Origin of the sequence: Promicromonospora sp. NPDC023987, from assembly GCF_040639055.1 — a bacterium.
Classification (GTDB): domain Bacteria; phylum Actinomycetota; class Actinomycetes; order Actinomycetales; family Cellulomonadaceae; genus Promicromonospora.
The window spans coordinates 1-41,426 of the sequence record NZ_JBEZZF010000053.1 but is presented as its reverse complement, the minus strand read 5'-3'; the positions used below and the strand labels follow the sequence as shown (position 1 = coordinate 41,426).

General features: G+C 71.1%; 41 protein-coding genes. 25 read left to right on the top strand and 16 right to left on the bottom strand.

Annotated features, from left to right (window positions below; translation table 11 throughout):
- Nucleotides 1–48 precede the first annotated feature (48 nt).
- Nucleotides 49–1,026: a DMT family transporter gene (locus AB0F40_RS20340; protein WP_357471666.1), complete on the bottom strand. Its 978-nt coding sequence runs from the start codon at nucleotides 1,024–1,026 to the stop codon at nucleotides 49–51.
- Nucleotides 1,027–1,108: 82 nt separating this feature from the next.
- Here AB0F40_RS20340 and AB0F40_RS20335 point away from each other — a divergent pair, with 82 nt between their 5' ends.
- Together AB0F40_RS20335 and AB0F40_RS20330 are read left to right on the top strand one after the other, a co-directional pair.
- Nucleotides 1,109–2,020, top strand: coding sequence for a LysR family transcriptional regulator (locus AB0F40_RS20335; protein ID WP_357471663.1), 912 nt, complete (start codon nucleotides 1,109–1,111; stop codon nucleotides 2,018–2,020).
- 59 nt (nucleotides 2,021–2,079) lie between these two features.
- Nucleotides 2,080–2,481: an FKBP-type peptidyl-prolyl cis-trans isomerase gene (locus tag AB0F40_RS20330; protein WP_357471661.1), complete on the top strand. Its 402-nt coding sequence runs from the start codon at nucleotides 2,080–2,082 to the stop codon at nucleotides 2,479–2,481.
- 97 nt (nucleotides 2,482–2,578) lie between these two features.
- Here the strand turns inward: AB0F40_RS20330 and AB0F40_RS20325 are convergent, their stop codons facing one another.
- The 3 genes from AB0F40_RS20325 to AB0F40_RS20315 all read right to left on the bottom strand — a co-directional run bounded on the left by AB0F40_RS20325 (nucleotide 2,579) and on the right by AB0F40_RS20315 (nucleotide 6,436).
- Entirely contained in the window at nucleotides 2,579–4,597 is a 2,019-nt protein-coding gene (locus AB0F40_RS20325; protein ID WP_357471658.1) for an adenylyl cyclase, read from the bottom strand.
- Between the two features lie 85 nt (nucleotides 4,598–4,682).
- On the bottom strand, nucleotides 4,683–6,038 hold the full coding sequence (locus tag AB0F40_RS20320; protein ID WP_357471655.1) for a methyltransferase: 1,356 nt from the start codon (nucleotides 6,036–6,038) through the stop codon (nucleotides 4,683–4,685).
- Nucleotides 6,035–6,436, bottom strand: a complete 402-nt coding sequence (locus AB0F40_RS20315; protein ID WP_357471652.1) for a DUF5997 family protein — start codon at nucleotides 6,434–6,436, stop codon at nucleotides 6,035–6,037. Before AB0F40_RS20315 ends, AB0F40_RS20320 begins: the two co-directional genes overlap by 4 nt.
- Nucleotides 6,437–6,795: 359 nt before the next feature.
- On the opposite strand from AB0F40_RS20315, the gene AB0F40_RS20310 reads away from it, so the two are divergent.
- From AB0F40_RS20310 to AB0F40_RS20295, 4 genes are all read left to right on the top strand, one after another.
- Nucleotides 6,796–7,905: a type IV toxin-antitoxin system AbiEi family antitoxin domain-containing protein gene (locus AB0F40_RS20310; RefSeq protein WP_357471649.1), complete on the top strand. Its 1,110-nt coding sequence runs from the start codon at nucleotides 6,796–6,798 to the stop codon at nucleotides 7,903–7,905.
- A gap of 256 nt (nucleotides 7,906–8,161) precedes the next feature.
- Entirely contained in the window at nucleotides 8,162–9,031 is an 870-nt protein-coding gene (locus AB0F40_RS20305) for a LysR substrate-binding domain-containing protein (protein ID WP_357471647.1), read from the top strand.
- A gap of 132 nt (nucleotides 9,032–9,163) precedes the next feature.
- A complete protein-coding gene (locus AB0F40_RS20300; RefSeq protein ID WP_357471644.1) occupies nucleotides 9,164–9,835 on the top strand; it encodes a hypothetical protein in 672 nt (223 codons plus the stop codon).
- A 590-nt stretch (nucleotides 9,836–10,425) separates the two neighbouring features.
- The gene (locus AB0F40_RS20295) at nucleotides 10,426–11,031 is read left to right on the top strand and encodes an LPXTG cell wall anchor domain-containing protein (RefSeq protein ID WP_357471641.1); all 606 of its coding nucleotides are present in this window, start codon (nucleotides 10,426–10,428) and stop codon (nucleotides 11,029–11,031) included.
- Nucleotides 11,032–11,188: 157 nt separating this feature from the next.
- On the opposite strand, the gene AB0F40_RS20290 is transcribed toward AB0F40_RS20295, so the two are convergent.
- Both AB0F40_RS20290 and AB0F40_RS20285 read right to left on the bottom strand, forming a co-directional pair.
- Nucleotides 11,189–13,366: an alpha-galactosidase gene (locus AB0F40_RS20290; RefSeq protein WP_357471639.1), complete on the bottom strand. Its 2,178-nt coding sequence runs from the start codon at nucleotides 13,364–13,366 to the stop codon at nucleotides 11,189–11,191.
- Nucleotides 13,367–13,431: 65 nt separating this feature from the next.
- A complete protein-coding gene (locus AB0F40_RS20285) occupies nucleotides 13,432–15,975 on the bottom strand; it encodes a glycoside hydrolase family 2 TIM barrel-domain containing protein (protein ID WP_357471636.1) in 2,544 nt (847 codons plus the stop codon).
- Between the two features lie 109 nt (nucleotides 15,976–16,084).
- Between AB0F40_RS20285 and AB0F40_RS20280 the strand changes: the two genes are divergently transcribed.
- Nucleotides 16,085–16,924 (top strand): phosphotransferase, encoded by an 840-nt coding sequence (locus AB0F40_RS20280; protein ID WP_357471633.1) that lies wholly within the window; start codon nucleotides 16,085–16,087, stop codon nucleotides 16,922–16,924.
- A 46-nt stretch (nucleotides 16,925–16,970) separates the two neighbouring features.
- On the opposite strand, the gene AB0F40_RS20275 is transcribed toward AB0F40_RS20280, so the two are convergent.
- On the bottom strand, nucleotides 16,971–17,573 hold the full coding sequence (locus AB0F40_RS20275; protein WP_357471631.1) for a pentapeptide repeat-containing protein: 603 nt from the start codon (nucleotides 17,571–17,573) through the stop codon (nucleotides 16,971–16,973).
- A gap of 268 nt (nucleotides 17,574–17,841) precedes the next feature.
- Here AB0F40_RS20275 and AB0F40_RS20270 point away from each other — a divergent pair, with 268 nt between their 5' ends.
- The gene (locus AB0F40_RS20270; RefSeq protein ID WP_357471628.1) at nucleotides 17,842–18,828 is read left to right on the top strand and encodes a hypothetical protein; all 987 of its coding nucleotides are present in this window, start codon (nucleotides 17,842–17,844) and stop codon (nucleotides 18,826–18,828) included.
- A 92-nt stretch (nucleotides 18,829–18,920) separates the two neighbouring features.
- On the opposite strand, the gene msrA is transcribed toward AB0F40_RS20270, so the two are convergent.
- Nucleotides 18,921–19,610, bottom strand: coding sequence for a peptide-methionine (S)-S-oxide reductase MsrA (msrA, locus tag AB0F40_RS20265; protein WP_357471624.1), 690 nt, complete (start codon nucleotides 19,608–19,610; stop codon nucleotides 18,921–18,923).
- Between the two features lie 145 nt (nucleotides 19,611–19,755).
- Here msrA and AB0F40_RS20260 point away from each other — a divergent pair, with 145 nt between their 5' ends.
- From AB0F40_RS20260 to AB0F40_RS20240, 5 genes are all read left to right on the top strand, one after another.
- Nucleotides 19,756–20,520 (top strand): metallophosphoesterase family protein, encoded by a 765-nt coding sequence (locus AB0F40_RS20260; protein WP_357471621.1) that lies wholly within the window; start codon nucleotides 19,756–19,758, stop codon nucleotides 20,518–20,520.
- A gap of 51 nt (nucleotides 20,521–20,571) precedes the next feature.
- The gene (locus AB0F40_RS20255) at nucleotides 20,572–20,787 is read left to right on the top strand and encodes a hypothetical protein (protein ID WP_357471618.1); all 216 of its coding nucleotides are present in this window, start codon (nucleotides 20,572–20,574) and stop codon (nucleotides 20,785–20,787) included.
- A complete protein-coding gene (locus AB0F40_RS20250; RefSeq protein WP_357471615.1) occupies nucleotides 20,784–21,239 on the top strand; it encodes a PIN domain-containing protein in 456 nt (151 codons plus the stop codon). Before AB0F40_RS20255 ends, AB0F40_RS20250 begins: the two co-directional genes overlap by 4 nt.
- A 37-nt stretch (nucleotides 21,240–21,276) precedes the next feature.
- Nucleotides 21,277–21,876, top strand: a complete 600-nt coding sequence (locus AB0F40_RS20245) for a YdeI/OmpD-associated family protein (protein WP_357471612.1) — start codon at nucleotides 21,277–21,279, stop codon at nucleotides 21,874–21,876.
- Between the two features lie 90 nt (nucleotides 21,877–21,966).
- The gene (locus tag AB0F40_RS20240) at nucleotides 21,967–22,452 is read left to right on the top strand and encodes a helix-turn-helix domain-containing protein (protein ID WP_357471609.1); all 486 of its coding nucleotides are present in this window, start codon (nucleotides 21,967–21,969) and stop codon (nucleotides 22,450–22,452) included.
- 40 nt (nucleotides 22,453–22,492) lie between these two features.
- Here the strand turns inward: AB0F40_RS20240 and AB0F40_RS20235 are convergent, their stop codons facing one another.
- The 4 genes from AB0F40_RS20235 to AB0F40_RS20220 form a co-directional block, all read right to left on the bottom strand.
- Nucleotides 22,493–23,041 carry a TlpA disulfide reductase family protein gene (locus AB0F40_RS20235; RefSeq protein ID WP_357471606.1) on the bottom strand — a complete coding sequence of 183 codons (549 nt, stop codon included), beginning with the start codon at nucleotides 23,039–23,041 and terminating at the stop codon, nucleotides 22,493–22,495.
- Nucleotides 23,038–23,370 (bottom strand): hypothetical protein, encoded by a 333-nt coding sequence (locus AB0F40_RS20230; protein WP_357471603.1) that lies wholly within the window; start codon nucleotides 23,368–23,370, stop codon nucleotides 23,038–23,040. Before AB0F40_RS20230 ends, AB0F40_RS20235 begins: the two co-directional genes overlap by 4 nt.
- Nucleotides 23,371–23,444: 74 nt before the next feature.
- Nucleotides 23,445–23,579 carry a hypothetical protein gene (locus tag AB0F40_RS20225; protein WP_357471600.1) on the bottom strand — a complete coding sequence of 45 codons (135 nt, stop codon included), beginning with the start codon at nucleotides 23,577–23,579 and terminating at the stop codon, nucleotides 23,445–23,447.
- Between the two features lie 114 nt (nucleotides 23,580–23,693).
- Nucleotides 23,694–26,042: a M6 family metalloprotease domain-containing protein gene (locus AB0F40_RS20220; RefSeq protein ID WP_357471597.1), complete on the bottom strand. Its 2,349-nt coding sequence runs from the start codon at nucleotides 26,040–26,042 to the stop codon at nucleotides 23,694–23,696.
- Nucleotides 26,043–26,246: 204 nt separating this feature from the next.
- On the opposite strand from AB0F40_RS20220, the gene AB0F40_RS20215 reads away from it, so the two are divergent.
- The 4 genes from AB0F40_RS20215 (at nucleotide 26,247) to AB0F40_RS20200 (ending at nucleotide 30,648) form a co-directional block, all read left to right on the top strand.
- The gene (locus AB0F40_RS20215; protein WP_357471594.1) at nucleotides 26,247–27,515 is read left to right on the top strand and encodes an AI-2E family transporter; all 1,269 of its coding nucleotides are present in this window, start codon (nucleotides 26,247–26,249) and stop codon (nucleotides 27,513–27,515) included.
- A 29-nt stretch (nucleotides 27,516–27,544) separates the two neighbouring features.
- On the top strand, nucleotides 27,545–28,804 hold the full coding sequence (gene ilvA, locus AB0F40_RS20210) for a threonine ammonia-lyase (protein ID WP_357471591.1): 1,260 nt from the start codon (nucleotides 27,545–27,547) through the stop codon (nucleotides 28,802–28,804).
- Between the two features lie 108 nt (nucleotides 28,805–28,912).
- Nucleotides 28,913–29,266: a YciI family protein gene (locus AB0F40_RS20205; protein WP_357471588.1), complete on the top strand. Its 354-nt coding sequence runs from the start codon at nucleotides 28,913–28,915 to the stop codon at nucleotides 29,264–29,266.
- Nucleotides 29,263–30,648 carry a sigma-70 family RNA polymerase sigma factor gene (locus AB0F40_RS20200; RefSeq protein WP_357471585.1) on the top strand — a complete coding sequence of 462 codons (1,386 nt, stop codon included), beginning with the start codon at nucleotides 29,263–29,265 and terminating at the stop codon, nucleotides 30,646–30,648. The genes AB0F40_RS20205 and AB0F40_RS20200 overlap by 4 nt, the downstream gene beginning before the upstream one ends.
- Nucleotides 30,649–30,780: 132 nt before the next feature.
- Here the strand turns inward: AB0F40_RS20200 and greA are convergent, their stop codons facing one another.
- Both greA and AB0F40_RS20190 read right to left on the bottom strand, forming a co-directional pair.
- Nucleotides 30,781–31,263 (bottom strand): transcription elongation factor GreA, encoded by a 483-nt coding sequence (greA, locus tag AB0F40_RS20195; protein ID WP_253872106.1) that lies wholly within the window; start codon nucleotides 31,261–31,263, stop codon nucleotides 30,781–30,783.
- 205 nt (nucleotides 31,264–31,468) lie between these two features.
- Complete coding sequence (locus tag AB0F40_RS20190) at nucleotides 31,469–31,978, bottom strand: DUF4307 domain-containing protein (RefSeq protein WP_357471582.1); 510 nt, start codon at nucleotides 31,976–31,978, stop codon at nucleotides 31,469–31,471.
- A gap of 157 nt (nucleotides 31,979–32,135) precedes the next feature.
- Here AB0F40_RS20190 and mca point away from each other — a divergent pair, with 157 nt between their 5' ends.
- The 4 genes from mca to AB0F40_RS20170 all read left to right on the top strand — a co-directional run bounded on the left by mca (nucleotide 32,136) and on the right by AB0F40_RS20170 (nucleotide 35,436).
- A complete protein-coding gene (mca, locus tag AB0F40_RS20185) occupies nucleotides 32,136–33,023 on the top strand; it encodes a mycothiol conjugate amidase Mca (protein WP_357471675.1) in 888 nt (295 codons plus the stop codon).
- The gene (locus AB0F40_RS20180) at nucleotides 33,020–33,421 is read left to right on the top strand and encodes a hypothetical protein (protein ID WP_357471578.1); all 402 of its coding nucleotides are present in this window, start codon (nucleotides 33,020–33,022) and stop codon (nucleotides 33,419–33,421) included. The genes mca and AB0F40_RS20180 overlap by 4 nt, the downstream gene beginning before the upstream one ends.
- Complete coding sequence (locus AB0F40_RS20175) at nucleotides 33,414–34,250, top strand: carbon-nitrogen hydrolase family protein (RefSeq protein ID WP_357471575.1); 837 nt, start codon at nucleotides 33,414–33,416, stop codon at nucleotides 34,248–34,250. The genes AB0F40_RS20180 and AB0F40_RS20175 overlap by 8 nt, the downstream gene beginning before the upstream one ends.
- An 85-nt stretch (nucleotides 34,251–34,335) precedes the next feature.
- A complete protein-coding gene (locus tag AB0F40_RS20170) occupies nucleotides 34,336–35,436 on the top strand; it encodes a nucleoside hydrolase (RefSeq protein ID WP_357471572.1) in 1,101 nt (366 codons plus the stop codon).
- 33 nt (nucleotides 35,437–35,469) lie between these two features.
- Here the strand turns inward: AB0F40_RS20170 and AB0F40_RS20165 are convergent, their stop codons facing one another.
- Entirely contained in the window at nucleotides 35,470–36,153 is a 684-nt protein-coding gene (locus AB0F40_RS20165) for a hemolysin III family protein (RefSeq protein WP_357471672.1), read from the bottom strand.
- 408 nt (nucleotides 36,154–36,561) lie between these two features.
- Here AB0F40_RS20165 and AB0F40_RS20160 point away from each other — a divergent pair, with 408 nt between their 5' ends.
- Together AB0F40_RS20160 and AB0F40_RS20155 are read left to right on the top strand one after the other, a co-directional pair.
- Nucleotides 36,562–37,323 carry an isoprenyl transferase gene (locus AB0F40_RS20160; RefSeq protein ID WP_253872114.1) on the top strand — a complete coding sequence of 254 codons (762 nt, stop codon included), beginning with the start codon at nucleotides 36,562–36,564 and terminating at the stop codon, nucleotides 37,321–37,323.
- Nucleotides 37,324–37,459: 136 nt separating this feature from the next.
- The gene (locus AB0F40_RS20155; protein ID WP_357471669.1) at nucleotides 37,460–37,927 is read left to right on the top strand and encodes a MarR family transcriptional regulator; all 468 of its coding nucleotides are present in this window, start codon (nucleotides 37,460–37,462) and stop codon (nucleotides 37,925–37,927) included.
- Nucleotides 37,928–38,003: 76 nt separating this feature from the next.
- Here AB0F40_RS20155 and AB0F40_RS20150 read toward each other — a convergent pair whose 3' ends face one another.
- Nucleotides 38,004–38,903 (bottom strand): LysR substrate-binding domain-containing protein, encoded by a 900-nt coding sequence (locus AB0F40_RS20150; RefSeq protein WP_357471569.1) that lies wholly within the window; start codon nucleotides 38,901–38,903, stop codon nucleotides 38,004–38,006.
- An 86-nt stretch (nucleotides 38,904–38,989) separates the two neighbouring features.
- On the opposite strand from AB0F40_RS20150, the gene ald reads away from it, so the two are divergent.
- A complete protein-coding gene (ald, locus tag AB0F40_RS20145; protein WP_357471567.1) occupies nucleotides 38,990–40,108 on the top strand; it encodes an alanine dehydrogenase in 1,119 nt (372 codons plus the stop codon).
- Between the two features lie 26 nt (nucleotides 40,109–40,134).
- Entirely contained in the window at nucleotides 40,135–41,286 is a 1,152-nt protein-coding gene (locus tag AB0F40_RS20140; protein WP_357471565.1) for a glycerate kinase, read from the top strand.
- The last annotated feature ends 140 nt before the right edge of the window (nucleotides 41,287–41,426 follow it).

Genomic DNA, 41,426 nt, shown 5'->3' with positions numbered 1-41,426 from the left:
TGGGTATTTGCCCTCTCGAACCGTTTCGAGAGGGCAAATACCCAGCACTCAACGGAGCCGCAGGGTCGCGACCAGGACGCCCGTCAGGCAGAGCGTGCCGCCGACCAGAGCGACCGGGGTCGGCACCTCACCGAGCAGCGCCCACGACATGAGCACGGCGAGCGGTGCGGCCGCGTAGGTAGCGGCGCCGAGCCGGCCCGCCGTTGTACGGGTGAGGGCGAAGCCCCAGGTGGCGAACGCGATCGCGGTGGGGAACACGCCCAGGTACACCACGCTCAGCGTGGCCGACGTCGGCGCGACGGCGAGCTCGTCCAGGAGCACCGGGGTGAACGGGAGGCACGCGACGGTGCCGGCGAGGCAGCCCAGCCAGGTCATGGTGAGGGAGTCCACCCCCGGCAGCAGCCGCTTCTGCAGGATCGTGCTGCCCGCGTAGACGACGGCGGCGGCCAGGCCAAGGGCGACGCTGACCCCGCTGGAGGCGCCGCTCGACGTGGCCAGCGCGATCCCTGCGACGCCGGCGAAGGCGATGCCGATGCCGAGCAGGAGCCTGGCGGGAAAACCCTCGCCGAGCGAGATGCCCGCGAACACGGCGATGAGGATGGGCGCGAGCCCGACCAACAGCGAGGCGGTGCCCGCGTCGAGAGTGCGTTCTGCCGCGTTCAGAGCGAGGTTGTACAGCCCGAACCAGAGCACGCCCCAGACGATGACGCCCACCAGGGTTCGGCCCCGTGGCAGGCGCAGCTTGCGGGCCAGGGCGGCCATCACGGTCAGCGTGATCGTGCCGACGAGGATCCGGCCCAGGGCGAGGGCGCCCGGCGAGTAGTCGAAGCCCGCTGAACGGATGCCGATGAACGCGGAGCCCCAGAGCACCACGGTGACCGCTGCGGCGGCCGGGACGAGGAAGCGGCGCGTGCCGGGGGCGACAGGCGTACCGGGCGGGACCGTCGTGGCGGTGCGGGACATGTCCGAAACCTTGCCCGCCGCGTGGGGTGGCGTCTGGCGGCTGTCGACCGTGGTGTTCGTCATGATGCGATGGTGACCCTCGGGCACTGTGAAGCACCAGCGATTGTTTCTTCATCTGAATTCAGTCTCGCTGTACATTGGGGTCATGCTCGACGTCCACCGCCTCCGCGTGTTCCGCTCCGTCGTCGCCTCCGGGTCCATCGGGGCGGCCGCCGCGAACCTCGGCTACACGCCGTCCGCCGTCAGCCAGCACGTGTCCGCGCTCCAGCGCGAGACCGGGCTCAAGCTCCTGGCGCGCCACGGCCGTGGCGTGCGCCCGACCGCCGCGGGGCACGCCCTGGCCGCCCAGGCCGACGGCGTGCTCGAACGGCTCGGCGAGGCGGAGTCCATGGTCGCTGACCTCCGTGCGGGCCGCACCGGCTCGCTCTCGCTCGCCTATTTCGCCTCGGTCGGCTCGGCCTGGCTGCCCGACGTCGTACGCGTCGTCACGACGCAGTTCCCGGGCGTACGTCTCGACCTGGAGCTGGCCGAGCACATCCCTGACAAGAGCGAGGACCGGGCCGACCTGCAGATCTGTGTGGCGCAGGCCGAGTTCGAGGCCGGGAGCGGCTTCACGGCCCACCATCTGATCGACGACCCGTACGTCGCCGTCCTGCCGCGGAGCCACCGGTTCGCCGGCCGGGACGAGATCGAGCTCGCCGAGCTCGCCGACGAGTCCTGGGTCGACAACGACTTCGCGCGCGGCTGGTGCCGGCGCAACCTTCTCGAGGCGTGCACCGCGGCAGGCTTCAGCCCCACGTTCCACGTCGAGGCGCACGACTACGCCACGGCCGTCGCGTTCGTGGAGGCGGGGATCGGCATGACCGTGCTGCCCCGGCTCGGCGCCGTCCACCTGCCGCACGCGACGGTCGCCGTGCCCGTGGTGCGCCCCACCCCGGTGCGCTCGATCTACGCCGTGGTGCAGGACGCGGTGGCGCACACGCCGCCGGCCGTGGCGGCCCTGGACGCGCTGCGGCAGACCGCCGCCGCTTCGCGGGCAGCCGTGGTGGCCGCATAGGGTGGGCGGGTAACGGCGCCGGGACTGCTCGGCGCCCTCCCGATCGAGAGGCAATCCTCGTGACCACGCTTCCTACCGCCTCCGGCGCCTTCGGTGACAAGCCGGAGCTGACGTTCCCCGAGGGTGGCGCACCCGCCGGCCTGCAGGTGCAGGTGCTCTCCGAGGGCAACGGTCCGGTCGTCGAGTCCGGACGCACCATCGTGGTGAACTACCTCGGCCAGACCTGGGACGGCCACGTCTTCGACAACTCCTACGACCGTGGCACCACCATCGACTTCCCGATCGGCGTCGGCGCCGTCATCGGTGGCTGGGACAAGGGCATGGTGGGCCAGAACGTCGGCTCCCGCCTGATGCTCTCGATCCCGCCGGAGCACGGCTACGGTGCCCGCGGCGTGCCGCAGGCCGGCATCGCCGGCGGGGACACGCTGGTCTTCGTGGTGGACATCGTCGGAGTTCAGTGACACCTGCCCCGACGCGCTGAGTCCCCCGTCGGTCGAGCTTGTCGAGACCGGTCTCGACGAGCTCGACAACGGGGGACTCAGCTCTGTGGCGGAAGCGCTACGGGTAGGCGATCACCTGCGGGGAGGCGAAGGAGCCGACCGCGGGCGCGCCCGTGTCGTTGATGACGTGGTTGATCCCCCCGGACCCGTTGAGGAACACGCTCGTCATGGAGCGGAACGTCACGCCGGGGGTGTTGGGTGCCTGGATGCCTGATTCGACGCGGATGTCCTGGCCCTGGTTGAAGAACGAGTAGACGCCGAGCCCGGTCGCCTCGTGGCTGGTCACGTGGTCAGCGACCCGGTAGGACGCGTAACCGAGGCGATCGCCGTCCATGAAGGCCGCCTGTGACGGCGGGTCGTACGGGATCTCGCTCTGGTAGAAGACCGTCCGGCCACGCTCGCCGTTCCAGATGGTCTGCTGCTCCTGGTAGTGCTCCACGAACAGCCCGGTGGCGGTGACGTCGTCACCGTTCACGACGACGCCGTGCGCTCCCGTGTTGCCGTCCCACGACACGCCGTGGCCGTGGTCCGCGCGCCACGCCCAGATGTGGTCGAGCAGGGTGTTGTCGCTGTTCACCTCGATCGACGTGACGGCCTTGCCCTCCCAGGGGCCGCCCACCCGGACGAACACATCGGTGAGCGTTGTGGGGTTGGCCGGGTCGGAGACGCTCGCGCCCTCCGGTCCGACCTGGATCAGGGTCGTGGACTCCGGCACGTTGGCGTCGGCGGTGATGCCCGCGATCTTGACGCCCGCGACGTCGGCGATCTCGAGCACGCCGTTGCCCGCCGTCGGGGTGAGGGAGGCGTAGCCCAGGCCGAGCACCACCGTGTCGGCACGGTCGACCCGCAGCGCCGCGTCGAGCTCGTAGACGCCCGGCGTGAGGATGAGGTTCTTGCCGTCGGCCAGCGCGGCATTGATCGATGCGGCGTTGTCGACGTCCTCGCGGGCCACGTAGAAGTCGCGCATGCCGATGGACGTGCCGGACTCTGCGGACGTGGACCAGTCGGTGCCGCTGCTGCTGGTCTTCGCGTTCGGGACGAAGACGGCGAGCTCGCCGTTGTCGTCCCGGTAGAGGAACGGGGCCTCCCTGCTGAGCGGCGTGTTGTCGAGGGTGGTCTTGACACCCTTGACGCCGTCACCGAGGTCCTGCCCGAAGTCGGTGGCAGGAGCGCCCTGGACGCCGGAGAACACCATGTTCCACACCCCGCCGTCCCAGGTGCCCACCTGGCTGTTGCGCGTGAACCACTGCTGCTGCGAGCCGGTGGCGATCGTGCCGGCCACGCGGGAGTTCGCGAGATAGCCGCCGGAGGCGAACTCGCCGTACCGGCCGAAGACCGTCAGGCTGCCCTGGATGTCCATGCGGCGCATCGGCGCGGCCTGCGACACGGCCCAGCGCATCTGGTGCGGATCGGTCACGCCCGCCGGGAACGGGAGCGCGGCGTCGTCGCCGACGGGCCGCTGGATCGGGTTGATGGCCATGTTGGACATGGACCGCCAGAAGTTGTTCAGGGAGCCGGGGGCCGCACACTCCCAGGGCCGCTCCGGGCAGCCGACGATCGGCTCCACGTGCAGGGCGCCGTTGATCTGGACGTCGCCCGGCTGTGCGCCGAGACCCGAGATCGACTCGTAGTAGCCGACGGTCTGGTTGACGATGTCGGTGGCCGTTGCCGGGTTGTCCTGGCCGGCGGCGCTGCCGTACGTGCCGGGCTCGAAGAAGACCTGGTGCCGGTTCTGGCTCATCTCCTCCTCGTCGTTCACCGAGTCGAGGAGGGCGTTGATCTGGTCGGTCGACCACGTCTGGTCGATGAACGTCACGTTGGGCCCGAAGTCCGGGTCAGCTTCCGCCTTTTTCGGCTTCTTCACCTTTGGCTTCTTCGGCTTCTTGGCCTTGTGCTCGGCCTTCGACGTCGCGTCCTGCTCTGCCTTCGCCACGGAGGCCTTCGCCATGGTCCTGCCCTCGTCCATGGCGGTCGGTGCGGCGGTGGCAGGTAGTGCGGTGACCGCGGCTCCCGCGGCGAGCGATGCTGCGACGGCCGCTACGGCGGCGCCGCGCAGGGTGGTCCGGAGTGTCCTCATCGACAGATCCTTCGAGCTCGGGGCAGGCCGGCGAAGGCCGGGCGTGCTGCCGGTGCGGATGCGCCCGGGTGAGCGCCCAGCCAGGCTAACCGCCCGCTACTGACTCCTCTGTAAGTACTTTCCGCACACTCCGCGTCACGGTGAACTTCGGGTTCTGGGCCACGTGCTCCGTCGGCCCGACGGCGCGCTGCAGCGCGCCGCGGTAGTGCAGCCCCGTGTTGAAGACGGTCCACAGCTCGCCGCCGTCGCGCAGGATGCTGCCAGCGGCGGCGAACATCCGGTGCGCCGCGTCCGTGCTCAACGCCGTCCGGTCGTGAAACGGCGGGTTGAGCAGCACGAGGTCGGCCCAGCCGTCCGGGACGGGGAGCAGGTCCCCGGCGTCGCCCCGCACGACGGCGGCCTGGACGCCGTTCGCGGCGAGTGTCGCACTCGTCGAGGCGCACGCGGCAGTGCTCCGGTCCGTCGCGATCACGTGGGCGCCAGGGAAGCGCAGCGCCAGGACGGTGGCAAGGATGCCGGTGCCGCAGCCGAGGTCGATGGCGATGGGCCGGCCGTCCGCGTAGTCCGGGGCGTACGCAGGGGTCGTCGGGAGGGGCTCGGCACCCGACAGGTCGGGCCAGCGGTGGGCCTGGGCCAGCAGGAAGCGGGTACCGAGGTCGAGCGTGGCACCGGCGAAGGCGGCTCCGTGTGCGACGACGGTCAGCCCGGCGTCCGGTGCTGCTGCCGGTGCTGCTGCCGGAGCTGCTTCCGGTGCGCCGATGGCGTCCACGATCTCGCGTTCGGTGAGCCGGGCGGTCACGGGGTAGGTGGGCGGCCCGACGTCGGACCGCGGCTCGCGCGCGATCAGGAGCCGCGACTTCTGCCTGGCGCGCGACGCCCTGACCTGGCCGAACGATGCGCGGAGCACGTCGTTCATCGCGAGGGTCATGTGCTTGACCCGGCCGCCGGCGAGCAGGGTGACCGCTGGGTCGGCGTGCCGGGCCACGTACTCGGTGATCTCGGTCAGCTCCGCCAGCGACGTCGGCAGCTGGAGCAGGACGAGCCGCGCACCCGCGAACAGCTTGGGACCGAGCTCGTCGTGCCCGGTGATCCCGATCGGGGCCGGCTCGTACGGGACTGGCGCGTTCTCGGCGAGATGCCGGTGCGCGGCCCACAGGGTCCGGGACGCGCGCGCGGAGTTGGCGGAGAGGGCGGCCTCGGCGGTGATCGCGTCCTGGTAGCCATCGACGTGGCGGGCACCCAGCGCCAGCGCGCCCAGGGTGAGGGCGCCGAACCGGTCGCCGAGCACCACCACGCCGTCCGGATCCCGCTCGATCAGCGGGGCGGCCTCGTCGAGGAGCAGCCGGTCGGTGGCGTCGACTGCGACGGGGCCGTCGGCGCGCGAGCCGTCCTCGGGATAGGGGAGGAGCTCGGCCAGGACGGCGTCGGCCTCGGGACTCACCGTGCGGAGCGGGCCTTCTTCTCCGCTGCCTTGCGGGCGTCCTCGACGCGCTCCTCCTCGGCGCGCACCTGAGTGGCGATCTCGCGCTCCTGGGTCAGCCACGCCGGCGGGTCGTCGCGCAGCTCGTTGATCTGCTCGGTGGTCAGCGGGTCGGTGATACCGCCGCGGGCCAGGCCGGCGATCGAGATGCCGAGGCGCCCCGCCACGACGGGCCGCGGGTGCGGGCCGTTGCGGCGCAGCTCGGCCAGCCACTCGGGCGGGTTGGTCTCCAGCTCCTCGAGCTCCGCGCGCGTGATCGGGTTGTCCTGGAACTCCTGCGGGGTGGCAGGCAGGTAGACGCCGAGTCGCTTGGCGGCGTTGGACGGCTTGAACCGCTGCGAGGCGAAGGAGGAACTCATGTTCCCAGCGTACTTGGGCGCGGGCCCAGGCATCCCGCTGACGGGTCGGGTGGAGCTGTGAGGTCGGGCGGTGTTCGGCGAGCTGGGGTGGTGGTGCGGGTTCCCAGACCGGCGCCGAGTGCAGAGTTGGTTGCGGTGCCCTCCGGTGACTGCAGACTTTGTTGCGGTGGCAGCCACTCCGTCCGCGACTAACTCTGCACTCGGCAACGAGGTCCGCGTCTAAATCTGCAGTCGCGTTCTGGGGCCATCGTGGGGATCGCCGCCATGGGTCCGTCCCCTCGGGGACACAGCGGCTCGGGGAGAAGGCTCCGACGGCGCGGCAGTGGCCAACCGGCCTCGACGGGCAAAATTTCCGCGGCGTGGAACAGACCCGGTCGACGGCGGCGCAAGGGTTTGAGTACTTCCACAGGCTTCCGTTGTCCACAGGCGCACCCTCGGGGCTCCAATGCCGCCGTCGATCGCGTTGTGATTTGCGTGTGAGGAATCCCGAGACCGTCCCCGCTCAGCTCCGGGCCCTGGCAGCGTGCCAGGAAGAGCTGGTGAGCATCACGCAGTGCGCCGCGGCGGGCATCAGCAAGCATGCGGTGCTGCGGCTGGTTCGTTCAGGGGCCTGGGCGCGGATCACCCGCGGGGTCTACGACACGAACTCGGTCCCCGTCCGGGACCGGGTCTGCGCCGACTACCACGACCACGTCCGCCGTCGGGCCGCGTGGATCGGGCTCCTGGCCTACCCGGACGGAGCGGCGACAGGCGGGTGCGCGCTGGCCCTCCTGGGAGTGGGCGGGCTGCCCTCGGAGCTGGCCCCGGAGGTCTCGCGGCCCACCTGGATGGACGCAGGGGTACGGCCTGGAACTGTGCTCCGTCGGTACGGGACCTTTCCGGTCGTGCAGCGGCACGGGCGTGACGTCGCGGAGCTCGTGCACGCACTGGCCCAGGGGCTCCTGACGCTGCCGCGCGACCACGCCGTGGCGGCGATCTGCGACGCCCTGCGCGAGGACCGCATCTGCCTGGCGGACCTCGAACGGATCCGGACGCTGATCCGCGGGCGGCGTGGGGTCGTCGTGGCGCGGACGTGGCTCGAGCTCGTACCCGGTCGGGATGCCTCGCCGTCGGAGTCGTTCACGCGGTTGTCGCTCATCGACCACGGGGTGCCGCCCGACGGTCAGCAGATCGTCTTCAGGTCGGGCGGCACGTTCCTCGGCAGGGTCGACTTCGCATGGGTTCTGCCTGACGGACGCTACGTAGTCCTCGAGATCGACGGGCGGGAGTTCCACTCGGGCAACGAGATGCTCGCGGACGACGCGACGCGTCAGAACGGCCTGGTGGGCACCGACCGGGTGATCGTCCTGCGGTTCCCCGCACCCCGGGACAGCGCCGACGGCGACATCGGCGGCCAGGCCGCCGAACGGTTGCACCAGCTCGGCTGGGTGCCGGGCGGCAGCATCGGTCCGGTCGTACACCTGGACTGACCACAGTCGAGTGCAGAGCTGGTTGCGGCCCATGGGCGCCAGTGCAGACTTCGCTGCGGTTCCAGGATCCGGATCAGCAACAAACTCTGCAGTCGGCGAGCGGTGCCGCGACGAAGTCTGCAGGCGGCGGGCGAAGGCGGCCGGTTCTGCGCCGGTGCTGCCGGGCAGGTGGCACCGGGCGCACGTACACGGTCGGCTCCACGGCCCGGGCCTTGAGCGGGTCCAGGGGCAGGGCGAGCCCCGTAGCCTTGAGGGCGTGAGCCACCCTGAGCCCCCGGAGCCGTTCCGTCTCGCCTATGTGCCCGGTGCCACACCGAGCAAGTGGGCGAGCGTGTGGCGCGAGCGGCTGCCTGATGTGCCCCTTGAGCTGGTGCAGCTCGAGGCCTCCGCCGTCGCACACGCGCTGGAGGCGGGGGAGGCCGACGCGGCGATCGGCCGGCTTCCCGTGGACAAGGAGATGTTCTCCGCGATCCCGCTCTACGAGGAGACGTCGGTGGTCTGCTTCTCGCGGGACCACCTGCTCGCCGCGCTCGCTGACGAGGAGGTCGTGTCCAGCGCCGACATCGCCGAGGACCCGGTCTGGGTCCCCGCGGACGACGTCATCTTCGCCGCGCACCCGGTTCCGGGTGTGGTGCCGGCAGATCCGGAGGGGAACCCGCTGGACCCGGTCCCGACCACTGCCGACGCCGTGGCAACCGTCGCGGCGAACGTGGGGGTGGCGGTCCTGCCGCTGTCGCTCGCACGGCTGCACCGCCGCAAGGACGTGACCTACCGCCTGCTCGAGGACGGGCCGACGGCGCCCGTGGGGCTGGTCTGGCCCACCGAACGCACCACGGACCTGGTCGAGGAGCTCATCGGGATCGTCCGCGGCCGAACGGTCAACAGCTCGCGCGGTCGGGGAGGTCCGGCTGCGCGGGCGGGCAAGGAGACACCGACGAGCAGTGAATCCACCGGCACGTCGGCAAGGGCCGGGGTGAAAAAGCAGGCGAAGGGTGCGTCGAGCAGAGTCGCGGGACGTGCCGCAGAGAGGCGTGGCAGCGCAAAGGCTGGCGGTCGCGGGGGAGTGCAGCGGGGCAAGGGTGCGCGGCCGGTCTCGAAAGGGAAGAAAAAGGGCAAAGGAAAGTAGTGTGACTCACAAGTCCATGTAAGGCATTTCAATGAGATAACGGATATTGGCGATCTGCAACATTATCGCTACGCTCCGGGAGGTGTGCCGAATGTGGGCACGGAAACTACCCCCGTCTCGAAGGAGCGCTCAGTGCGCAAGATGACCGTCTTGGGGGCCTCCGCGCTCCTCGTCGCCGGCCTCATGACCACCCCGGCAGCTGCGTTCGCCGCGTCGCCCGTCGCGAGCACCTCCGGCGACGTAGAGAAGGTTTGCCCGGAGGAGGGCAAGCAGCCGGGCGAGAACCAGCTAGCCATCACCGTCACTGCTCCCGAGGGCATGGTGATCGTCGGGTACTGCGTGAAGGCTGGCTCGGCCAACCAGGGCGACGGTGCGATCGACGTGGACGTGGACCCGCCCGAGACGACGGTGGAGATCACGCACCCGTCCGGCAAGGAGATCAGCCACTACACCGTGTTCTACGCGCCAGCACCGACGCCGGAGCCCACGGAGCCCGGTGCCGAGCCGACGGAGCCCGGTGCGGAGCCGACGGAACCGGGTGCCGATATCACGCCCGAGCCCACCGAGCCGGGCGCGGAGCCGACCGAACCGGCCCCGGACGCCACCGAGCCGGCTGGCGAGTCCGCGGCCCCGGCCGACGGCGACGACGCCACGCCTTCCCCCTCGGCCTCCGCCGAGGGGTCCGAGGTGCTCGCCGCGACCGGTGCCAGCACCGTCATCGGCTTCACTCTCATCGCGCTGGCCCTCGTGGGCGGTGGCGTGACCCTGATCGTGCTGCGTCGCAAGGGCGTTCTCGGTAGCTGATCCCGGCGCACCGCGTCGCTCAGAAGGGCGGGCGTCCGGTCGGTTCCCTGTGTTCTCGGATTTCGGTCCGGGACGACAGTGGATCGGCCGGGCGCCCGCCTTCCTTTTGTGGGCGGGTGAACTTCGCCACGAGTGGGTGAACTTTCGTGCGCTACGGTCCACATTGTTCAATACAAATTGCACCCCCTTCTCGGACGGTTTGGCCCGCAGTTGCGCGCGGCTTCAACTTGTTACCGGGGCTCATTCTCCGGACATTTCTCTTTTGAGGATCGGCTTCGCGCTGGATAAGGCGCCGCCTCCGGAGGTGCACGCAAGGGTGTTGGTGCAGGTCGCTGCCGTGACAGGGTGTCGCTCCTGGTGACACCGGGCGAAAAGTGTCGCGGCTCGTCCTCGTCGCTATGTGATCGAAGGGTCCGTGCGAGCGCTCCGGCGAGTAACCGGCTTTCGCTCGATGCGTGGCGCGGGGAGGTCCGGAAGAATGTCGGTTTGATGCCGTTGCAGGGACCGTCTCCCGGATCTACCGTCACGAATATCAGTCGCGCCGCATCCCCTTTTCTGTGGCGCCGCATCCACGGACAAAGGAGACCACGATGAAGCGCTTACTTGCGCTGGGCGCCGCCGCGCTCTTGGGCTTGGGGCTTTACGGCAGTGCCTCGGTCATGGCGAGCGCTGCACCAGTAGCAACATCTGAACAGAATGTGTGTGATGGGGAGAAGGTCGAACTGTCGGGCGACGACGAAGCTGTCGTCGTGGACGCTCCTGAAGGCTTCCTCATCTCCGGCTACTGCGTGAAGGCTGGATCGGACAACCAACCCGACGGTGGACCAGTGGACAAGGTCGTCGATCCGCCCGCACCGCAGGTGACGATCACGCACCCGTCGGGCAAGGGGATTAGTCACTACGTCCTGGAGCTCGTGCCGATCCTGACGCCGTCGGAGGAACCATCCGAGGAGCCTTCGGAGGAGCCCTCTGAAGAGCCGTCTGAAGAGCCTTCGGAGGAGCCGACCCCGGTAACGACGCCCGAGCCGACCGACAAGCCTGAGCCCGTTCCGGCAGGCCAGCACGCCGCACCGCCACTGCCGTCCGAGCTGGCCTCGACGGGTCCGGCCGAGGCGATCGGCTACACGATGCTGGCGCTCGCCATGATCGCTGGCGGCACCGCGTTCATCGGCCTCGCCCGGCGGCGGCTCTCCTAACGACTTGCCCGAGCACCTCGCACGGAGGGCCCCGTCTCAGGGCCGAGGCTGACCGACACCGAACAAGGGTCGGGCGGACCGACACAGGACCAGGGCGAGCAGGTACCGGAAGCCGGCCCTGCTCGCCCTGGCGGTCGCTTGAGGTCCCTGGGCCGGTCTACTCCGTCCGGTCGGTGGCCGTCACGTGGATGATCAGCGCCTGCATTGGCCACAGCGTCGGCAGCTGCAGCCCCACGCCGGTCAGCACCGAACCAGGGATGTCCGTCGGGTCCTTGCCCAGCCAGCCCGGGGTGATCCCGCCCATCCACTTCGCGGCCCCGACCTCGTCGCGCACCCGCACGCTGTATCGCCTGGCAGGGTCGAGCCCGTCGAGCCGTACCCGTTCGGTCAGCGCGTCCTGCGGCGACGCCATGGTCGCGACGGTCCACATCCCAGCTGCGCGGTCGGGGGCGACGAAGCCAGTGACCCGCAACGCAGGCTCCACCGTGTCGCCGTGCACGACGGTGCCCGTGTGCACGAGGGACCGGAGCTCCTTGTAGAGCACGGCGTACGCCGAAACAGCGACCAGCTCCTCGTCGGTGCAGGTCAGCAGGTCCCACTCGAAGCCCGCGTGGCCCTGCAGGGCCGTGGCCACCCGGAACGTGAGGTCGGTGGTGCGCCCCGACGAGTGGGCCGGCGACGGGCCGACGTGCGCCCCGACCAGCTCGGGCGGCAGCACGAGCGACGTCCACCGCTGGATGTCCTGCCGCTCCAGGGGGTCGTTGGAGTCCGAAGCCCACACGCGGTCGGTGACCTCCAGGATCCCCAGGTCGGTCCGTGCGCCACCCGAGGAGCACGACTCGATCTCCAGCCCGGGGTGGTCCGCCTTGAGCCGCGCGATCAGCGCGTACGCCGCCCGGGTCTGCGCATGCGTGCCCGGCCGCGCCGCACCGTCGGGGCCGACGTGGACCGGCTCGCTGAGGTCACGGTTGTGGTCCCACTTGATGAAGTCGATGCCCAGCTGCGTCACCAGCGCCGAGATCTGCCCGCGCAGGTGCTCCCACGCGTCGCTGTTCGCGAGGTCCAGCACGTACTGCGTGCGGAACGAGAGGCCGTCCGGCGACGGGATCGCCGCAGGGTTCGACAGGATCCACTCCGGATGGGCGCGCGCGAGGTCGGAGTCGAGGTTGACCATCTCGGGCTCGAACCACAGGCCGAACTGCATCCCCAGCTCGTGCACCAGCCCGGCGAGGGGGTCCAGGCCGTCCGGCCAGACGTCGTGGTCCACCACCCAGTCGCCCAGGCCCGTGGTGTCGTCCCGCCGGGAGTGGAACCAGCCGTCGTCGAGCACGAAACGCTCCACGCCGACGGCGGCGGCCCGCCGCGCGAGCCGCTCCAGCTTGGCCGGCGAGTGGTCGAAGTACACGGCCTCCCACGTGTTCAGTACCAGCGGCCGGGGACTCGTCACGTGCTGCGGACGTGCCCGGAGCCACGTGTGGAACCGGTCCGCGACGCCGTCCAGACCTGCCGGCGACCACGCGAAGTACGCGACCGGCGCGCGATAGGTCTGGCCGGGAGCCAGCCGGATCTCGCCCGGCCGCACCAGCTCACCGGCACCGAGCAGTGTCGCGTGCTCGGTGAGGTGGTCCACCCGGTGCGTGACGTCGGCGCTCCATCCAAGGTGGGTCGCCCACACCTCGCCGGTCCGGTTGCGCGGTGTGCCCGACGACGCAGCGGTCACCCAGGGCGCGTCGTGTCCCGACCGGCCACGCCGGGTCTGGCGGGCCGTGCTGCCGCCCGGCATGGTCGTGGTGACCGGAACCTTCTCGCGGGACCAGCGACCGCTGAACTGGGTGAGGTGGTCCGCTGACCTCGGCACGGGCAGCGTGGCCTCGAGCCAGTGCACGTCCACCGCGGCCGGGCCGTCGTTGGTGAGCTCGTGCCGCAGCAGGACCAGCCCACCCACGCCGATCTCGAGGTGCGACCGCAACGTGAGCCCCAGGTCCGCGTCCCGGGCGGTGACCGACAGGTCGGCCGCGCCCCGCTCTGCCGGGTCAGCGGTCCAGCGGGGGTAGAGGGGGACGCCGTCCGACACCACGAGCAGGCCCGGGCGACCGGCCCACCCTTCCGACTCCTGTGGCAGCATCGACGGCCGCCAGGCCGCGTCGAGAGTGCCCGGCGCGGTCTGCCTGCTGGTCGCCGCATCGAGGCCCTGCAGGTCGGCGGACGAGAGATCGCCCAGGTCCTGGCCCCAGTGGAGCACGAGCGGCAGACCCCGTTCGGGATGCACCACCACCACCGCAACACCGTCACGGCGCAGAATCGACCAGCTGGAATTCTCGACAAGCCCGTTCATGTGGTGTCCCTTCGCCCCCTGGACCACACCGTATGCGTGGTCACTGACATCGAATCGGCCCGACCCTAGCCCGCCGTGCGGACCAGGTCGTTCTCGGCGCGCAGCACCGGCCGGGAGGCCAGCGCCTCCTGGTCGAGGCCGCTGCTCGTCACATGGAACACCGCCGTCGTGCCCGCCGGGAGGTCGACGACCTGCTCGTCCACCTGCGCGTCCGGGTCGAGGCGGTCGGCCAGCAGCGTCACGCCCAGCGCCAGCGACGTGGCCGTCACGTCCACGCGGTAGCCGCCGTCCTCCGCCGTCACCGTGGTCCGTACCGGGGCAGGATCGAGCGCGAGATCCTTGCTCTCCGCCCACCGGTGGATCCCGCGCGCCTCCCCGAGGGTCACCACCAGCACCTCGCGCGCCGGGTCGGTGACGGCGGCCAGGTCACCGGTCAGCGGGACGAGGGCCACCGACCGTGGCGCGACGGTCACCGCCGCGGCGGCCGCGTCCGACGTCGCCAGCACCTCACCACCGAGGGTGGTCCGGGCCGCCTCGACCTGCCCGGTCCACGGCTCGTCCGTGTCGTTCACGAGGGCCGCCACCAGGTCGGCGCCGCGGGGCTGCACCGTCACGATCCGGTCGGCGAACGCGTGCCGCATGGCGTACCAGAGCGGCTTGCGGCGGCCGTCACCGTCGACGGCGGCCCACGAGGTCACCGGCCAGCAGTCGTTGAGCTGCCACACGATCGCCCCGGCGGTACGGGGCCACCACGACCGGTAGTGCTCCAGGGCGTACTGGATCGCACGCGCCTGGTTCAGCTGCGTGGCCCAGTGCCAGTCGGCGAAGTCGTCGGGGACGTCCAGGTGCGGAGCGAGGCCGCGGTCGAGCTTGCCGTTGCCGTCAGCGGCCTTCTGGTGCAGCAGAAAGACCTCTGACTCCTTGAACCCTGGCGAGTCCTCCTGCGGCAGGATCGCGCGCCGCATCGTGGCCCAGGTCGCCGGACCCTGGAAACCGAACTCCGACGGGAACCGCGGTACGTCATCGCGGTAGTGCGTGTAGTCGACCTGGTTCCAGACGGCCCACTGGTGGTGCGTGCCGTGGTCCGGGTCGTTGGGATGCATCTCCTCGGGCGCGAAGCCGGGAGAGTAGGGCGAGCCGTCCGCGTACGGCCGGGTCGGGTCCACCTCGGCCAGGATCTTCGGGAAGAGCTCGTAGTAGTAGCCGGCGCCCCACGTGAGGTCGCCCAGCGGCTCCTTCCAGCCCCAGTCCTCGTGGCCCCAGATGTTCTCGTTGCCGCCGTTCCACAGCACGAGCGAGGGGTGCGGTGCGAGGCGGACCGCGTTCTCGCGCACCTCGGCCTCGAACTCGGCCCAGTGCGGGTCCTCCTCCGGGTAGGCGGCGCAGGCCAGCAGGACGTCCTGCCAGACCATGACCCCCTTCTCGTCGCAGACGTCGTAGAAGTCGTCGGTCTCGTAGATGCCGCCGCCCCAGACCCGCAGCAGGTTGAGGTTGGCGCCGAGCGCCTGGTCGACGCGCTGTTCCAGGCGCTCGCGCGTGATCCGGGTCAGCAGGTGGTCGTCCGGGATCCAGTTGGCCCCGCGCGCGAAGACGGGCTTGCCGTTGATGACGAACGTGAAGCGCGTGCCGTGCTCGTCGGGTGTCCGGTCCACCCCGACGGTGCGGAAGGCGACCCGGCCGGACCAGTTGTCGAGCGGTTCGGAACGGTCCTCCCCGTTCCCCGCGTAGAGCGTCGCCTCGATGGGGTAGAGGGGCTGATCGCCGTAGCCTGCGGGCCACCAGAGGTCGACGTCGGGCACCTCCACCTGTCCGGTCAGCTCGATGGTGCGGTGGGAGCTGTCCCCGTCGAACGTCCCGAGGGTCAGGCCCCGGCCGCCGACGGAGACGTCGAGGGTCAGCGGCCCGGCGTCGGACAGGCCGGACGTCTCGACCTCGACCCGGACGTCGACCAGCCCCGTGCCGTCGTCGGACACCGTCACCAGAGGCGTCACCCGGGCGAGGCGCGCCACGCGCCAGCGCTGCACCCGCACGGGCTTCCACAGGCCGGCCGTCTGCAGGTCGGGGCCCCAGTCCCAGCCGAACGAGCAGGCCATCTTGCGGACCATGTTGAACGGCTGGTCGTACGCCATCGGACGGGTGCCGAGGCGCTCCGCCTCGGCCTCGGCGGCCTCGAGCGCCGAATCGAGGTCGACCACCAGATTGGTCGGCGTGCCGACGAGCTCACGCACGTCGTACCGGTAGGAGCGGTGCATGTTCCTGGTGCGGCCCAGCTCGACACGGCCCTGCCCGACACCAGCTCGTTCCACGTCCGTGTCGACCAGGACGGTGGCCACCGTGTCGATGCCCTCGAAGAGCAGGTCGACGCGCTCGTCGGGTCCTGCGGGCGGCTCGTCGAGCACGGTCGCGTACCGCCAGGTCGTGCGCTTCATCCAGGCGAGCGCCGTCTCGTTGGTGCCGAGGTACGGATCGGGGATGAGCCCTTGCTCGACAAGGGCGGTGTGGCTCGTGCCCGGGACGGTCGCCGGGACGGGGACCCCGGCAAGGTCCGCCGGTACGGGTCCGCCCGTCGGGGTCAGGGTCCAGTCGGTCAGGTCGCGGCTGATCTTCATCGATCCTCGTCCCTCTAGAACAGGTGCTCGGTGCGTGTGCGAGCGGATTCGAGCATAGGGCCGGGCGTAGCGTCGGATCGAACCGATACCACCGCGCACGGGCGGACCCGTGCCGCCGGGCGCAAATCAGACGACTTCGGCGACCGTCCCCGCCAGGATGGCCGGTATGGACGAGGTCGAAGTCGTCGTTGCCCACAGCCAGCGTGCGACGCTGCGCGTCGGCGACGTGTATCTGAAGGTCGACGGTGACCCTGTGCACGCCGACCTCGAGGTGCGCGCGATGGCCAGGGCACCGATCCCGACTCCGGCGGTCCTGTGGTGTGAGCCGCCTGTGCTCGCGATCGCTGCCGTTCCCGGAAAGGCGCTCGGCCTTCTCAGCGAGCCCTCGGGCGCGTCCCCGGCGGCGTGGGCGGCGGCGGGTGCCGCCATCCGCAGGCTGCACGACGCGCCGTTGCCGCCGTGGCCGGGCCGCCGGCTCGACGACGTGACGGCGGACCTCGACAGAGAGTGCGCGTGGCTGCTGGCCAACGGCGTTCTGCCCGCCGAGGTGATCCGGCGCAACCGCGAGATCGCCGAGGGCGCGCTCCGGCCGTGGAGACCGGCGTTCATCCACGGTGACCTGCAGATCACCCATGTGTTCGTCGACGGCGACGAGGTCACCGGCGTCATCGACTGGTCCGAGGCCGCCCCCGGGGACGCCATGTTCGATCTCGCCACCTTGACGCTCGGCCACGAAGAACGCCTCGATGACCTGCTTGCCGGCTACGGCGGCGGCGCGGACCGGGACGTGATCCGCGCTTGGTGGTCGATGCGCAGCCTGGTGGCGTCGCGCTGGCTGATCGAGCACGGCTTCGACCCGGACGCGCCGGGGTGCGAGTTCGACGTGCTCAGGTCCCGGGTGCAGGAAGACGGCGTCACCACATCCGACAGGCCCGATCGACGGGTCTAGCTCCAGGTGCACGTCAGGATCTGGCGCAACGGCTCGCTGTACTCGCTCAGTCCGGCCGGACCACGAGGCCGAGCGTCTCGGCCAGCAGGATCGCCTGGGCTTCGCTGACCACCGCGCCTGTGAGGTTCGCCGAGAGCGGGTCGAGCGTCGACAGGTCGCTGCCGCGCAGGTCGGCGTTGGTCAGGTCAGCCTGTTCGAGGTCCGCGCCCGACAGGTCACAGCCGACCAGCACGACGCCGTTCGCCTTGATCCCTGCCAGGTCGGCCTCGCGGAAACGGACGCCGTCGAACTGCGCGCCGGCCATGGCCGCGCGGTGCAGGTCGGTGAAGGACCAGTTGCCGCCCTCGACCTTGAGCAGGTCGAACCGGCAGTCGGCGAACTGCGAGCCGACCAGCTTGCAGCGCTCCAGCTTCGTATCGAAGAACACGCACCCGTCGAACACGCACGAGGTGAACGCGAGCTCCGTGAGGTGGGCGCTGTTGAAGCGCACGCCCCGGAACACGCACGAGTCGAACGTGGCGCCGGTGCCCGAGGCCTCCGTCATGTCCACGTCGGCGAACAGCGTCGCCAGGTGGTCCTCGCCGGACAGGTCGCGGGCGTACCAGTCCTCATTGGTGACGGAGCGCTCGGTGGCTGGCATTCGGATCATGCGGCCGACCCTACGACCAGCCACTGACGTTGCGGTCAGACGGCCTCGGGACGGGCACGACCATGGTCGCGTGGCAGCGGTAGCCGTTCGGGTTCTTCGCAGACCACCAACGAAACCCGCTCGCGGTGCGTCATGGTAGGCGTGGAGGCGCATCGAGAGGTACTGCTGTCGGGTCTCCACGAGTGCGTGCCAGACCACACCGATTCGAACTCACTGCACCTGAGTGGTGTCGATTATCGGACAATTCCCAGAGATGTGATGAGGAGATATGTTCGAACAGAAGAGAAGGCTGATCGGTGCGAAGTCGACTGGTGTCGTCCTCACACTTGGCCTCACCGGCCTCATCGGGGCCCTGGGCGCGACGCCGGCGATCGCGGCCGATACCGAGGGTCCGGCCCAGACCGCGGAAGCGCCCGCCCCGGAAGCGACCCCGGAAGCGACCCCGGAAGCGCCCGCCCCGGAAGCGCCCGCCCCGGATGCGACCCCGGAATCGGCTCCTGAAGCGACTCCGGAACCCTCCGCCACGGACGACACGCTGATCGAGGTCGTGCCCGAGATACCCGCGATCACCTGGCCGAGGTGCGAGGGCGACAAGTACATCCCTCCGAGGCTCAGCGCCCCGAAGGACAGCGACGGCATCGCCTACGACTTCCAGGGCTACTGGTACACGAATCCGTTCCTCGTGCCTATCGACCTGGAAGTGTGGGCAACGCTGAAGGAGGGCTACACCTGGGCGGCAGAGGTGCCGGAGGGGTGGACGGTGTCCGCGGACGGGGGGACCTACGAGGTGAAGTTCGAGGATGTGCCGTGTGCCCCGCACAATGATCCGGTGGTGCCCGAACTGCCCGTGGTGACGCAGGCGGAGTGTGTGGACGGTGAGCTGACGGAGCCGACGGTCACTCTGCCGGAGAATGGTGAGGGGATCACCTACGAGCTGGCTGACCGCGCGTCCGACCCCGAGTCCACCCTTGACGTGTCCGCGAAGCTTTCCTGGAGCTACTTCTGGGCGAAGGAAGAGAAGTTCCCCAAGGGCTGGACCTGGTCGGATGTTGACGTCGCATGGTACGACGTGAAGTTCGACGAGGTGTCGTGCGAGCCGGGAGCGGAACAGCCCGCGCAGCCTGGGGCGGACCAGCCGGAGCAGCTGGCCGCCACCGGTCCACGGGACGTGGCGGTTCTGGGCGGGGCCGCCCTGCTCATCGTCGCGGCAGGTGTCTCGCTGATCATCGCGCGACGCCGCGCGACGGGTCGCTGACCCGAACCGCAGGACCGGCCTGACGGCGAGTCCTGCACACGCCATGCGCCCGGTGATCCGTTCGATGGATCACCGGGCGCATCTACGTGCTGCTACGCGGCAGGCGCCGGATACGGGACGCCCGTCGTCGCGTGGCACCGGTAGCCGTTCGGGTTCTTCGCGTCGGACAGGTACTGCTGGTGGTAGTCCTCGGCGTAGTAGAACGTTCCGGCCTCGGCGGCCGGGGCGATCTCCGTGGTGATCGCGTCGTAGCCCTTGGCGCTGAGCACCTCGGCGTACCGCGCTGCGGTCTCCTTGGCGGCCTCGGCCTGCTCCGGCGTCGTCCAGTAGATCGCCGAGCGGTACTGCGTGCCCACGTCGTTGCCCTGGCGGAAGCCCTGAGTCGGGTCGTGCCGCTCCCAGAAGATCTTGAGCAGCTCTGCCTCGGTGACCTTCTCCGGGTCGTACGCGACGAGCGCGGTCTCCGTGTGACCGGTCCGCGCGCTGCAGACCTCCTCGTACGTCGGGTTGGGCGTGGTGCCACCCATGTAGCCGACGGCGGTGCTCACCACGCCGGGGACCTGCCAGTAGATCTCCTCGGCGCCCCAGAAACAGCCCATCGCCAGGTACAGCACGCGCGTACCGGGCTCCCACGGGCCCGTGATCGACGAGCCGAGCACCGTGTGCGGGCGCGGCGCCTGCAGCACCGGCGCGGACCGGCCCCGCAGGGCGTCCTCCGGCGCGATCATCGTGGTCTTCGTGGAACCGGAGCCCGGGCCGAAGAGGGAGTTCAAGAACGTCATCGGACACTTCCTTACGTCTACTTGCGCGGGTAGCGCTTTCATCATCGCAACACACCGCGGTGCGGTGGTGTTCCGCGGCCAGTCCACAGCGCTGCTGTCGGCAGATCCGCTGGCGGCTCGGTGCCCCACGGGCCATCGTCGTCCCATGAGCTCAGAGGTCGGTGCGGTCGCGGTCCTGTCGGACGTCCATGGGGTGCTCCCCGTCCTGGAGGCGGTGCTCGCGGAGCCCGACGTGGTCGCCGCCGACCGGGTAGTCGTCACCGGCGATCACGCCGCCGGACCCCAGCCCGTCGCGGTGCTGGACCGCCTGCGGTCCCTGGGGGAGCGAGCCCTTCTGGTCCGTGGGAACGCGGACCGCGAGCTGGTCGCCCTCGCACGCGGCGGACGCACCGCCATCCCCGATCCGGTCGCGCCATGGGCCGCGGCCCAGCTACGGCCCGACGACGTCGCGCTGCTCGCCGGCCTGCCGTACCCGGCCGAGCTGACGGTGCGCGGGTTCGGCCGCGTCGTGTTCTGCCACGCCACCCCGCGCGACGACGAGGAGGTGGTGCTCGTCGACTCCTCCCTCGAGCGCTGGGCCGAGGTGCTCGGCGGGCTCGACGCCGCGGTGGAGACCGTCGTGCTGGGGCATACCCACATGCCGTTCGTGCGGCTCGTCGACCGGCGCCTGTGCGTCAATCCTGGCAGCGTCGGCATGCCGTACGGCCGCGCGGGCGGCTCCTGGGCGCTGTTGCGCGACGGGCAGGTCGAGCTGCGGCACACGCCCGTCGACGTCTCAGCGGCAGTGGCCGCCGTCGCCACCGGGAGCACCTATCCCGGAGCGGAGGAGTGGGCACGGGAGTACGTCACGTCGGCGAACAGCGACGCCGACGCCCTGCGGGCGTTCGGGCCGCGGGACGGCCGGACATGAGGTCAGAGCCAGCCCTTGATGCCCTACATCACGTAGGGCATGATGTAGGGCATGATGAAGACCAGTATCTACCTCGACGAGCGTCGCAAGGCCAACCTCGAACGTATCGGAGAGCTCACGGGGCGATCCCAGGCGGATCTGATTCGCGAAGGAATCGATCAGGTGATCCACGACCATCTGCGTACCCGTCCGAAGATGAAAGGTCGCCTGCGGCAGCACGGTCTGACTCGGCGCGTCGATGAACTCATGGACGGCTTTGGCGAGTGATCGTCATCGCCGATACCGGGGGGATCGTCGCCGCGATGGACCCGGGGGAGCCGCAGCACGATCAGTTTCGAGAGACTCTTGAATCGGCCAGGACCGCGATCGTCACTCCGCTGGTCATCGCCGAGGTTCACTACCTGCTCAGCGCGGCAGGTGAGCATCTTGCGGCGAGCGACTTTCTTGAGAACGTCACTGACAGTTTCTTCGACGTGGCCGACCCGCGCCCTGAGGACTACGGGACCGCCAGGGCACTCATCAAGAAGTACGAGGGCAAGATGGAGCGAAAGCGTCGTAAGCCTGGCTCGCTGGACCTTGCGGATGCGATGAATGTCGTCGTAGCCGGTTCGCTGGGCACGAACCTCGTTGTGGCAACTGATCAGGACTACCGGGTAGTGCAGCCGCTCAGCGGCCACGGCCACTTTGCGATCCTGCCAGCGGACGCGGAGTCGGACTGAGCCGTCGATGTCGGTGGCTCGGCGTAGCGTCCTGTCCATGGCTGACACTGATCCTGAGCTCCTGCTCGCCGACACCGCCGCCTGGCGCGACTGGCTCGATGAGAACGAGGCGACCTCGAACGGCGTCTGGTTGATTCTCGCGAAGAAGGGCAAGGACGCCCCGACGAGCCTGACGCGCGACTCCGCCCTGGAGGAGGCGCTCTGCAGCGGCTGGATCGACGCACAAGCGCTGGGCCGCGATGACGCGACCGCGCTGCAGCGGTACTGCCCACGCAGGTCACGCAGCCGCTGGTCGGCACGGAACGTCGGGATCGTGGGCCGGCTGACCGAAGAGGGACGCATGCGGCCACGTGGCCAGGAAGAGGTCGACAAGGCCAAGGCGGACGGCCGCTGGGATGCCGCGTACGAGGGCAGCAAGAACATCGTGGTGCCGCCCGACCTGGCCGAGGCGCTCGCGGCCAGCCCGCGTGCGACAGCGATGTTCGGGATCCTCACCGCACAGAACCGGTACGCGATCCTGTTCAGGATCACGGGTGTCAAGAAGCCGGAGACCCGCGCACGGAACATCGCCAAGTTCGTCAGCATGCTGGAGCGCGGTGAGACGGTGCACCCGCAGAGGCGACAACTGGAATCCTGAGAATTGCCCACGAATTGACCAGGAACCAACCTTGAGATTCACGAGAAACGTCAAATAGAGTCCCCAGGCAACGTCGACACGGGGAGGGTCGTGGACAGCGAGGTCGTACTGCGGCTCGACGCGGGGAACGTGCGGGTCACGTTCGTCCCCACCATCCCGGAGACCCTGCCTGATGTGAGGCGTGCGACGGCCGACCCGGGCGGCGGGTTCGGGGCTGGTCCGGAGCCCCGTCCTGAGCACGCCGTGGAGCCTCCCCCGGCCGACGTCGTCGATCCGCTCACAGCGGTGGCCGCGCGCATCGCCGCCGACGGCGTCCCGGTGCACCCCGGCCTGGAGGCTCTCCTCGACCTTCCGGAGGCCGCCCCGTTGCTGCGCACGCTGGAGACGTACCTCGAGCTCGCAGGCAGCGCGCAGGCGACGGCGGAGGCGCTGCACCTGCATCGCACGTCGCTGTACTACCGACTGCAGCGCGTCGAGCTGCTCGCCGGCACCGACCTCAAGAACGGTACGGAGCGCCTTGCGCTGCACCTGGCGCTCAAGGTCGCTCGGATCAGGGGCCGACTGGCCGGGACCTGAGGCGGCGGGGCCTCGACAGGGTCGACCAGCGGCGGGTGGCTCAGCGCACGGCCAGGTCGGCGATGGCCGTGCTGAGCTCGTCGCCTGTCACGCCCTCCGGCCAGCCGCGCAGCAGGCTGCCGTCCTTGCCGACCAGGGCAACGAGCGGCGGCTCGGCGACGGCGTACCTGAGCGTCGCGTCGCCGCTCGGGTCCACGGCCACGGGGTAGGTGATGTCGTTGTCCTCGACGTACGCAGCGACCTCGGCGGGCTCGGACTGGTGCGCGACGCCGACGAACAGGACCGTGTCCTCGTACTCCTCGACCACGTCGTTGATCGGTTCCTGCTGGGCCTCGCAGCGCGTGCACCAGGTCTCGAAGAACACGAGGACCACCGGCCGCTCGCTCCACTGCTCGGCCAGGTCGAGGGTCGTGCCGTCCGGCAGCTCCAGGGTGAGCAGGGGCGCCGGAGGCGCGTCGTCGGGCGCTGGACGAAACTCCACGCCGGACGGCACAGGCCCCGGCATGCGGCCGCGGGTCGGCTCGGAGCACCCGGCGACGGAGGCCACGACGAGGCCGACGGCCACGAGGCCCCTGAGGGCGGCCCTCACCGCAGCACCGCCTCGGGGACGTCGTCGAGGGCCGGGTTCGGCTCGATCGGCACGGGGCCGTGCTCGCCGATCATGAGCTCGGCGTCCGACAGGTCGACCGACGCGGGAACATCGAGCGACATGACGCACACCGTTGGCTGCCGGTCCGAGCCCAGGTCGATCGAGAACGCCTTCTCGGCCCGCCCTTCCGGGAGCGCACCGGCGGCGAGTACCGCGCCGTCCGCCAGCACCTCGAACGCCGCCTCCGGGTGCGCGTACCGGAAGGCGCGCGCGCCCGAGCACGGATCGGCCGGCTCGCGGATGTTCGCGTCCGGGACGACGAGACGCACCGCCTGGGTGTCCTGGGCGCTCGCGGCCCCACCGGAGCACGCCGCCAGGCATCCCGCCAGCAACCCCGCGAGCCCTACGCCGGCAGCGGACGTGCGTCCGCGAGGGCGAGCCGCCCGATCCCGCGGGATCCGGCCAGCTCGACGAGCGAGATCGGCTGGTTGCCCAGCCTGCCCCGTGAGATCGGTCCCTTGTCTCGAGATCGGTCCATCAATGGACCGATCTCGAGGCAACCGACCGATCTCAGCGTCCGGGGTCAGCAACGGACCGATCTCGGAGTCCGGGGTCAGCAACGGGCCGAACCCGGCGCCGTCGGGGCGCAGCGTCACCCGGCGTCCCGCAGGTCGCCGGCCGCCGCGGAGAGCGCGGCGGCGGCCAGGTTGCGCTGCCCGACGTCGGCCAGGCCCTCTGCGTCCTGGGCGAACCGTGCGAGCGCCGCGTCCGCCGAGCCGCCACCTGCCCCGGAAGGTGCCCGCAGGTGCGCCTCGAGACGCCGGGCCTCGTCGTCGGTGAGCACACCGCGGTCCCGGTAGTCCGCCACGAGGGTGGACAGCGACCGCGCCGTCGGCGCCTTGGCCCGCAGCGGTACGCGTAACGTCCGCGCGACGCTCGGGTCGGACTCGCTCGTCACCGTGAGGGTCAGGAGCGCCGTCCGCGCCGCGCCGTCGTCCGACGCCGTCGCGTACGCCGACACGGGCAGCGTGTCGCCCGCCTCGACGGCCGTGACCTCGTACGGGAGGGAGACGTCCCAGCCGCGTCCTCTGACAGAGGCCGAGACCCGGTACACGTCCGAGTCGAAGGCCCCTTCGCCGGCCTCGCCGGTGTTCCGCAGCGGCACGTTGACCAGCGTGGTGCCGTCACCGACCGGGTGCTGCTCGGGCCGGCCGAGCCGGACACCCCGCCGAGCCGGGCCGGAGGCGTCCAGGTTCCGCGCGGCGACGTCGTAGGTCAGCTCGCCGTCGGCGGCGCGTGACGCGTCCAGCACGTACAGGTGCACGTTGTTGGGCTCGTCTACGTACTCGTACGAGCTGCCGGACTCGGTGCCGGCATGGAAGGTGCCGTCGTCGAGCTGCCGGGGATCGCCGCGCACCACGGGCACCGGGGTGCCGTCCGGGCGGTAGTAGTCGATGCGGTCGATGTTCTCGGGGTTGGCGTCGACCAGCCACTCGCGCGGGGTGCCCCGTGGCTGGTTCTGTGCCAGGAGCACGCCGTGGCCGGCGGTGAACGAGTCGTTGCCCACCCGGTCCACGACCTCCATCGTGTAGTCGGTCCAGCCAGTTCCGTCCGGGCACCAGAAGTCCGGGTCCTCCGGCGTGTCCGCCGCGCACTGGCCTGCGGTGTACCCGCCGTCGAGCGTCACCTCGAGGCCGACCTTGCCGCTGCTCCCGCCGCGCGACTCAGGCACCGAGGAACGGGCCTTGAGGGTGGCGACGGCCGGACCCTGCTCGGCGAGCTGGGACCGGGTCAGCAGCACCTGGTCGTCGTCGGTGAGCACGCCGAGGTCCTGCTTGTAGTGGAGCATGTGGTGCGGCCCGAGCGCGGAGCCGCCGGCGTTCGGGATCTGCCACCGGTTATGGGTTCCGCCCGGGCCGTTGAACGAGCCGCGGCTCATCATCTCCCAGTAGCCGGTGTAGTTACGGGTGTTGTCGGCGAACGGGTTGTTGTAGTTGTCCGGCAGGCCGCGCAGGTGGCTGAACTCGTGCGCGAACACGCCGAGGCCGGAGCTCTCCGCCTGGGTGGAGGTGCCGCCGCCCGCGTTGGGCCAGTGGTTCGCCGCCGACTGCCAGGACGTCCAGTCCACGTACCGGGTGGCCGCCCAGTTCGGCATGGGGTCACCGTTCTGGTTGAGAGGCGCCTCGCCGTTCTCCGCGCGCGGCGGTCCCAGCTCGTCCGGGACGTCCTCGGGGGACTCGAACATCATCTGTCCGAACTCTTCCCACGTGGACGTCTCGTCGTGCCCGGAGGTCACCCAGAAGCCGTTGTCGAAGCCGCAGAGCTGTTCCTCGCAACCGCCCATGTCCTCGTGCCAGGCCGCGAACCCGGCCTCGCGGATGTCCTTGCCGCACTCGTCTCCCTGCGGGCAGAACTCCTCGACCGGCTGGTTGAACCGGTCGTAGCCGTACTCGTGCAGCTTGCCCGGCAGCGTGTACGGGCCGAAGACCTCCACGTCGACGCCGATCCGGCCGTGGCTGTCCTCCATCCAGTACCCGTGCAGGGTCTGCCCGCCGTTGTACTCGTTCGGCGTGGCGTAGTAGTCGTAGAACCACTGGTTCACGTCGCCGGCGGCCACCGGCTGGAACCCGCTGACCGGGTTGCCGAACGGGTGCGTCAGCGGGTCCTGCGTGATGAGGAACGGCTGGTCGGAGAACTCCAGCAGGATCACCGCCGTGCGGTACTGCACGTCACTGCCCTCGGAGGTGTCCGCGGAGTCCCACTCCGCCGGCCGCACGGGGGCGTAGTCGTCCCACGTCATCTCGGCCTGGTCGGTCCAGTCCTGCGGGTCGGCCGCCGCGACCGGGCCGTCCGACGTCGGTGTGGTCACCTCGGCAGTCGACGTCGTCCCCACGAGGGGGAGCGTGAGCGGGACGGCGAGCGCCGCTGCGGCGGCGACGGCAGCCGCCCGCCCAGCGGTCCTGGGGCCTGGTGTCGGTCGTGTGCCTGATCGGAGCCTCATGCGGGTGCCGCCCTCCGGGATCGTCCGGGACCCGACCCACGACGGGCCGTGCCGTGAGGCTACGGGCCCGCACCCGCCACGTCATCGGTCAGGTGTCGGGTGTTCGTTCCGACATCTGTCGGATCCGTGCGCGCACGGTGCACCTTTCGTGCGGCGCGTGAGCAGGCCGGCAGGGCGCCCGTGTGCTCCCCTAGGGTGTTATCCGTGTCGCAGACCGAGGAGACCAGCGTGACGTCGACCCAGGCCACCGCGCCGCCCACCGACGAGTCCGGCGCCGTCCCGCCAGCCATCCGGGCGGCCGCGTCCTGGTCGTGGCGCATACTCCTCATCGGCGCGTTCATCGCGGCCGCGCTCTGGCTTCTCACGCTGCTGAAGACGATAGTCATCCCGGTGGCGGTGGCCCTGCTGCTCACGATCATGCTGACCCCGGTGCGCCGGGTGCTGAACGAGCGGCTGCGCCTGCCGCGCGGGCTGTCCGCCGGGCTCTCCCTGGTCGGCCTGATCGTGGTGGTGGCGGGCCTGGTCACCCTGGCGGGGCAGTCGATAGCCAACGGGTTCGCCGACCTGACGGCGCAGGCGATCAGCGGCTTCGAGGAGCTCTGGGCACAGCTCTCGGCGACGTTCGGGCTGGAGGACCAGCTGAACAGCTACAGCCAGGACATCCTCGCCCAGCTCGAGGCGCAGCAGGGCGCCATCGTGAGTGGTGCCCTCGGTGCCGCCGCGACCGCGGGAAGCGTGCTCGTCGGGGCCCTCATCGCGCTGTTCTGCACGTTCTTCTTCCTGCACGACCCGCGTGGGATCTGGACCTGGATCGTCGGCCTGCTCCCGATGTCCTCCCGGGAACGCGTCAACCAGGCCGGCCGGCGCGGCGCCGTCACTCTGGCCGCGTACACCCGCACGCAGATCCTGGTCGCCGCCGTGGACGCGGTCGGCATCGGGATCGGTGCGGTGTTCTTCGTCCCGACGCTCGCCCTGCCGATCGGCATCCTGGTGTTCGTCGGTTCCTTCGTGCCGGTGGTCGGTGCGATCGCCACCGGCGCCATCGCGGTGGTCGTGGTGCTCGTCTCGAACGGCTGGGTGGCCGCCCTCATCATGCTCGGCGTGGTGCTGCTGGTGCAGCAGATCGAGTCGCACGCGCTGCAGCCGTTCCTCATGGGGCACGCCGTCTCGCTGCACCCGGTGGCCGTGATCCTCGCCGTGGCCGCGGGTTCGTACGCGGCGGGCATCGTCGGTGCCCTGTTCGCCGTGCCGCTCGCGGCCGTGCTGAACACGGTGATCCTCTACCTCAACGGGCACGACAAGTTCCCGGAGCTGGGGGACGAGGACGCGCTGCCGATCCGGTGGCGCGCTGCAGACGCGCCACCCATCCCGCTGCGGCTGCGCCGCACGCCCGGTGTGGTGGCCGAGACGGCCGTCACGGACGTCGGCGTCGACGAGGATCGCGACGCGCCGGAGGGCGATCCGACGCGCTGAACGTGCATCTGGCGGCGTAGTCGGGCAACATGCCCGCTGTGCCCTTGGATCCGTTCGACCTGGAGTCCTACGGCGGCCACCTCACGGTGACCGCCGACGACGCCCGCGCCGCCGCCGACCTGCTCAACGGTGTCATCACCCGGACACCGATCACCGAGAGCCGCGCGCTCTCCACCATCGCCGGTACGAAGGTGCTGCTCAAGTGCGAGAACTTGCAGCGCGCCGGCTCGTTCAAGGTGCGGGGCGCGTACGTGCGCCTAGCACGTCTGTCGCCCGCTGAACGCGAACGCGGCATCGTCGCCGCTTCCGCGGGCAACCACGCGCAGGGCGTCGCGGTCGCCGCGGGAATGCTTGGCATCGACACCGTCGTCTACATGCCGGTCGACGCCGCGCTCCCCAAGGTCGCGGCGACCCGCGGCTACGGTGCGGAGGTGCGGATGGTGGGCTCGTCCGTGGACGAGGCGCTCGCCGCGGCCCGCGTCGAGTCGGCTCGCTCCGGCCGGGTGCTCATCCACCCGTTCGACCATGTGGACGTCGTGGCGGGCCAGGGCACCGTCGCCCTGGAGATCCTGGAACAGGTGCCCGACGTCGCCACCGTCGTCGTGCCGCTGGGTGGCGGCGGGCTCGTGGCCGGGATCGCGGCAGTGCTCGCCGAGGTGGCACCGCACGTGAAGGTCGTGGGTGTGCAGGCGGCGTCCGCGGCCGCCTACCCGGGCTCGCTGAAGGCGGGCAAGCCGCTGCCGGGCACGCTCGGCTCCACGATGGCCGACGGCATCGCCGTGGGGCTGCCGGGCGACGTGCCGTTCGGGATCGTCCAGAAGGAGGGCGTCGAGGTCCGGACCGTCACCGAGGACCAGCTCTCGCGCGCGCTGCTCGCGGTGCTGGAGCGCTCCAAGCTGATGGTCGAGCCGGCCGGTGCCGCCGGGGTAGCCGGCATCATGGCCGCGGGCCCCGGCGTGTTCAAGGGGCCGGTCGTCGCCGTCCTGTCGGGCGGCAACATCGACCCGCTGGTGCTGCTCCGCGTGGTCCAGCACGGTCTCGTAGCGGCCGGGCGCTACCTGAAGCTGCAGGTACGGCTGATGGACAAGCCGGGCGCCCTCGCCCGGCTGGTGGAGACGATCGCCGCGGCCGGCGCCAACATCGTGGCCGTCGACCACACGCGCACCGACGTCTCGCTCGCCGTGTCCGAGGTCCGGGTCAACCTGCAGCTCGAGACCAAGGGGACCGGGCACCGGGCCGCCGTCGTGGAACGTCTGGAGTCCGAGGGCTACGAGGTCGTCGCGAACTGAGTGTCGTGCGGGTGTCGTGCACGCGCCCTCCCGTTCGTCGTCCGAGTGACGCGGCCGCTCCGGTCGCGGAACCATGACACCGGGGACCTCCCCGGAAGGGAGCACACCATGCGCTATCTCATGCTGGTCCTGGCCACGCCCGACGCCCCGGCCGACCCGGCCGACGTGCCCGACATCGAGACCTGGGTGCGGGACACCTACGGGTCGGGCCGCGCGATCATGGGCGACCGGTTGCGCCCGCCGGCCGACGCCGTGGGCGTGCAGGTCCGCACCGGCGAGGTCGTGGTCACCGACGGCCCGTTCACCGAGACCAAAGAGGTGATCGCGGGCTTCGACATCCTCGAGGCGCCCGACCTCGACGAGGCCATCCGGATCGCCGCCGCCCACCCGATGGCGCACACCGGCGCCGTCGAGCTGCGCCCGTTCTGGCCGCTCGGCCTCGACAGCGGCAGCGAGGGGTGACCGACGTCGGGCGGGCCGTCACGGCGGCCTTCCGCGACGAGTGGGGCCGGGTGCTCGCGGCCGTGGCCCGCAGCACCGGCGACCTCGATCTCGCGGAGGACTGCGCCCAGGAGGCGTTCGCGGTCGCCCTGCGCACCTGGGAGCGGGACGGCGTCCCGGCGCGTGCCGGAGCCTGGCTCACCACCACGGCCCGTAACCGCGCGCTGGACCGGCTGCGGCGTCGCAAGGTCGAGGCGGAGAAGGTCGCGGTGGCGGCGCGGCTCACCGAGCGGCTCGGCTCGGCTGCAGGTGATCCGGCGGTCGAGACCGTGGACGGGGGCGCGGCCGACGGCGCAGGGTGGGCCGCCGTGGAGTCGAACGATCCTGACGGCGACCTGCTGCGCCTCGTCTTCACCTGCTGCCACCCCGCCCTGCCGCTGGACGGTCGGGTGGCACTCACGCTCCGGTCGCTCACCGGGATGACGACGGCGCAGGTCGCGCGGGCCTTCCTGGTGCCGGAGACCACGATGGCCCAGCGCCTGACCCGGGCCAAGCGCAAGATCCGCAGCACCGGGATCGCGTTCCGGGTGCCGCCGCCGGAGCTGCTGCACGAGCGGGTCTCGGCAGTGCTGGCGGTGCTGTACGTGCTGTTCACCGAGGGTTACGACGCGTGGGCGGAGCCCGCCGACGGCGTCGCGGGGGCCGCGGTCCGGCGTGCCCTGGCGGACGATGCGCTGCGCGTCGCCCGGCTCGTCGCGCGGCTGCTGCCCGATGAACCGGAGGCGAGCGGGCTGCTCGCCCTGCTGCTGCTCCAGCACGCGCGGCGGCGGGCCCGCCTGGGAGCCGGGCCGGAGGCGGTGCCGCGCACGCTCGAAGAACAGGACCGGACGCTCTGGCGGCACGACGAGATCGCCGAGGGCCTGGCGGTGCTCGACGACGCGCTCTCCGAGCGGTGCCCCGGGCCGTACCAGGTGCAGGCGGCGATCGCGGCGCTGCACGCGCGGGCGGCGTCGGCGGACCGGACGGACTGGGTCGAGATCGAGGCCCTCTACACCGTCCTGGTGGGCATGACGCACTCGCCGGTGGTGGCACTCAACCGTGCGGTGGCGGTGGGGATGTCCCGGGGACCCGCTGCCGGTCTGGCCGAGCTCGACGAGCTGGCGTCAGCTCCGGCGCTGGCGGCCTACCACCTGCTCCCGGCGATGCGGGCCGACCTGCTGCGGCGTGCCGGCCGGCCCGTCGAGGCAGGGGCGGAGTACCGGCGGGCACTCAGCCAGGTGGACAGGGAGGGGGACCGGAGGTTCCTCGGGCGGCGGCTCGCCGACCTGGCGTCCGCGGACGGGCCAGGGAACGCCGACAGGCCCGTCGGACGTTCAGCTCACCGGAGTGAACCGAGCATCTGACAGGCCCGTCGGTCTGCGCTGGGGTTGAGCCTGCGGCTCAGGCTCAGGCTCTATGGGTAAGGGCTGAGCCTGCGGTTCCGCTTCGGGCGCGTGCCTCGTTCCTCGGCCCGCACCCTGCGCTTCACCTACGGCTCAGCCCTGGAAGGGCTTCGCTCCCGTGATCTCCACGGGGATGTCGCGCCCATTGGGGGCCTGGTAGCTCGTCTTCGCGCCGATCGACTTGCCGTCGATCGCAGCGCCGAGCGGCGACGTCGGCGAGTAGACGTCGAGCTCCGTGGAACCCGCCATCTCGCGCGAGCCGAACAGGAAGCTCATCTCGTCGCCCGCGACCACGGCGGTCACGACCATTCCGGGCTCGACCTTGCCGTCGTCCGCGGGGGTGCCGACCTGGACGTTACGCAGCTTCTCGGTGAGCTCGAGGATGCGCAGCTCGTTCTTGCCCTGCTCCTCGCGCGCGGCGTGGTAGCCGCCGTTCTCCTTGAGATCGCCCTCGTCGCGGGCGGCCGCGATGCGCTCGGTGATCTCCGCCCGATAGGGGCCGGAGAGATGCTCCAGCTCAGCCTTGAGCTTGTCGTGCGCCTCCTGGGTGAGCCAGGTGACAGAAGCGTCGGCCACGGGGGCTCTCCTTTCGTCGTTGCTCGATCGAGCCACAGTTACGGCCGCGCGCAAAACCCGACCGACGGAGCGGATCGGGCACGCGCGTCAGCCGGTCAACACAGCGTGTGAAACGACCAGAATACCAATCCCTGGGAAAGACATGCCGAAAGTGTCCCGGGTTCCGCTCTGAGCGGACGGCCGTGCACGTTCGGCTCGCTCCCTGTCAGCGCATGTCACAGTTGTCGACGACGCCTGTGGTCGCGAGCTCCGTCGTGGCGATGGTCACCGTGTGTCGCGCGGTGCGCGCGGCGTCCGGGCCCACCTCGACGTCGACGGCGCCCACCTCCGCGAAGCTCTGGCTGAGCGCGGTCACCGTGCACACGGCCTCGGTACCCGGTGGCATGCTCACGTCGAACGTCACCTCCACCGCTTCGGCGCTCGTCACCGAGAACCCGACGTCGGTGAAGGTCACGGGGTCACGCTGGGTGTCGACGATCGTGAACCATGCGGCGATGGCCACACCGGCTGCCAGTGCAAGGGTGACCGCGATCCGGGCCCCCACCGTCAGCTTCGGCCGGGGACGGACGCCGTCGGACTCGTCCCACGGGTCCGCCTCACCAGGCAGCGCAGCTGCCTGCCGCGGTCGAGGCTTCGTCCGGCCATAGCGCTCGGCCAGGTCCGGTGCCTGCGCGGGCGCCGTGCCGGTCGGGGCGGCGGGGTCTGGGTCGGTCATCACGGCTCGCTTGGATCGAGGTGTCAGTGGTTCGTAGCAAGATTGTCCCTGGACCATCATGGTCCATGTGAGTGATTGTCCCAGTAGTCATCCCACACAGCCTCATCCCACACAGGAGGACCCAGTGTCCGTACCCGAGCGCGAGCCGCTCCGTCTGATGGCGGTGCACGCGCACCCGGACGACGAGTCGAGCAAGGGAGCCGCGACGACGGCCCGCTACGCCGCAGAGGGGGTGGAGGTCCTCATCGTGACGTGCACGGGGGGCGAGCGGGGCGATGTGCTGAACCCCACGTTCGAGGTGCCGGAGGGTCACGAGTTCGACTCGATCGAGGGCCGCCGCGCGGTGCGCCGGCTGGAGATGGCTCAGGCCGCCGCCGCGATGGGCGTCCGCCAGCAGTGGCTGGGCTTCGTGGACTCGGGCCTGCCGGAGGGCGACCCCCTGCCCCCGCTCCCCGAGGGCTGCTTCGCGCTGGTCCCGCTGGAAGAGGCGGCCGCACCGCTGGTGCAGGCAGTGCGCGAGTTCCGGCCGCACGTCATCACGACCTACGACCCGTCGGGCGGCTACCCGCACCCCGACCACATCAAGTGCCACGAGGTGTCGTACGAGGCGTTCGCCGCCGCCGGTGACCCCGACCGCTACCCGGGCACGGGCGAGCCGTGGGAGCCGCTCAAGCTCTACTACAACCACGGGTTCTCGATGAAGCGCATCCGCGCCGTGCACGAGGCCATGGAGGGAGCGGGGCTCGAGTCGCCCTTCGGCGACTGGGTCGAGTCACGTGACGCGCGCGAGATCCCGGAGCGTCAGGTGACCACTCTGGTCCCCGTCGCCGACTACTTCTCGAACCGGGACGCCGCACTGAGGGCGCACGCCTCACAGATCGACCCGACGGGCTTCTTCTTCGCGGTGCCGCGCGACCTCGAGATCGACGTGTGGCCGTGGGACGAGTACGAGCTCGCGGAGACCCGTGTGCCGCTGCCCGAGCGCGCCGCGGGGGAGTACGAGGAGGACCTCTTCGAGGGTGTCCGGGCGGAGGTTCCCGCATGAGCCGGCTCGTCGCCGGCGCGCTGGCCCTCGCGACGGACCCCTCACCGAACCCCACCGAGGGCACGCTTCGCCCGGGGCTTGAGGAGTGGCAGGTCTCGCCGGGACTCATCGGCTTCATCGCCACCTTCGCGCTGGCGCTCGCGTGCGTCGCCCTGTTCCTGAACCTGAGCAAGCACCTGCGCAAGGTCGGTCACAACGCCCGCGAGCAGGGCCTCCCGGTCCCCGAGCCAGAGGTCATCACCTTCCGCCGCGCGGGCAGCGACGCCGCGCCGGACTCCGGTGCGGCGGACTCCGGTGCCGCACCGGGTTCGAAGGCCACCGGCACGTCCGACGCGAGCGCCTCACCCTCCGACGCAGGCAGCCCGTCCAGCAGCAGCGGTGGCGGGTCGGGTGACTGACCGGGCAGCGCCGGGTACCACCGCCGGCGTCGTGCGCGTGACGGTCGCCCAGGTGGCCGTCACCGCCGACCACGCGGCCAACCGCCAGACCGCGGTCGACGCCTTCGAGGTGGCAGTGCGGGCCGAGGCCGACCTCCTGGTGCTGCCGGAGTACGCGTCCGCCTACGACCCGCACGGCGTGGGGCCCGAGCACGCCGAGCCCCTCGACGGCCCGTTCGTCACGCTGCTGCGGGCCAGGTCACGCGAGCACGGGATCGCCGTGATCGCCGGCGTCACGCTGCCGGGCACCGACGGGGTCCGCGCCGTGAACGCGCTCGTCGTCGTCGACGGCGCCGGCGAGATCGCCGGCGCCTACCGCAAGGTGCACCTGTACGACGCGTTCGGGTACCGGGAGTCCGACCGGCTCGAACCGGGTCCCGCCGACGCCGAGCCGGTCACGCTCCAGCTGGGCGGGCTCAACTTCGGGGTGCTGACCTGCTACGACCTGCGGTTCCCCGAGTCGGCCCGCCGCGTGGTCGACGCCGGAGCCGACGTGCTGGTGTACCCCGCCGCCTGGGTCGCCGGCCCGCTCAAGGCCGAGCACTGGCGCACGCTGCTCCAGGCGCGGGCGATCGAGAACACCGCTGTGGTCCTCGGCGTCGGGATGACGGGCGAGAGAGTCACGGGGCGCACGCTCCTGGCAGGACCGGACGGTGTTATCGGGCTGGAGCTGGGCGACGAGCAGGCCTTTCGCACCGTCGAGGTGGACCCCGCTGCGCTCGCCGCGGTCCGCAGGACCAACCCGTCGCTCGCCAACCGTCGCTACACCGTCGTGCCCTCCCAGGCCTGACCGCCTTCGGGCAGCGGCGAATGTCGTTCCCACCCGGCCGACCGGCAAGCACGATGGCTCCGACCGGCAGCGGAAGGAGAGCGTCATGGTGGGCGTCCGGAGATTCTCGTCGAGCGTGCGGGCTCTCACGTCAGCGGCGCTCGCCGTCGGCCTGGCGGGCGCCACGATGACGGCGGCCTCCGCCGTCGGGCGACCGGACGGGCAGGCGGGCGGGCGACCGGACGACGGCCCCTTGCCCGTCGTCTACGACTCCGACCTGGACTTCGACGACGCCGCGACGCTCCTGTACCTCTGCCAGGCCGACAAGCGCGGGCTGATCGACCTGCGCGCCGTCACGGTGGTGAACAACGGGGTGGGTACGCCGGGGCGCTCGCTGACGCACGCGCGGACGATCCTGACGAGGTGCGGCCTGCCGGACGTGCCCGTCGCCGAGGGCTCGGCGGAGTGGGTCAACGAGCCGCCGCCAGAGGCGCGCGAGCTGTTCGAACAGGTGCTGACCGGCGCCCTGGGCGACGCGGGGGTCCCGGACCGGCCAGGAGAGATGTCGGCGGCCGAGCTCATCGCCAGCAGCGTCCGTGCCGCGCGGACCCCGGTGACCGTGCTGACCACCGGGCCGCTGAGCAACCTGTCCGCTGCGCTGGACCGGATGAGCCGGCGGACGGTCAGGGAGCACCTGGGCCGCGTGGTCGTCATGGGCGGGGCGTTCGACGTCGGCGGCAACCTGTTCGGCTCGACCACAGAGGGGTTCGACAACACCCAGGAGGTCAACATGTGGATCGACCCGGCCGCGGCCGACCACGTGTTCGCGGCGGTGCCACGTGCCCGGGTGCGCATCGTCGCGCTCGACGCCACCAACCACGCGCCGATCACTCCCGCCTTCGTGGACCGGCTGGGGGCCGAGGCAGCGACGTACGAGGCGCGCACCGTGCATGCCATCGTGACGCAGCCCGGCCTGCCCGAGCTGATCGACCAGGGGATCATGTACTGGTGGGACACGCTGGCGGCGGTGTCGCTCGTGACCGGCCGAGGCGTGAGCTATTGCGTGCGCCCGGTCGACGTCGTGCTGGACGGGCCGTCGGCCGGCCGCACCCTCGCGGTACCCGGCGGGACGCCGCAGCACGTGAGCACCGGGGCGGACGGTGCGCTGTTCGAGGACCTGTTCGTCGCGGGTCTGAACGGAGAGTGACGCAGGGCGAGAGCACCCGGCGGTCGGCTCCGGTCAGATCGCGAGGTTGGCGAGGTAGATCGCGACCAGGTGGCACAGGAACCCGATCACGGTGAACACGTGGAAGATCTCGTGGAAGCCGAACCAGGTAGGGCTCGGGTCGGGCCGCTTGGTGCCGTAGACGATCGCGCCGATCGTGTAGGCGAGGCCGCCCGCCAGGATGAGCCAGACGATCGCGGGGCCGCCGGTGGCCCAGAACTGGCCCATGTAGGCGACGGCGACCCAGCCGAGCGCGAGGTAGACCGGCACGTAGACCCAGCGGGGCGCGTTCAGCCAGAAGACGCGCGCCAGCAGCCCGAGCAGCGCACCGCTCCAGACCAGCCAGAGCAGCACCGTCCCCTGGTCCCGGGGCAGGAGCAGCACCGCGAGCGGCGTGTAGGTCCCCGCGATGATCAGAAAGATGTTGGTGTGGTCGAGGCGCCGGAGCACGGCGTCGGTCCGGGGTGACCAGTTGCCGCGGTGGTACACCGCGGACACGCCGAACAGGAGGCAGGCGCTCAGCCCGAACACCGACGCGGAGACCTTGCCTGGCACGGTCGGGGCGAGCGCGATCAGCACGATGCTCGCCGCGAGCGCCAGCGGGAACGTACCCGCGTGGATCCAGCCGCGCAGGCGCGGCTTGATGTTCCGTTCGACCTTCTCGACGGTGGAGGACACCGAGGTGGAGATGACCTGCACGACGTCGGTGGCCTTGTCGCGCACCTCGTCGAGCTTGCCGGTGTGCTGGTCCGCAGCCTCGTTCGAGCTGCCGGCCGAGTCGTCCGGCTCGGGGGTGTGAGCTCGCACGCTGCTCTCCTCTGTGTTCGGCAACTGGCGCCTTCCTGATCCCGGGAAGCAACCTACGGTTGCGTAAGTTACTTCAGCGTAGGTTAGGCGTCGGGCTGCTGGACAAGGGCCTTGTGAAGATCCTGCGCTGGGTTGGCGGGAGTCGCCTGCCGGGGTGCCCGAGGAGGGGCCCTGCGCGTGGGAACCCCTGTGTTCGGGGAGTACCTTTGTCCACGTCCTGCCGGGTACTCGACCCGGCGCAAGAGCTGCCGTGCGGACCGCGCCTCGCGGCTCCCACTGGCCCGACCCACTGAGGAATCCGTGCGCCTGCCCAGCCCGCTGTACCGCCTCTACGAGCGACGCCTGGCGTCGGCGCTGCACGGCGCGACGCTGCCCCGGCACATCGGTGTGATGCTCGACGGCAATCGCCGCTGGGCGCGCTCCTTCGGAGAGACCGCGACGACGGGTCACCGCCGCGGCGCCGACAAGATCACCGAGTTCCTGGGCTGGGCCGAGTCGCTGGGCATCGAGGTCGTCACGCTGTGGATGTTGTCCACCGACAACCTGAGCCGGTCGGCCGGTGAGCTCAGCAACCTCCTCGACATCATCGAGGACGCCGTGTCGGACCTCGCCGAGTCCGGGCGCTGGCGTCTGCGCGTCATCGGGCGGCTCGACCTGCTCCCGGCGCGCCTGGCCGGCGCCCTGCGCTCGGCCGCGGACCGGACGGCGGGCGTCAAAGGCCTGCAGGTCAACGTCGCGATCGGGTACGGAGGGCGCACCGAGATCGCCGACGCCGTCCGCTCGTACCTCACCGAGCGCGCGAAGGACGGGGCCACGCTCGCGGACCTCGCCGAGTCGATCGACGTCGAGCACATCGCCGAGCACCTGTACACCAAAGGGCAGCCCGACCCGGAGCTGGTCATCCGGACCTCCGGCGAGCAGCGCATCGGCGGGTTCCTCATGTGGCAGAGCCAGCACACCGAGTTCTACTTCTGCGAGGCGTACTGGCCGGCGTTCCGGCGCGTGGACTTCCTGCGCGCGCTGCGCGACTTCTCGCTCCGGGAACGCCGCCTCGGACGGTGACGCCGCGTCGTCGGCGGGCGGTCACGACGCCCTTGTCGTGGATATTCGACATGGTGAAATTCGCCACCACACGTGCAGGTAGGTGAGTGAAAGTTCAGTCGGGTAGCGTGCCGTGGATGACGAGGAGGGCGCGCTGATGACCGAGCGAGGTGTGCCGTCGGCTCGCGAGGCCGCCGAAGCATGGGAGTCGCTGTTCCGCGCCCAGGTGACGGTGATGCGTCGGCTCCTGGCGGACGACATCTGGGGCGATCTCAGCATGCGCGAGTACGACGTGCTGTTCACGCTCTCCCTCGCGCCGGGGGAGACGCTGCGCCTGCGCGAGCTCAACGAGAACATCCTGATGGCCCAGTCCTCCCTGTCGCGCATGGTGGAGCGGCTCGAGAAGCGCGGCCTGGTGCACAGGCACCCCTCGCCGGACGACGGCCGAGGGGTTCTGGTGAGCCTCACGGAGGAGGGGGCCGCTACCCAGAAGGAGCTCGGCCGGCGACACGTGCGGTCGATCGCGCACTACGTGACACCGGCGATGGACGCGGAGGACCTGCATCGGCTGCGTGAGCTGACAGAGGCGCTGCGGGCGGCCCAGCCGGACATCGACGACTTCTGACCGAGCACCGGAGTCTGCGGTCCGATCGACCGGCCGCTGCCGGGTCATAACCCGGCTGACCTGCGAAGACGGCCGTTCAGACGGATCGCGCCTGGTGGCGCAGTGCGTCCACCACCACCCGCACGGCCGCCCGGTCCATCGTGGTGCGGCGCGCGATGAGGTGGATGTCGCGGCGCGGCGGGTCGATGAGGTCCAGCGTGCGCACGGCGTACCGGTCGTGGACGGCGAGCAGCGGTAGCAGCGTGACCGACAGCCCGGCCTCGACGTGGCCGAGCAGCGTGCCGTGGCTCTCGAACCTGGCAACGGTCCGCGGTGTGAAGCCCGCGCGACGGCAGAGGCGTTCGGCGAGGTCGGCGAGGTGGGCCCCGGGGTGCTCGAAGGCCCACGGCTCGTCCGCGAGCGTGGCCAGGTCGACGCGTCCCGTGCGCTCGCCGGTCGCAGTCTGGCGCGCCGTCACGAGCACGACGCGGTCGCCCGTCAGGGGGAGGCGCGCGACGTCGGCGTCGGGCGGGACAGGTGCGTCAGGAAAGTCGGCGCAGACGGCGACGTCCACCTCACCGCGTTGCAGCGCAGGGCGGCTGACCAGCGGTTCTGCCTCGGTGAGCTCCACCTGGATACGAGGGTGCTCCTGGGCGAGGGCAGCCACGGCGGGTACGACTATGCCGTGGAACGCGCTGGTGAACGCGGCCAGCCGCACCACACCGGTGGCCTCGGAGTGCAGCCCCGCGAGGTCGGCCTCCGCGGCCGCTATCCGGTCGAGGATGTCGGAGGCATGACCCGCGAGCGTGATGCCGGAGGGCGTCAGCCGGATGCGACGGCCGACCCGCTCGAAGAGCTGTGCCTTCGCCTCGGTCTCCAGCGTGGCGAGCTGCTGGGACACGCTCGACGGGCTCATGTGGGCCGCCTCTGCCACGGCGCGCACCGTGCCGAGCAGGTGCAGCTGATGCAGGAGGCGTAGTCGCCAGGGGTTGAGCATGCCCCCATCTTTGTGCAGAACTGCCGAACATTCTATTCGGGAATGGCGCCTGGACCCGCACACCGCGACGTGATTACCGTCACGTCATGAACGTCGGCGTACCTTCGGAGATCAAGAACAACGAGAACCGGGTCGCGCTCACGCCCGCCGGCACCCACGAGCTGGTCCGTCGCGGCCACGGTGTGCTGGTGCAGGCCGGCGCGGGGCAGGGGTCCGGCTTCGACGACGACGCGTACCGGCTCGCCGGTGCGCGCATCGCCGACACGGGCGAGGAGGTCTGGGCGTCGGCCGACCTGCTGATCAAGGTCAAGGAGCCGATCGAGCCCGAGTACCCGCTGATGCGGCCCGACCTGACCCTCTTCACCTACCTCCACCTCGCAGCGTCCGCCCCGTGCACCGAGGCACTGCTCGCGGCGGGCACCACCGCCATCGCGTACGAGACGGTCCAGCTCGCGGACCGCTCGCTCCCGCTGCTCAGCCCCATGAGCGAGGTGGCAGGGCGGCTGTCCGCCCAGGTCGGGGCCTACCACCTCATGCGGCCACAGGGCGGCGCCGGCGTCCTGATGGGCGGGGTGCCCGGCACCCCGAAGGCGAAGGTCGTCGTGATCGGCGGCGGCGTGGCCGGCGAGCACGCGGCGGCCAACGCCCTCGGCATGGGCGCCGACGTCACCATCCTGGACGTCTCCATCCCTCGGCTGCGTCAGCTCGAGGTGCGGTTCGGGGGAGCCGTCAGCACGCGTGCGTCGACGGCGTACGAGGTGGCGGAGCAGGTGGGTTCCGCGGACCTGGTCATCGGATCGGTCCTGATCCCTGGTGCCGCGGCGCCCAAGCTCGTCACCGACTCCATGGTCAAGGCCATGAAGCCGGGTGCCCTGCTCGTCGACATCGCCATCGACCAGGGCGGCTGCTTCGAGCACTCGCACCCCACCACGCACGACGCGGCGACCTACACCGTCCACGACACCCACTTCTACTGCGTCGCGAACATGCCCGGTGCCGTGCCGGTGACCGCGACGAGGGCGCTGACCGCCGCGACCCTGCCGTACATCGCCGCGATCGCGGAGCGGGGCTGGCGGGACGCGCTGCGTGCCGACGTGGCCCTCGCGCACGGCCTGAGCACGCACGCCGGGCGGATCACCAACGGCGCCGTGGCCAAGGCGTTCGGGGAGGACGCCGTTCCAGTGGCCGAAATCCTGGCGGCCTGACGCCTCCGACAGCCTACGATCAGCGCGTGGAGCCGCTGCACATCGTTGTCTGTCCCGACTCGTTCAAGGGCAGTCTGTCTGCTGCCGAGGTCGCGTCCGCCGTCGCCGACGGCGTGCTGGACGCCGCCCCGGACGCCGTCGTGACCCGACTGCCCATGGCCGACGGCGGCGAGGGCACCCTCGACGCCCTGCTCGCCGTCTGGGGCGCTGCGGCGCTGATCACAGAGACGGTGGACGCGATCGGCCGGCCGACGACGGCCCGGTGGGCGGTGTCGCCCGACGGGCGTACCGCCGTCGTCGAGCTCGCCGAGGCCAGCGGCCTGCCAGGCGTGTCCGACGCGCCGCTGCAGCCGTTGCACGCGAGCACCCGCGGCACCGGCGACGTCGCCCGCGCCGCACTCGACGCGGGGGTCGCCGAGATCCTGGTCTGCCTGGGCGGCTCCGCCTCCACGGACGGCGGCTCCGGCATCCTGACCGGGCTGGGTGCCCGCCTCCTCGACGCGGCCGGCGAACAGGTGCCCGACGGCGGCGAAGGGCTCGCCTCCGTGGCGGCCCTCGACCTGTCCGGGCTGCACCCGCGGGCGCGCGAGGTGCGCTGGCGTCTCGCCGTCGACGTCACCAACCCGCTGGTGGGCGAGCACGGCGCCGCGCACGTGTTCGGGCCCCAGAAGGGTGCGCGCGACGGTGCGGCGGAGTTCCTCGACGACGCGCTGCGGCACTGGTCGGACGTGCTCGAGCGGGAGACGGGCGCCGCGGTCGCCGACGTACCCGGGGCCGGCGCTGCCGGCGGTGTCCCCGCCGGGCTGATCGCCGTGCTCGGCGCCGAGACCACCCCGGGCGCCGTGCTCGTCGCCGAAGCGGTCGGCCTGCCCGCCGCGCTCGCCGACGCCGACCTGGTGATCACGGGAGAGGGATCCTTCGACTCCCAGTCGGTCAACGGCAAGGTGGCCGACGGCGTCGCGCAGCTCGCCGCGGCATCGCCCACCCGGCCGCCGGTCGTGGTGGTGGCCGGTCAGGTGCTGCTCCCGGAGGCGCAGGCGCGTGCCGCTGGTATCGCCGCGGCGTTCTCGATAGCCCCCGGACCGGTCGAGCTGGACGACCTGATCGCACGCACCGCGCCGCGCCTGCGTGACCTGGCGGCGGCTGTGACGAGCCTGGTCGGCGCTGCCCGCCACTGATGTGGGCGGCCCCGTCGAGGTCGTCACTTTGCACCGAGGTCGGCACGCCCGGGTCATACCGGTCTACGTGGCGTTCCCGGTAATCATGGCCCCGGTGGGCCAGCTGGCGACCCGGACGTTCGGTCTGGATGTGGCCGCCG

Bases quoted from the DNA above. Each gene is read 5' to 3' on its own strand.
- AB0F40_RS20315 (WP_357471652.1), bottom strand. From the start codon at position 6,436: ATGAGTTCCTCCTTCGCCTCGCAGCGGTTCAAGCCGTCCAACGCCGCC.
- AB0F40_RS20270 (WP_357471628.1), top strand. From the start codon at position 17,842: ATGTTCGAACAGAAGAGAAGGCTGATCGGTGCGAAGTCGACTGGTGTC.
- AB0F40_RS20325 (WP_357471658.1), bottom strand. From the start codon at position 4,597: ATGAGGACACTCCGGACCACCCTGCGCGGCGCCGCCGTAGCGGCCGTC.
- AB0F40_RS20205 (WP_357471588.1), top strand. From the start codon at position 28,913: ATGCGCTATCTCATGCTGGTCCTGGCCACGCCCGACGCCCCGGCCGAC.
- AB0F40_RS20285 (WP_357471636.1), bottom strand. From the start codon at position 15,975: ATGAAGATCAGCCGCGACCTGACCGACTGGACCCTGACCCCGACGGGC.
- AB0F40_RS20295 (WP_357471641.1), top strand. From the start codon at position 10,426: ATGAAGCGCTTACTTGCGCTGGGCGCCGCCGCGCTCTTGGGCTTGGGG.
- AB0F40_RS20170 (WP_357471572.1), top strand. From the start codon at position 34,336: ATGGTGGGCGTCCGGAGATTCTCGTCGAGCGTGCGGGCTCTCACGTCA.
- msrA (WP_357471624.1), bottom strand. From the start codon at position 19,610: ATGACGTTCTTGAACTCCCTCTTCGGCCCGGGCTCCGGTTCCACGAAG.
- AB0F40_RS20220 (WP_357471597.1), bottom strand. From the start codon at position 26,042: ATGAGGCTCCGATCAGGCACACGACCGACACCAGGCCCCAGGACCGCT.
- AB0F40_RS20335 (WP_357471663.1), top strand. From the start codon at position 1,109: ATGCTCGACGTCCACCGCCTCCGCGTGTTCCGCTCCGTCGTCGCCTCC.
- AB0F40_RS20190 (WP_357471582.1), bottom strand. From the start codon at position 31,978: ATGACCGACCCAGACCCCGCCGCCCCGACCGGCACGGCGCCCGCGCAG.
- AB0F40_RS20155 (WP_357471669.1), top strand. From the start codon at position 37,460: ATGACCGAGCGAGGTGTGCCGTCGGCTCGCGAGGCCGCCGAAGCATGG.
- AB0F40_RS20225 (WP_357471600.1), bottom strand. From the start codon at position 23,579: ATGGACCGATCTCGAGACAAGGGACCGATCTCACGGGGCAGGCTGGGC.
- AB0F40_RS20255 (WP_357471618.1), top strand. From the start codon at position 20,572: ATGATGAAGACCAGTATCTACCTCGACGAGCGTCGCAAGGCCAACCTC.
- mca (WP_357471675.1), top strand. From the start codon at position 32,136: ATGGCGGTGCACGCGCACCCGGACGACGAGTCGAGCAAGGGAGCCGCG.
- AB0F40_RS20275 (WP_357471631.1), bottom strand. From the start codon at position 17,573: ATGATCCGAATGCCAGCCACCGAGCGCTCCGTCACCAATGAGGACTGG.
- ilvA (WP_357471591.1), top strand. From the start codon at position 27,545: ATGCCCGCTGTGCCCTTGGATCCGTTCGACCTGGAGTCCTACGGCGGC.
- AB0F40_RS20260 (WP_357471621.1), top strand. From the start codon at position 19,756: ATGAGCTCAGAGGTCGGTGCGGTCGCGGTCCTGTCGGACGTCCATGGG.
- AB0F40_RS20245 (WP_357471612.1), top strand. From the start codon at position 21,277: ATGGCTGACACTGATCCTGAGCTCCTGCTCGCCGACACCGCCGCCTGG.
- ald (WP_357471567.1), top strand. From the start codon at position 38,990: ATGAACGTCGGCGTACCTTCGGAGATCAAGAACAACGAGAACCGGGTC.
- AB0F40_RS20340 (WP_357471666.1), bottom strand. From the start codon at position 1,026: ATGACGAACACCACGGTCGACAGCCGCCAGACGCCACCCCACGCGGCG.
- AB0F40_RS20150 (WP_357471569.1), bottom strand. From the start codon at position 38,903: ATGCTCAACCCCTGGCGACTACGCCTCCTGCATCAGCTGCACCTGCTC.
- AB0F40_RS20290 (WP_357471639.1), bottom strand. From the start codon at position 13,366: ATGAACGGGCTTGTCGAGAATTCCAGCTGGTCGATTCTGCGCCGTGAC.
- AB0F40_RS20180 (WP_357471578.1), top strand. From the start codon at position 33,020: ATGAGCCGGCTCGTCGCCGGCGCGCTGGCCCTCGCGACGGACCCCTCA.